The sequence below is a fragment of the Kaistella haifensis DSM 19056 genome (assembly GCF_000735695.2).
GTDB classification, from domain to species: domain Bacteria; phylum Bacteroidota; class Bacteroidia; order Flavobacteriales; family Weeksellaceae; genus Kaistella; species Kaistella haifensis.
In genome coordinates this window covers 1-57,671 of sequence record NZ_JASZ02000010.1, presented here as the reverse complement: position 1 = coordinate 57,671, position 57,671 = coordinate 1, and the positions used below count along the sequence as shown (strand labels likewise).

Here is a 57,671-nt window from a genome sequence, read left to right as displayed (position 1 = left end):
CCGTAACGTCGATGGAATTGAGATTAAATTCTTCATTTTCGAACGTATTGCTTAACTTGATGAAATTATTATTAAAAGTAAAAGAGCTTCCCAAATTCAAAAGGTATTTTCCGATTTTTTGTTTGAAAGAGAGGTTGTGAAAAGTATTTTTTCCTTTCAAGGAAGTGTTGTCGGAATCGGTTTGTGGTTCGAGACTTTCTGCTTCGATTGCCATCGTATTGGTATCGAAACTTCCGTAATATTTCAGCATCCCTCCGCTTTTATTTTTAATTCTAAAATTAAAGTTTGTACCGAAACTTTCCGGAGCTTTTGTAAAATCATTGTTGAACTTCAACAATTTTGTCATCAAACCTAAATTGCTGTATGCTGCAAAAATACCGAAAGATTTAGTTTTGTTGTCATCAACATTCTGAAAACCACCACTTAGGAAAATTGGGGAAATACCGATGTCTACTGAGTTTCTTTCCGGAAAATCGATACTTTCTAATGCTAAAATTGACGATAAAGCTTGTCCGTACATTGCAGAATATCCACCGCTGGAAAAGACATTTCCTTTAAATAAAGAGGTATTCAGCCGATCCATCGCTTTGATTCCTGGGATAGAATTCCCGAAAAAATTGTTCACAAGATTTCCATCCATGAAAAATTTGGTTTCGGTACCGGTTCCGCCTCTTACAAACAAACCTTCAGTTTCACCTATTTTCTGGACACCGGGAAGGGTTTCCAAAGCTGCGGTAACTTGCCCATTTGCGCCTGCCGTGGTATAAATATCAATGGGAGTGAGGAGCGCTGTTGCTCTTTTTCTGTCGCTGGCTTCGATGGATCCTGCAGAAATAACGACCGCATCGATTTCCGAAATTTGTTCTTTTAAATCAATATTTTCGGTAATTGACTCATTATTGATGACGATTTTTTTCTCCACTTCTACAAATTTTGAATGACTAAAGACCAAATTTCGCTCACCTTTTTCCGAAGTTTGAAACGTGTAATTTCCATTTTCATCGGTAGTTGCGCCGTCATAAGTATCTTTCAAGGTGACTGAAATGTCTTTCACGCCTTTGTTTTTGAAATTAACTTTTCCGGAAATTGTGATTTGGGCTTGAAGAAGAGATCCCGATAACAAAGCGAATAAAAGAAGGAATTTTAATTTTTTTTGAGTTCTCATGGTTTAATTTTATGTAACAAAAGTATTGCGGAATGGCTTTTGCTGAAAAAATTTGTAACTGAATGGAAGAATTTGTTCACTGAACTGTTTTTTTATTTTTCAGTATCTTTCAAATTCAAATAACAACAAAATAAATCATTATGAAAATCAAAGTACTTTCAATGCTCATCGCTGGTGCAACGCTCGCAGTTTCGTGTACCGTTACCAAAGATTTAGTCGTTTATCCAAAAAGCGGAACCGACACTCAAGGAACAGCAAAATTTACTCAATCGGGTAAAAAAGTTTCTTTGGATTTAAATGTTTACAAACTTACTCCAGGTTTTCATGCGGTTCATATTCATGAAAAAGGAGATTGTTCGGCAACTGACGGAAGTTCTGCAGGCGGACACTGGAATCCTTCCAATCATGATCATGGAAAGTGGGGTGCTGAACATTTCCACATGGGCGATATCGGAAATTTGATCGCTGATAAAGATGGAACCGCTCGTTTACTTTTCGAAACTGATAAATGGTGTATCGGGTGTAATGATGAATCTAAAAATATTGTTGGAAAATCATTGATTATTCATGCCGAAAAAGATGATTTTAAGACCCAACCAACCGGAAATGCAGGCGGTAGAGTAGGATGTGTGGAAATTAAATAAAATTTACTTCGGAATTAAATACATTAAAAAGGCAACTCATCGCGAGTTGCCTTCTTTTATTGATAGAATTTATCTAGGAAAACAAAGAATTCTTCCATTCTGAAAACATTGTTTAAAACCAAATATATAAATAAAATCCAAAGAATTGAATAAAGAAAACTAAGTGTTTTCGGAGCATTTTTATAAGCATAAAAAAGCCAACCGATTAGCAAAGGATACACAAAAACAAAATGTCCCCCGTAGATATAGGAGGTGTGAAGTCCGAATTTCAGGATACAATGAATCACAATATCCACCAAAAATGAAATCATCAACACCAACACCAATTTGTTTTTGAAGTTTTTAACGGAACTCCAAATCACCAAAATAAGCACTGCTGCAACAAATAGGTAGGGAATCCAAGATTCATAAACATCCATGAAAAGTGCCTTATATTCAAATCCTTTTTTATTGTGATAATCCCGAACTTCAAACCCTGCGAACAGCATATTTCCACCGAAAAACCACGAAGCAATCATATCCCAAACCGGAGTTGCTTTCGGATTCGAAAACTTTTCGTATTGCTCCTCTGTTTTCTCTAAAAAGCGAAAGAAATTAAAGTCTAATCGATTAAGAAACAGCAGTAGAAAAACTGCAACTGAAGCCAAAATTCTTAAAACTCCATTCCCGAATTTTTTCCATTGAGTGAAAATATTTTTCTCGAAAAGTAAAGGAATATACACTTTCACGATATTCGTTACTGTTAAACCACCAACAGTAACTCCGGCAAAAATCAATGCAGGAGCCGGAATTTTTTCACCTTTCCGCATTTTCAAAGCTGCATAATAATTAAATAAAACCAAGAAAAATAAAGTGTAGGTATAGGTTTCCGGGGTGAATGAAAGCAAAATATTTGTCGAAAAGAAAGCAAAAAAAGCGATGATCAGCAACGAAATTTTCTTGGGCAAAACGATAATGTTTTTCAAATATTTATAGATTTGAATTAAACTCAAACTTATCGCAAAGTTGCTGCACCACGCCAAAACAAGCCGGAAAGTCTCGTCTTTTTTACCATCAGAAAAAAGAAAAGCAAACTCCCGAATCCAATCGAAGAAATAATTAGCAAGCGGATGTCTTTCGAAGCCACCACCGGTCATCACAATCGCACGATTATCGAAACTGAAATAAGCATCCCAGGGAATTCTGTCATCAAAAATAATTCGGTAATTTAAGGCAATAAAACTCCCTAAAATTCCATAAACCGAGATGAAGATCATGAACAACAATACCTCGAATTTTGTGGAAGGGAAAATTGTTTTCAGAAAATCTTTGAATTTTTGTTGATAAACCAAGGTGAAAATTTTCGGCAAAAGTATGAAAAATTACGAACTGCAGGACAGTGTAGAACTTCCGGTTTGTCCGTCATATATTGGCGGTCGCTTTCTGGAAAATTCCGGATAACGTTCTTCGTACGGGTTTTCTAGTGCGGAAATAAGTTGATTGAGCAACGCTCTTTTGCCTTCGTTTATTTCTTTAATACATTCAAAAAGCAAATAATTTCTAAGGACAAACTTCGGATTATGCCTTTTCATGATTGCCAAAGATTCTGCTCGGGAAATAGTATTTTTTGATAGTCGAATTTGATAATTTTTAATAAAATTTTCAAAGGAAAACAAATGATTTTCGGAAAGCCGACTGTAAAAAATATCTTTAAAATGTTCTTGAATATCAGTGTCTTTTTGAAGTTTTTCCAATCGATTGAAAAAGAGCGTGTAATCTGCTTTTGTATCTTGCAACACTTGTTGAAAATCTGAAAAAAATCGATCATCGCCGTCGAGAACTTCATGAAAACCGAATTTTCTTGCCATCATTTCATCGTGTTTTTTCCAGAAATTTTCACTGAAATCATTGAGCATTTTTTCGAGCTTTTTTTCATCATTAATCAATGGAAATAGGGCGTTTGCAAGCTGCCAAAGATTCCATTGAGCCATTTTTGCCTGACTTCCGAAAGCGTATCTTCGGCCTGGAAGATCGGTGGTATTTGGGGTGAAACTGAGGTCATATTCATCCAAAAAAGAAAAAGGTCCGTAATCGATGGTGAGTCCTAAAACCGACATATTATCGGTATTCATCACACCATGAACAAAACCAACGCGGTACCATTCCACCATCAATTCAGCAGTTCGAAGAGCGATATTTTCAAAGAACGCAGCGTACTTTTCTGGACTTTCCGGATTGATTTCAGGGAAATAATTTTTAATGCTAAAATCTGCTAGTTTTCTTAAATTTTCAACATCATTTTGTGCAGAAATCAGTTCGAAATGTCCAAAACGGAGGAAACTTTCAGCAATTCTCACCATCACAGCTCCTTTTTCATAATCAGGATTTCCGTCATACATCAGGTCTCTTAACACATTTTCGCCAGTTAAAGAAAGCGACAATGCCCTTGTGGTAGGGATTCCTAAATGATGCATCGCCTCACTCATAAGATATTCTCTGATGGAGGAGCGAAGTACCGCTCTGCCATCTGCATGTCGGGAATATGGTGTTGCACCGGCTCCTTTCCACTGTATTTCGTGTTTTTTTCCGGCAGCGTTGATGATTTGTCCGGCTATAATTGCTCTACCGTCTCCTAATTGCCCTGCCCAATTTCCGAATTGATGCCCGGCGTATGCGGTAGCGTAGGTTTTCAAAGAATCAGGAACCAAAGAAGCGTTGAGAAATTGCAAGTCTTTTTCATCTTCAATGCGTCCGAGGCCAATTTCCTGTGAAAGTTTCTCATTAAAAATAAGAAGTTCAGGATTTTTAAAACCCGCTAAATCCACGGTTGCGAAAAGAAAGCCCGGGGTTTGTCGTTGCATTGGGTTTCCGGAGAAATCGCCGGGAAATTGTTTGAGAAAAGGTTGGGAGATTTGCGATAAATTCATGTTTCAAAGTTCGCTAAAAAAAATATCCTTTCAAGAATTTTTGAAAGGATATTTTTTATTGAAGATTTCCGGACTTAATTATTGAAATCAATTTCTTCGCCGGCATTTATTTTTTCGTTGACGTTTTCTTCTTTTTTACCGGAAGATCGTGGAGCATGATTTTGATTTTCTTCTACTTTTGGAGCTTTTAACTCATCAATGGTTTGCAGGCCACCTTCGTCACCATAACCACCTAAACCTTGGAGGTCGGAGCAACTGCCGGTCCAGTTTGAAGGTTTTACAAATTTATCTTCCGGAAGGATGCCAAGCGACTTATCCGCCCAAACTTTTTTCATGTAAATAGCCCAGATTGGAAGTGCCATTTTTGCACCTTGTCCTTCACCGGTTCCCCAGAAGTGGGTGGCGCGGTCTTCCCAACCGACCCAGACTCCGGTAGCGAGATTTGGCGTAATTCCTATAAACCAACCATCGGAATTGTTCTGTGTGGTACCTGTTTTGGCAGCTATTTCAATTCCTTTGGCAACTCCTCTTCTGCCAAGTTCCCCAGATGCTGTCCCGTATTCTGCAACGCCTTTCATTAAATCAATCATGGTGTAGGCATAAAGTTCGTTCATTACTTCTTTCAGTACTGGTTTTACTTCCTTAATTACTCTTCCGTTGGCATCTTCAATACGCCAAATCATTTCAGGTTTTATGTAATTTCCGTAGTTGGCAAAAGTACTGTAAGCACCCAACATCTCGTAAATGGTAATGTCTGAAGAACCAAGGGCTACTGCATATTCATTCGGAATTTCTTCGGTTACTCCGAGATCTCGCGCGGTTTGAATAACGCTTTTCGGAGTAGTCATTTCGATCAAGCGCACCGCCACCGGGTTTTTCGAGTGAGCTAGTGCATCTCTTAAAGTAAGGCTTCCACCGGATCCTTCTACGGTCCAAGTTCCTTTTCTGTAAGTCGCATTGGATACTGTAGAACAAGGAGTCATTCCCAGTTTCATAATAGCGGTGGCATAAACGAAAGGTTTAAAGGTAGATCCTACCTGTCTTTTCCCTTGTTTAATGTGGTCATACTGAAAATGTTGCCAGTTGATTCCTCCAACCCACGCTTTGATTTCTCCGGTTCCCGGAACCATCGACATTAATCCGGCTTGTGCGATTTGTTTATGATAACGGATGGAGTCCCAAGGTGACATTTCTACTTCTTCTTCGCCGTTCCAAGTAAATCTAGAAGTTTTCACTGGTTTTTTGAAATCGAGCATGATAGAATCTTCAGATACGCCTGCATTTTTCAGCTGTTTATATCTTCCGGTTCTTTTCACCGCACTCATCATGATAGAATTGATTTCTTTGTCATTAATGAGATAGAAAGGTCTTTGCTTTCTTCCTCGCTGTTCCGCATCGAAACGTTTTTGCAAATCGGTTAAATGTTCTTTTATGGCCTCTTCCGCATAGGTTTGCATTTTGGAATCTAGGGTTACATAGATTTTAAGACCGTCTTTGAAAAGGTTTAATGTTTTACCGGTTTTCTTTTCGTAATCTTTTAAATAGCCATCAATTTCTTTTCTTAAATAGAATTTGTAGTAAGCTGAATATCCTTCATCAATCGATTTTACCGGATGATAATCTAAAACAATTGGTGTTTCTACAGCTTTTTGGTAGGTTTGTTGATCGAGATAGCCGGTTTTCAACATTTGATCTAAAACAACATCTCTTCTCGCTCGCGCGCGGGTTTCATTTCGCATCGGGTTATTTTTCACTGGATTTTCGAGCATGGCAACAAACATCGCAGCTTCAGGAAGGGTCAATTGAGAGGTTGGCTTATTAAAATAAATTCTGGAAGCCATTTCGATTCCGTTTGCATTGTAAAGGAAATCGAACTTGTTGAAATACAGTGTAATAATCTCTTCCTTGGTATATCTTTTCTCCAAACTCACCGCTACAACCCATTCTTTGAGTTTTTGAAACGCTCTTTGAATTTTATTCTGGGAAACATTATCGGTAAATAAAAGTTTTGCCAATTGCTGGGTAATGGTAGAACCTCCACCGCGGCTACCGCCATACACAACTGCTCTTGCAACTGACTGTAAATCAATTCCTGAGTGTTCTTTGAAGCGCTCGTCTTCTTTTGCTTGAAGCGCGTAAATCAGATAAGGTGGCAGATCTTTGTATGTTACCGGCTGTGTTTTCTCTTTTTCGAATTTTCCGAGAAGTTTTCCATCGGAAGAATAGATTTCCGAAGCTACATAAATATCAGGATTTTCCAGCTCTTTCACATCGGGCATGCTGCCAAGGAAACCTTGTGATACTGCAAAAAACAAAGCAGCAATTCCTATTACCACAGCAATGAGTGACATCCATACTAATTTCACCCATTTTTTCCAGCCAAGATTTTTTTCTTTTTTAGGAGGAAGCGGAAAGGTTTGCTTTGTTTTGCTTCCCATATTTGGTTTGTTTTCCATAAATGATTTTACGGTTTTACAGATTCTATTTTTACGCCTATATCTTCAATTCCTTTCAAATTATCGGTTCTCATCCCATGGATCACTCCAATCTGATAATCCCCATTTTTAGGAAATTTATAATTGATTTTATACTGAAACAAGGTTTCTTTGGTATCTCCAAATCCTTTTCCGATCCATTCGCCATTGGGTTTTGCCAATACATAATTTAAAGTATCTGTGATTTTTTTGTTGGATTTTGCTTCCCCAAAATTCACAATGAAACGGATATTGCTGTAGGGATACTCATTATTGTTTCTTACAACAAATATAATATTTTTTGGATGTTGGGCATCGTGTACTGTAAAGCCGAATTTCTGTTCGGTTTTTTTGTTCCAATTTCCGTTAATGGATTTTATATCGACGTTTTCCGAAGAACTGTTACACGCCATGAGCAGAACAAAACCGGAAAAAACACCCAGGATTTTATGCTTTGTCATCACGTTTTGGCTGAAATTTCTTTTTAAATTTTTTCGGCTGCTGGTTTGGAGATTTCGCGTTTTGAGGCTGGTTTGACGCAGTGTTATTATTGCGTTTCTCGTTGGGTTTCGCAGCGGTTTTATTTTCAGGTTTAGGCTTCGGAGGATTAGGATTGCTGGGTTTCGGACCGTTGTTTGGCTTTTTTCGGTTTTGATTTTTGCCGGAATTTCGGTTTTTTCTTTCGAAACGATCCACGTTGTTTTCCTGAATCAAATCGACTGATTTCACAGGAACGTCGCTGGTTTTCATCTCTTCCAAAGGTGGTGTTTTTTCCCCTTTTTTGTTTTGAGCGATGAGTTTTTTCACCTCTTGAACATCCAAATCATACCAAGCCATCGAACGATCGGCATACGCAAACCACATTCTCTTTTTGAAAACGTCGATTTTTATGCAGAAAGCTTTTCCGTTCACCGTATCAATCGTAGTTGATGAAGAAGGAAAATCGCTTAGCGCATCCAAATAACTGTCGAGTTCGTAATTGAGGCAGCATTTCAGTTTTCCACATTGTCCGGCAAGTTTTTGAGGATTGATGGACAACTGCTGATATCTCGCCGCATTGGTATTCACCGATCGGAAATCGGTTAACCAAGTTGAACAGCATAGTTCTCTTCCACAAGAACCAATTCCGCCAACTTTTGCAGCTTCTTGTCGAAAACCGATTTGTTTCATATCGATTTTGGTACGGAAAGCAGAGGCAAATTCTTTAATTAATTGCCGGAAATCCACGCGGTTATCAGCGGTGTAATAGAAGGTAACTTTCGCGCCGTCTCCTTGAAATTCAACGTCGGTAATCTTCATGTCAAGATTCAGGGCGTGGGAAATTTTTCTTGCCTGAATTTTTACAGATTCTTCTTTAGCGCGTACTTCCTGCCAAACTTCAATATCTTTTTGGTTGGCTAATCGGTATATTTTCAGAGGGTTTTCTTCAGAGAAATCTTTCTTTTTCATCTGAATTTTCACCAATTCCCCTGTAAGGCTTACTACACCTATATCGTGACCCGGGCTAGATTCTACTGTGACGATGCTTCCTATATGAAGCGGTAAATTGTTGGTATTTTTATAAAAAATTTTACGATCATTCTTGAACCTCACTTCAACAAAATCGGTTGCAGATTTTGAAGGATTGCTGACATTCGAGAGCCAATCGAAAACACTTAATTTATAGCTGTTTCCACAAGTATTTACATTTTCACAGCCATTCGCAGATTTTGTTCCGCATGAATGGGACGAATCGCCGGATGTTTTGCATCCACAACTCATATTTATATATAATTATCTACTGCAAATTTAGTATAAATTTATTTTGCAGATAACAAAGCGTTTTATTTTCACCTAAAGATTTTTAGTTTTTATGATTATTGTAATATTATTAAAGATAATTCATAAATATCGCTAATATTATGCAAATCATATAATTTAAAAATTTAAAATTGTTATGGTTTTCATTCTATTATTTAATTTAAATAAGAAAAATTCAAATATTTTTTAATGTTTGTTATTGCCTTTAAATAAAGTGTTTTTTAAATTTATTTCGCCTTAATTTAGTTAAACGGAATGGTGAATTTACCATTCGTTTAAAAATATTTATGGTTTGTTAACATTTGTTTAAAAAATAATTTTATATTTGGAACATTAATAATGATTTTATGAAAAAAATAATTTTAACAACAGCATTGTTAGCCGGTATCCTTGCTCAAGCTGGAGGCTTTAGAGTTTCTTTACAAGGGGTTAAGCAATTAGCAATGGCTCATACCAGTGCGCATGCAGAAGATGCGAGTGTTGCTTTCTTCAATCCTGCAGGAATTTCTTTTATTCCGGCTAAATTAAGTGTAGCAGCAGGAGGGTTTGGTGCAAAATCTCATGTAACTTACCAAAATTTATCTACCCTTACTTCTTATGAAACAAATAGTCCTATTGGAACTCCGATATATGCCGCTGTAGCATATAAGGTTTTAGATAATGTTTCATTAGGATTTAGTTTTTCTACACCATTTGGAAGTACGATTGAGTGGCCTTCTGATTGGGCAGGAAAAGAAATAGTACAACGTTTGGAATTGAAATCTTTTTATTTCCAACCGATGGTTTCAGTTAAGTTAGCACCTTGGGCATCTGTGGGAGGTAGCTATATTTATGCGAAAGGAACTGTAAATTGGGATAAAGCAGTTACGCAATTAGGCGGCAAACTTAATCTGAAAGATGAAAAAGCATCAGGAAGCGGATTTGGATTAGGATTTTATTTTCAACCAAATGATAAATTGGATGTGAGTATCGCTTACCGTTCTCCAATTGATATGGAAGCGAAAAAAGGAGTTGTAAGTTTTGATGTTTCTTCAGCATTGTATCCTGCGTTAGGTTTGGATGCATCTGGTAAAGATGCTTTTACAGCAACTTTGCCTTTGGTGGATGAATATACTATTGGTGTTACTTATAAAGTGACTCCGAAATGGTTAATTTCCGGAGACTTTAACTATAGCGGATGGGATCAGTACAATCGATTGAAATTGGATTTTGCAAACGCACCAATTGGAAATCAACCAGATGATCCTACAGTTTTGGTAAGTCCAAAAAATTTCAAATCTACCCAGACTTGGAGAATAGGAACTCAATATCAAATTAATGATATGATTGCGGCCCGCGCCGGATACTATTACGATCAATCTCCTTATTCTGACGAAAATTTCCAAGCTGAAACTCCATCTTTTGACTCTAATGTGATTACTGCAGGTTTAGGATTTAAGTTTGCTAAAAGTTTTGGAGTAGATGTAGCAGGTGGTCTTGCACTACCGAAAAGTAGAAAAGTGAACAACGCTTATTCAGATTTCTACGGACAGGCAAAAGCTAAGGCTTACTATTTCGGTTTAGGTCTATCTTATAACGCATTTTAAGAATTATTTTAATTATGAAAAGAATATTAATTTCAACAATAGCTGTTTCCGCTTTACTATTTAATGTAAGCTGTGACACCAATTTCGACCAGGATGTTAACGATGTCGTTGTATCCAAAGGCGATGCAGATTTTACCAAATTTGTGGCTCTGGGTAATTCACTTACTTCTGGTTACAGAGACGGGGCTTTATATATTGACGGGCAAAACGAATCTTTCCCTTCCATGGTCGCAGCTCAAATGAAACTTGCGGGAGGTGGGGAATTCAAGCAGCCTTTAATGGCGGACAACTTGGGTGGAATTCCTGCGGTTGGCTTCACCAATAAAAGAGTACTTACTCCAACAATGGGATTGGGTTTTGCTGCTGGAACAGGAGCTACAACTTTAGCTAATATTTACGCTTCGGGACCTTACAATAATATGGGGGTACCGGGAGCTAAATCTTACCATTTGGTTGCTCCAGGTTATGGAAATCCTGCAAATCTCCCTTTAGGAAAAGCGAATCCTTATTTCGTAAGATTTGCAAAAAACCCAGCAACATCGTCCGTATTGAGTGATGCGATGGAAATGAAGCCAAGCTTTTTCTCTCTTTGGATCGGAAATAATGATGTTCTTTCCTATGCAACAAACGGTGGTATGAACTCCACCACCGTAAACGGAGTTACCACTTATACTCCAGCGGTTGTTCAAACAGGAAATTTGGATCCCACAACATATAAAGGGAATGATATCTCTGATCCAAACGTTGTTGGTGGGGTAATTAAAAGTGTTTTGGACGGATTGAAAAGTGTTGGTTCTACAAAAGGCGTTATTGCAAATATTCCTAATGTAACAGCAATTCCTTTCTTCAACAAAGTTCCTTATAACACTATTCCGCTAGATGCGACTAAAGCTGCCGCAATCAATTCATCATTAATTAATCCATTAATTGGCGCATTAAACTATCTTGGACAATCAGGAAGATTCGTGCCAGTAGTTGCAGGAAACAACCCTGTAATTATTGTTGATAACTCTTTACCAAATGTTTCAGCAGGACTTACAGCGGTTCTAACAGCAAACGGTTATCCAGCTACACAGGCTGCGTTTTTAGGAAATGCTTTCGGACAAGCTAGACAAGCTAAAGCGGGTGAACTAATCCTTTTAACAGCTTCCAATGAATTAGGTTTAGATGCAATTACCCGTCAAGCTCCAACTCCAACGTCACAATTCATTATTGGTGCATCTTTCCCACTTGCTGATCAGTTTTCTTTAACATCGAAAGAGGTTAATAATATTGCAACAGCAGTTACTGCTTACAACACTGCAATCAGCGGTTTAGCTTCTTCATATTCCCTTGCGTTGGTAGATGCAAATACTAAAATGGCAGAGCTAAATTCTACGGCCGGAATCCAATTTGATGGGGTGAAATATACCGCAACATTCGTTACAGGCGGTACTTTCTCTCTTGATGGGGTACACCTTACAGGAAGAGGTTATGCTTTAATTGCTAATGAATTTATCAAGTCAATTAACGCAAAATACCATTCTACTCTCCCTTTAGTAAATGTGAATAGCTACTCAGGAGTTGAGTTTCCTTAGAAGTAATATTCAATGATTAATTTTAAAACCACCGGAATTCTTTCCAGTGGTTTTATTTTTTTAAATTTGCACATCTAAAAAAAGTAAAAATGGCTGATCAGGCAAGTTATCTCTTTTCCACAAGAACCAGTAAAGTTTTGGCGGAAAAAATTGCTCAACACTATGGGCAGGAAATGGGGAAAATCAATTTCCAAGAATTTAGTGACGGAGAATTTGAACCAGTTTTGGATCAATCCGTTAGGGGAGGAAGGGTTTTTTTAATAGGATCTACTTTCCCACCGGCAGACAATCTTTTGGAACTTCTATTAATGATTGATGCCGCCAAAAGAGCATCTGCTAAAAGCATTACAGTGGTTCTACCATACTATGGTTTGGCTAGACAAGATAGAAAAGACAAACCAAGAGCACCAATAGGAGCAAAATTGGTTGCAAATCTTCTAACTGCAGCGGGTGCAACAAGAATTATGACCATGGATTTGCATGCAGATCAAATTCAGGGATTCTTTGAAATTCCAGTAGATCATCTTTATGCTTCCTCAATTTTTATTGAATATATTCAATCATTACAATTAGATAACCTTACGATCGCCTCACCTGACATGGGAGGAGCGAAAAGAGCAAAAAATTACGCAGGTCATCTTGGTGCAGAAGTCGTAATTGCTTACAAAGAAAGAAAAAAAGCAAATGTAATCGAAGAAATGTTCCTAATTGGAGATGTCGTAGGAAAAAATGTGATCCTGATCGATGATATGATCGATACTGCGGGAACACTTTGCAAAGCTGCCGATATTCTAATGGAAAGAGGCGCGAAAAGCGTTCGTGCAATGGCAACGCATGCGGTTCTATCAGGCAAAGCTTATGAAAATATAGAAAAATCTAAAATTTCAGAAGTTATTGTAACCGATACCATTCCTGTGAAAAGCGAATTATCGTCCAAAATAAAAGTGCTTTCATGTGCAGAATTATTTGCAGATGTAATGAAAATGGTACACGAACACAAATCGATCAGCGATAAATTTATTATTTAAAAAATAATCTTTATCTTTGCACCCTTAAAATTTTTTAATTTATTATAATGAAATCAATTACAATTCAAGGTACAAAAAGAGAAAGCGTGGGCAAAAAGTCTACTAAAGCTTTACGTGATGCTGAATTAGTTCCTTGTGTTGTTTACGGAGGAACCGAAACTTTAAATTTTTCTGCTGAAGAAAGATCTTTCAAAGGTTTGGTTTATACTCCCGACGCACACACGGTATCTATTGAGGTTGACGGACAAACTATTCCTGCAGTACTTCAGGACATCCAGTTTCACCCAATCACCGACAAAATTCTTCACGCAGATTTCTATCAATTAGCTGACGATAAGCCAGTGGTGATGGAAGTTCCTGTAAGACTTACCGGTCGTGCAAAAGGGGTTGTTTCCGGTGGTGCACTTCGTCAATCTTTCAGAAAATTGAAGTTGAAAGCACTTCCTGCTAACTTACCAGACGAAATCGTGGTAGATGTTACACCTCTTAAAATTGGTAACAAACTTTATGTTGGAGATATCAAAACTGATGGTTTCACATTCATGCATCCAGACAATGCCGTAGTAGTTGCGGTGAAGATGTCTAGAACCGCAATGAAAGGTGGTGCAGCAGTAGAAGATGATGATGAAGAAGAAACTGCAGCAGAAGGTGAAGCACCAGCAGTAGAAGCTACAAGCGCAGAATAATTTTCTCGAAATAGTAAAATAAATCCCATCAATTTTTTGATGGGATTTTTTTATTGAATTTTTTAAGTAATTTTACCACATAATATAAAAAACAGTGACCAAAAAATTACTTTATTTCCTTTTTGTACTGAGTTGGTTTTTTTTGCAAGCCCAGCAAAACCAGGAGTTTAAAATAACGAAAGATTATTTTGATTATCAACGTTTTATGTTGAATAATGAATTTAAAAAAAAATTTGATTCCGAAACAAATTATGAAGAAAAAAGAAGCATCAAGGAGAATTTTTCGGAGTTTATGGTGAAGCTCGACAGCATTCAGAATACTGCTTTTATTGCAACTTTAATTAAAGTTAAAAATCGGGAAGATTTAGACAGAATAGCCTCTAGAAAAACCACGATCGATCACGCTGAAAATCCACAAAAGCAAATGCTGAACGAACAAGCAACCTATCCCGGAGGCTTCGAAACGCTGAGAAAACAAGTTGCTGATTTGTTTTATTCAGACTCGGTTTTACCAGACCAAAAACTATTAAAAACCAACGTAGTTTTCGTCGTTGAAAAAGATGGAAGCATCAGCAGTGTACGTGCGGAAGGAGACAATTTCACTTTCAACAGGCAGGCTGAGATCGCATTATATCTTTTACCAGAGAAATTTTCTCCCGCGGTTGTCAACGGAACTGCTGTTCGCTACAGGTTTCGTTTGCCTTTAGCCATGAATTTTGAGTAAAGTTTTTCACTTTTTTTAAACTATTAACAAAGAATGTTTACCGACGAATATTATATGAAATTAGCGCTTCAGGAAGCGCAAATTGCTTTGGAAAAAGATGAGGTGCCCATCGGATGCATCATCGTTTCCAACAATCGAGTGATCGCAAAAGCACATAATCTTACCGAAGCTTTAAACGATGTTACGGCTCATGCAGAAATGCAAGCGATTACTTCTGCGGCAAATTATTTGGGCGGAAAGTATCTTCAAAATTGTACGCTTTATGTTACGCTCGAACCTTGTGTAATGTGCTGCGGAGCGCTGAATTGGTCGCAAATTTCCAAAGTGGTTATCGGAGCGAGAGATGAGCAGCGTGGTTTCATTAATAAAAATTTATCGCTGCATCCAAAAACCGAATTGGTAGTTGGTGTGATGGAGAATGAATGTTCCGATTTCGTGAAAAATTTCTTTAAAAGTAAAAGATAATTGTTCCGCTTAAAAAAATAAAAGCCTTGTCGAAATGAATTGACAAGGCTTTTTTTTATGATTCAATATTGCAAAATTATTTTGCGTTTTGTTTCTTTTTTACAGTTTCTTGGGCGAGTCCGTCTTTGGCTTCGTTGACATTTAAAATAACGGTTTCTCCCTCCGCAAGCTGCTTGTTCACGAGCATTTCCGCCAATAAATCTTCGATGTATTTTTGGATGGCTCTTTTCAGCGGTCTTGCACCGAAATCTTTGTCCCAACCTTTTTCTGCGATAAATTCTTTCGCTTCTTGGGTGAGTTCAACGTGATAATTCAATTTTTCAAGACGTTTGTAAAGTTTGCTCAATTCCAAATCGATGATTTTAGTGATGTCTTCTTTTGCTAATGAGTTGAAGATCACGATATCGTCAATTCTGTTGAGGAATTCTGGAGCAAATGCTTTTTTAAGAGCATTTTCAATGGTGCTTCTCGCTCTTGCATCGGTGTTGGATTTTTTCGCGGAAGTTCCGAATCCTACACCGTCGCCGAAATCTTTAAGATCGCGTGTTCCAATATTGGAAGTTAAAATGATAATGGTATTTCTAAAATCAATTTTTCTTCCTAAAGAATCGGTAACGAAACCTTCATCCAAAATCTGAAGCAGAATATTGAATACATCCGGATGCGCTTTTTCAATCTCATCTAAAAGTACCACGGCATATGGTTTTCTGCGAACTGCTTCGGTCAGCTGTCCACCTTCTTCGTAGCCCACATATCCCGGAGGAGCGCCTACTAATCTGGAAACAGCGAATTTTTCCATGTATTCACTCATGTCGATGCGGATCAACGCTTCATCCGAATCGAAAAGTTCGCGGGCCATCACTTTAGCAAGCTCGGTTTTACCAACACCGGTGGTTCCTAGAAAAATAAAAGTTCCGATTGGTCGATTAGGATCTTTCAATCCGGCACGGTTTCTTTGGATGGCTTTTACTACCTTTTTTACCGCATCTTCTTGGCCGATAACTTTACCATTGAGCATCGCATCCATTTGTGACAATTTATCGAGCTCATTTTTGCCTACTTTCGTTACAGGAATTCCACTCATCATGGAAACAACTTCTGCAACGCTTTCTTCGGTAACGAGTTCTTTCTTTTCTTTCACATTTTTATCCCAAGCTTCTTGAGCAATATTCAGTTCGATCTGTAATCTTTCCTCCTCATCTTTCAGTTTTCGGGCTTCTAGATAATCTTGTCTTTTTACTGCTTGATGTTTTTGGTCTTTTATTTCCTCTATTTTTTTCTCATGATCGATGATTTCATTAGGAACTTTCATGTTCTTAATATAAACACGAGAACCAGCCTCATCCATCGCATCAATAGCTTTATCCGGTAGGAAACGATCGGTAATGTATCTTGACGTAAGATTTACACAAGCTAAAATTGCTTCATCGCTATAATTTACGTTGTGATGATCTTCGTATTTGTCTTTAATTTGATTTAAAATCTGTACGGTTTCTTCCACAGAAGTAGGTTCCACCATTACTTTTTGGAAACGTCTTTCCAGCGCTCCATCTTTCTCGATGTATTGTCTGTATTCATCAAGGGTTGTCGCTCCTATGCATTGAATTTCGCCTCTAGCCAAAGCGGGTTTAAACATATTCGAAGCATCTAAACTTCCGGTAGAACTTCCGGCTCCCACGATGGTGTGAAGCTCATCAATAAAGAGAATCACGTCGCGGTTTTTCTCTAGCTCGGTCATGATGGCTTTCATTCTCTCTTCGAATTGGCCACGATATTTGGTCCCTGCTACTAAACTTGCAAGGTCTAAAGTAATCACACGTTTTCCGAAAAGGACACGAGAAACTTTTTTCTGTTGAATTCGTAGTGCCAAACCTTCCGCAATAGCAGATTTACCGACACCAGGCTCACCAATTAAAAGTGGATTGTTTTTCTTTCTCCTCGACAAAATTTGAGAAACCCTTTCGATCTCCTTCTCACGACCAATTACTGGATCGAGTTTTCCGTCTCTCGCAAGCGCAGTTAAATCTCTTCCGAAATTGTCCAAAGTCGGGGTTTTACTTTTACCTGTTCCGATGTTGCCGGTTGGTTTGCGCATTTGTCCGAATTCTTCGCGCTCTTCATCATCATCATAAGCACTCATTTTCGGATCTTGACCAGAATTTTTAAGCATCATTTGATACTCTTTTGTAACTCTTTCGTAATCGACATCATAGGAGCCAAGAATATTGGTCGTAGGATCGTCAGCTTTATATAAAATCCCTAAAAGTAAATGAACGGTATTGATTTCCGAACTTTGGTATTGCCTGCATTCGAGTTCCGAACGTTTTACTGCTTGGTCCGCCATTTTGGTAAAGGAAATTCGATCGTTGTCTGGTGAAAAAGGGTTGAGACCCGATACCGACATGGTTTCAATTTTCCTTCTAATTTGAGTTAAATCTGCTCCCAGATTCTGCAAGATTTCTTTGGCAGAGTTCTCGGTTTTGATGATTCCCAGAAGGAAATGCTCCGTATTGAGGAACTCGCTTTGTAATCTTCTCGCTTCGCTTTTGCTGTGTTGGAAAACTTGATCCAAACCACTTGAAAATTTATAATCCATAATATTTGTTCAAAATTATCATTAAAAACATTCTTGAGTTTTTAATTGCTCTATCAAAGTTACAAATACTTTACCAAAAGTAAATAATGACTTTATGGCAGTAAAAAATTTTCCTATTCCGTTCAAAATGATTAGGTTTGCTATCCAAATATATAGCATGAACCCTGAAATCACCAACTTTATAGGCTATGGCGCATCTTTTTTCGTCGTGCTAAGTTTTATTCTCAAAGACATCAATAAAATCAGGATTGTAAATTTGATAGGATGCATTTTGTTCGTAATCTACGGAGTTTTCAGTGATTATCTTTGGCCAATTATCATCCCGAATGCCATCCTATGCTTTATCCAAATTTATCATTTGGTGAAAAAGAACTAATTTGCCGAGATGAAAGTTTTGGTAAGCGTTTTCAATAATTTATGTACAGACCAACGTGTAGAAAAGGTTTGTAGAACATTATCTGAAAACGGTTTTCAACCTGAGCTTATTGGAAATAATTGGTGCGGATTGCCCGAAATGAAGAGAGATTATCCTTTCTCCAGAATCATGTTGAAATCTAAGGTTTTGAAGTTTGCGTATGTTGAATTTCAAATGAAACTTTACCATGAATTGCTCCGCAAAGCCAACATGAACACCATTCTTCTTTCTAATGACCTCGATACACTATTGCCGAATTATTTGATTTCAAAGAAATTCAATATTCCATTAGTTTTTGATAGCCATGAAATTTTTACCGAAATGCCGTCGGTAAATGGAAGATTCACTCAAAAAATTTGGCGTGCGTTGGAATCTTTCGTTGTTCCCAAACTCCGTTATATGATGACGGCGAGCGAAAGTTACGCAGATTGGTTCACAAAAACCTACGAAATCGAAAGGCCGACTGTGGTACAGAATTTCCCTAGAAAAACAGCAAATCTACAGGATTATTCTCAAATAAATTCACCGAAAGTTATTCTTTATCAGGGAGTTATCAATCCTTCTAGAGGTTTGGATAAAATGATTCCCGCGATGAAATTTATCGAAAATGCAGAACTTTGGATTGCCGGTGATGGACCCAAAAAAAAAGAATATTTGGCTTTAACAAAGGATTTAAAGCTAGAAAACCAAGTGAAATTTATTGGAAAATTGCTTCCCGAAAAACTTCGAGAAATTAGCAGAAAAGCTGATGTTGGGCTCAGTATCGAAGAAAATAATGGTTTGAGTTATTATTTTTCAATGCCGAATAAGGTTTCGGATTATATTCAGGCAAGAATTCCGGTCGTGGTTTCCGACTTTCCAGAAATGAGAAAAGTAGTTGATCATTTTCAGGTAGGTGAAAAGATTCGCAATTATGAAGAACTTGCTGATCGAGTAAAAATCGTTCTCGAAAAAGGGAAATCTTTCTATGAAAACCCTTTAAATAAAGCAGCAGCTGAACTTTGCTGGGAAAATGAAGAGCCTAAAATCGTCAATCTTTTCGAAAAAGTAGCAAAAGAGAATTTCTAAATCACATTTCCTTATCTTTGCACAAATAGATTTTGAGAAATGACCATCAAAGAAAAACAGCAGGAAATAGTAGAAGAATTTGCCTTTCTTGACGATTGGGAACAGAAATACGAATATATTATCGATTTGGGGAAAGAGCTGAAAGGACTTCCCGAGGATAAAAAAACCGATTCCAATTTAATAAAAGGCTGCCAATCCAAAGTTTGGATCGATGCAGAGTTTTCTGATGGAAAATTATACTTCAATGCTGATTCCGACGGTATTTTGCCAAAAGGAATTGTTTCGCTATTGGTTTCGATTTACAGCGGACATTCCACTCAGGAAATTTTAGATTCCGATTTTCAATTTATTAGCGATATCGGTTTACAGGAGTTTCTTTCGCCTTCCAGAGCCAACGGATTGATGGCGATGACCAAACAAATTAAGTTTTACGCAGTCGCATATCAATTGAAAAAGTGATCAGAATTTTAGCTTATCGGTTTTCCGCTTTTGGTGATGTAGCGATGACTGTTCCTGTGATCACCGAATTCCTCGAACAAAATCCCGAAGTAGAAGTGGTGATGGTTTCCCGAAGCAATTTCAAGGATTTATTTCATGGTATTCCGAATCTTATTTTCAAAGGAATAAAGGTAGATGATTATAATGGGATTTTCGGAATACACAAGTTATCAAAGCAATTGAGAAAAGAATTTAAACCTGATTATGTTGCTGATTTACACGATGTTATTAGAACCAAGTTGCTCAATGTTTTCTTTAAATTAAATGGTCAAAAAGTTTTTGTCTTGGATAAAGGAAAAGAGGAAAAAAAGAAACTTACCGACATAAACAATCTTGAGAAAAAGCCACTGAAACCTACTACAGAACGCTACGCAGATGTTTTCCGAGCAATGGGTTTTAAGGTAAATTTATCGCATCAATATCGTTCAATTTCTGCGGAAAAAGTTGGAATTGGATTTGCGCCTTTTGCGCAGCATCAAGGAAAAATGTTGCCTTTGGAGAAGTCATTTGAACTGGCGAAACTCATCGCAAAAAAAGATAAGCTTTATTTTTTTGGTGGTGGTAAAAGTGAATCTGAAATATTAGAAAATTGGGCAACACAAATTCCTAATACCGAAAATCTTGCCGGAAAACTTTCTATCAGCGATGAACTTCAAAAAATTTCAAAACTAAAAACAATGATTTCCATGGATTCGGCGAATATGCATTTGGCAAGTTTAGTGGGAACGCGCTGTGTTTCGGTTTGGGGTTCCACGCATTATTTCGCCGGATTTTTAGGTTACGGACAAAGCATTGATGATGTTATTGAAGTGAAAGATCTAACTTGCCGACCATGTTCGGTGTTTGGCGATAAGGAATGTTTCCGCGGCGATTGGGCGTGCTTGCAAGAGATTGATATTCAAAAGATAAACGCTAAAATTTAAAAAAAAATAAAATCCCGAACATGACCACGGGATTTGATTGAATGCTTTTTCTTTTTTAAAGATATTTGTCGCCTTTTTTTTCAGTTTTTAAATCCTGAACATAATCTTTGATCAATTGATCATTTTCTCGTGGACAAATAAGTAAAGCTTTGTCGGTATCCACGATAATATAGTTATTCAAACCATCGATAATAGCAGCTTTGTTGTTGTTTTTCAACCGAATGATATTTCCTTTTGAATTGTAAGAAAGTATATGCTTGGATTTTAGCGCGTTATTGTTCTCGTCTTTCTGTGCGTTCTCATACACGGAAGTCCACGTTCCGAGGTCGCTCCAACCTAGATCCGCGGGAATTACATATACATTTTTTGCTTTTTCTAATATGCCATTGTCGATCGAAATTTTGTTCACTTTCGGATAAATCAGTTCGATGCATTGTTCCTCGGATTTGCTGTTGTATTCGCAACTAAGGAATTGTTGGGACATTTCTTCAAGATGCTGGTCGAATGCCAACAAGATCGATTTTACATTCCAAATAAAAATTCCTGCATTCCAAAGAAAATCCCCACTTTCCAAGAACGTTTTTGCAATTTCTAAATTAGGTTTTTCTGTAAATGTTTTTACTTTGTAGTATTCAGCATTTTTATTCTCTTCGAATTGAATGTATCCATAGCCTGTATCTGGGCGTGTTGGGGTAATTCCCAAAGTAATCAAATAATCGTTTTGGGAAGCAAGTTCAAAAGCCAGTTCCACTTTTTGCAGAAAAACAGTTTCCTTTAAAATCAAATGATCCGCAGGCAAAACAATCATATTGGCTTCCGGGTTTTTATCGGCAATTTTTTTTGCCATATAAAGGTTGCAAGCCGCCGTGTTTTTCATCATCGGTTCGCCAACAATATTTTCGGAATTCAGTTCTGGTAATTGCTGTTCGGTAAGGTCAACATACTCTTTATTAGTGATAACGAAGATATTTTCTTTTGGAACGATTTGGCTGATTCTGTCGTAGGTTTGCTGAATCATCGTTCGACCGGTTCCTAAAATGTCCTGAAATTGTTTTGGATATTTTTGAGTGCTCATTGGCCAGAATCTGCTTCCTATTCCTCCTGCCATAATGACGCAGTAATTGTTTGATTGTGACATGTTTAACTTATTTTTTCTACTCTTGCTAAAGGTTTGAAAATATACTTTTTCCCATTGGTGAGATTGGTACAAAGATAGTTTTTTTTGCGGAGCTCTTCAATGATATAGGTTTGTTTGCGATAAATAAATCGGTCGGCGATACTTAAATCTTCAATGTAAGAACTTTCGTCTTCGTAATTTTCTATATGAAAGTACCTAACCAAATCTGGACTCGCCATAAAATTGGCTTTTGGAGATTTTGAAAACTGAAGAATTATGGGTTTTAAATCTTCTGAATACACCGAAATACTTTCCAAAAGCATCATCCGGAATGTGTTTTTCCATTCCATTCCGTGCGGGGAAATTCTGCCACCGAAATTTTCAAAAGCAATTAAATGCGCCAATTCATGGGTGAGAACGAAGAAAAAGAGTTGTGGTTGAAGGGTAGAATTAATCGTAATTTCATGAGATCTATCCGGCAATTTTCGGTAATCTCCTAATTTCGATTTTCTGCCGCGTGTAATTTTAATGTGAATATAATGATCGCCAAACCATTCTTTCAGATGCGGAAGCGTATTCTCTGGTAAATATTTCTCTAAATTTTTAATTGACATTTTTTATACTGTCGGAAATCTGAATATCCATTTAAAAATGATTGACTAAATTTAAAGACTCAAAGGAATTCCCGCATAAAAATTCAAAAGTTTCATGCTGAAAAGATAGTTGTATTTTGCCTGAGCAACGGCTCCTTGCGCATTTGCGTAGTTATTTCGGGCAATATTCAGATCATAAATTGTGGTTCTTCCAACTGCAAAACTTTTCTCTGCAAAGTCCACCGCAAGTTTCGAACTTCTCTCGGCTTCCACGGCAGTAAGGTAATTTTCATAGTTACTTTCTGCGTCAAATTGCGCTTTCTGAACATTTTGCAAAACTTCCTGTTTCTGTTGTAGCAAAGAATTTTTAGCAATATCTTCATTAATTTTCGATTGCTCTACCTGAAGTTTTGTAATTCCTTTGTTAAAAATAGGAATATTTGCAGACAAGCCCAATTGTTGCCCGAAATTGTCTTTGTATTGTTTAAAGAAACCAGTTTGCTGAATTTTATTACCGTTGATGTCGGTTCCGGCATTCATCGCATAAAAATAAGAAGTTCCCAATCCTGCATTTGCGGTAACAGTCGGCCAGAAAGCGGTTTTCGCAACTTCGGTTTGTGCTTCAGATGATTTGATGCGGTTTTCGGCGGCTTTTATTTGAGGTTGGTTTTCGTAAGCTTTATTAATGATATTTTCCGCTGAAAAAAGAGGAGCGTCTAATTCGTTTTCGATAGCAACTTCTTGAATATCAAAGTTTTTGTAATCTGAAAGTTGAAGAAGCATTGCCAAAGCAAACAAACTTCTGTTGGTGTTGATTTCAGCAGTTTTCACATTTTGTTTTTCTCTTGCGAGCGCGGCTTCAGCTTCAGCTAAAATCGTTTGCGGAGTCGTGCCAACTTCGGTAGTTATTTTTGCTCTTTTGTAAAGTTTATCGGCGTTTTCGAGAGCGCTTTCGGAGATTTTAGTTATTTCTCGATTGAGCAAAACCGATAAATATTGTTGAGCAATTTGTAGCGAAATATCATTTTTAATTCTTTCCAAATCAAATTTGCTGGCCTCAACTTCAAATTCAGTTTTTCGAATATTTTTTTCTAAGCGTCCATTATTAAAAACCAAAATATCCGCTCCAACATTCGCGCTGTTGCTGAAATTGTCGTTTCTATTCGTGGTCCCGAAAACATCTCTACCTTGTCCGAAAGAGGCGGTATTATTGAGATTCCCAGAAACTGAAGGCAAGTATTGTCGCTTGGCAATGTCTAGAGAATTGTTTTGTGTTTTAGTATTTAATTGATTTTGAAGAACTTGCAGGTTGTTTTCCACAGCGTAATTTACACATTCCTGTAGCGACCATTTTTTCTGAGAAAAGGAATAAACGCTTACGAAGCTCATCAAAAGCACTGCAATTTTTTTCATGGTGGATTTTACAGAATAAGACGATTTTTTTGCTTAATTGTTACAATTGGGCTTTCAATTCATTAATTCTTGAAACAATAGGCATCGAAAATATTCCGCTTTGCTGCAAATACATTTCATAGAAAGTTTTGGCTTTGGCTGCAAAATCGGTGCACGGATTTTCTTTATTTTTAAAGTAAAATAAGTGCCCCAACAATTCCAAATACGGAACATGGTGGGCTTTGTCTTTTTCATTAATTAAATTGATAATTTCATCTGAAGATTTAGAAGCAAGCGTTTCAAAACTTATCTTGAAAGTATCATTCATATTAGTGTCGAAAATTCTTTCCCATTCTGAATGTTCACCTTCATTTTTGCCGCCCAAAATCATTTTTGAAAGAAATTCCGAAAACTGCTTTACAATTCTGATAATGTAATCTTTATCGTGTATCATTTCAAGTTTTTTTTAAAATTTTAAGCAAAGAAAAGATAAGCCAAAATCACCGAAGTGATGATGCCGACCAAATCCGCCAAAAGCATTGCAGTAACAGTATACCGTGTATTTTTGATTCCCACCGCTCCAAAATAAACAGCAATTACATAGAAAGTAGTATCCGAACTTCCCTGCAAAACCGCTGCAAGTCTTCCCTGGAAACTGTCTGCACCGAAAGTTTGCATCGTATCTACCATCATTCCTCGCGCTCCGGAACCGGAAAGTGGTTTGATCAAAGCAGTTGGTAAACCGTCTACAAATCGTGTGTCAAAACCAACTACGGTTGCAACCCATTTCATCCCGTCAATGAGTACATCAAAAACTCCGGAAGTTCGCAAAAGCGAAATGGCGATCAACATTCCCACTAAATAGGGAATGATCTTCACACAAGTCCAAAATCCTTCTTTTGCTCCATCAATAAACGCATCGAACACGTTTATTTTTTTGTAAACTCCACCCAAAACGATGGCAAAAAAGATGAGCAGAATAATTCCATTGCTTAAAAGCATGCTGAAATTATCCAATCCTTCTTTAGTTAAATTCAGTAGGTAAACAACTAGTAATCCGATGATTGCGGATATTCCACCAACGTAAGCAATTACTATTGGTTGAAGTAAATTAATTTTCTGATAAAGTGATACCACAATCATCGCTGCCATGGTCGCAGAAAAAGTAGCAATCATACACGGAAGAAAAATATCGGTTGGCGTTTGCGATCCCATCGAAGCTCGAATTGCGATGATGGAAACCGGAATCAGCGTCAAACCTCCTGCGTGAAGGCAAAGAAACATAATCTGGGAATTGCTGGCTTTTTCTTTATCTGGGTTTAAAGTTTGCAAACTTTCCATGGCTTTGAGTCCAAAAGGAGTTGCTGCATTATCTAGACCCAATAAATTTGCCGAAAAATTAAGCAACATATGCCCAAAAGAAGGGTGGTTTTTCGGGATTTCCGGAAATAATTTTGAGAAAAATGGTTGAATTAATCTTGATAATAAATTGATTCCGCCGGCTTTTTCAGCGATGCTCATAAAACCCATAAAAAGCGTCATGATTCCCACTAAACCAAGACATATTTTCACCGCAGTTTCCGAGGTTCCGATCACTCCATCAGTTTCCTGAACACGATAAACCGCAACATTTGTTTTTGCAGAATCGGCTTTATAGTGAATCCTGTTTTCATCAAATTCGGGTTTCAAAAGCAAAGCAGCTTTCAAATCTGGCGATAATTCGTTGATGTTTTTGGTCGCAATTTGCACAGTGTCGCCACTTTTTCCGACTACCATATCGTTGTAAATCGCTTTGTAATGATCTGAAAATAAATATTTTATACTTGCAACCAATATTGCGATAATGATAAATGCACTCCAAATTCTGCTTAAAACCATTTCCTGAAAAATTTTGATAAAAATAACCAAAAACTTCAAGCAATCTCTTTTTCCTGATAAAATTTAAAGATTTTGGATGGTTTTATTAAAAGCTCTAGCTTAAAAAAGTTTCAGTTGCTGAGTTTTGCTGCCGGTAAAATTTTCTGTGGAAAGTGTTGGAAATGCTTTGTCTGCAAAGTATTTTCTTTTACCTAAAGCAAAAGTGTGGTGAATCATTTCTGCGATATTTCCAACGCCTTGATATCTTTGGTGGAACCTTTTGTCGCCGAGGTTTCCGCCATGCAAAGACCGAATGAGATTGAGTACTTTTTGGGCTCTGTCGGGAAAGTTGGCATGAATCCATTTCACAAAAACGGGTTCAACCGTATCATTCAATCGAACTAAAGAATAACCGAAATTCTGTGCGCCTTTTTCGGAAATGGTTTTTAGAATGTTCAAACTTTCATCACTCGTCAATCCTGGAATTACCGGCGACACCATCACTCCGGTTGGAATATTATTTTCACTCAGAATTTCAATGGCTTTGAGTTTGTTTTTGGTGGAAGAGGTTCGCGGTTCCATTTTTCGGCGTATTTCCTCATTCATGGTAGGAATACTCAATGAAACCGAAACCAAATTCTGCTCTGCCATAGGTTTCAAAATGTCCAAATCTCGCAAAACCAAAGCATTTTTAGTTAAAATAGAAATCGGATGCCGATATTCCAAACAAAGTTGCAGGAGTTTACGGGTAATTTCGAAAGTTCTCTCTGCAGGTTGGTAACAGTCGGTATTTCCGGAAAGGGTGATAGTTTTTGGCGAATAATTTCTTTTCTGAAAAAATTGCTCCAAAAGTTCGGGAGCGTTTTTCTTGACCATTATTTTTCTTTCAAAATCCACACCTGCAGAAAATCCCCAATATTCGTGAGTAGGGCGAGCAAAACAATAAGAGCAACCGTGCTCGCAACCTTGATACGGATTCATAGAATATTCCATCTTTAAATCCGGACTTTTCACTTCATTTACAATTGTTTTAGGAAAAACTTCGGTGAAATGGGTTTTTATCTGTTGAAAATCTTCTTCTTCTGGTTCAAAAGTGTACCGGTCGAAACGGTTGTTTTCGTTTCGCTGCGCACCTTGACCTTTGATGAAATTTTCGTTTTGCATGAAATTGATGGAGTAAATTTATAAGTTTTACTAATGAACGTAATGAGTTTAGAGGCCTCAGTTCTCCACAAAAAATCCTGAGTTCAAACGAAATCAGGATTTATTAGCGAATATCATAATTTATTAAAGCATGGCCAAATATTCCACGCCGTGATTCCCGTCGTCTTTTTTCTTTTTCTCGAAATGGCGGTGAAAATCAGAATAATAATCATGGTATTCTTGGTGTTTTCTAGAAAAAAATTTCTTAATTCCGAAAATTCCCAAGCCAAGGATTACTCCCACACTTCCTGCCAATAAAATTCCTGTTTCTTTTTTCATATTGCTTTTGTTATGAGCATAAAATTAAGCAAATTGCATACCTTTCAGATATTAAATTATCGTAAAGTTTGTTAATGTTTCTTTCTTTAACTTTAAAATAAGATAAAATTTATAAATTTGGTAAAACTGAAATAGTAATGAAAATAGCGATCCTTACAGCCTCTGTAGCTGTTTTAGCATTGAATATGATGAATGCCCAAAACCTAAATTCTAATTTGAAATATCCCGAAACCAAAAAAATTTCCCACACCGATGAATATTTCGGTAGCAAAGTTGCGGATCCTTATCGCTGGTTAGAAGACGACCGTGCCGATGATACCAAAGATTGGGTGCAGCGAGAAGTGGCTTTTACAAACGATTATTTGAAGAAAATCCCGTTCCGGGAAGAGATTCGTAATCAATTGAAAGACATCTGGAATTACGAGAAAATTGGAGCGCCTTTCAAAGAAGGAGATTTTACTTATTTCTATAAAAACGACGGTCTTCAAGCGCAATTTGTACTATACAGAACCGATAAATCCGGGAAAACTGAAGTTTTCCTCGATCCAAATAAATTTTCAGAAAAAGGAACTACTTCTTTAGCCGGAGTTTCATTCAATAAAAAAGGAAATCTAGTAGCTTATTCAATTTCCGAAGGCGGAAGTGACTGGAACAAAATCATTATTCTAAACGCTATTACAAAAGAAAAAATTGATGAAACTATTGTTGATGTGAAATTTTCCGGAGCTTCTTGGTTGGGAGACGAAGGATTTTACTATTCAAGCTACGATAAGCCGAAAGGAAGCGAACTTTCCGCAAAAACTGATATGCATAAAGTGTATTTCCACAAGTTGGGAACCAAACAATCGCAAGATAAATTGATCGTCGGAGGCGAAAATTTCAAGCGAAGATATATGGGAATTGGGGTTTCTGACGATGAACGTCTCGAAATTTTGAGTGCATCCGACGCAACTAGTGGAAATGAACTTTACATTAAAGATTTAAAGAAAAAAACTGATTTTGTTCCCGTTCAGAAAGGTTATGATTTCAATACGGATTTTATAGATTCTAAAGGTGATTTTATTTACGCTTTAACGGATAAAAACGCGCCCAATATGCGTTTGGTTAAATTCAACATCAATCAGCCGGACATTTGGGTTGATGTAATTCCGGAAACAGATAATGTACTGAATGTTTCTACAGGAGGCGGATATATTTTTGCAAAATACATCAAAGATGCAGTAACCTCGGTGAAACAATTTGACTATGATGGAAAACTCATCCGAACCATTGGATTACCAGGAATTGGAACCGCTTCCGGATTCGGAGGAAAGGAAAAAGAAAAAGATCTTTATTTTTCTTTCACCAATTATATCACACCGGGAACAACTTACAAATTCAATGTAGAAACCGGAAAATCAGAAGTTTATCAGAAGCCGAAGGTGAAATTTAATCCTGAAGATTATGTTTCAGAACAAGTTTTCTATACATCAAAAGACGGAACCAAAGTTCCAATGATGATTAATTATAAAAAAGGCACTAAACTCGATGGTAAAAACCCGACTATTCTTTATTCTTACGGAGGTTTCAACATCAGTTTGCAACCGGCATTCTCTGTAGTAAATGCAATTTGGATGGAAAATGGCGGGATTTATGCCGTTCCAAACATCCGTGGTGGCGGCGAATACGGAAAAAAATGGCACGATGCAGGAACGAAAATGCAAAAGAAAAATGTGTTTGAAGATTTCATCGCAGCAGGCGAATATCTGCAAACTAAAGGCTATACTTCCAAAGAATATATGGCGCTTTCCGGACGTTCAAACGGTGGACTTTTGGTAGGTGCTACGATGACGATGCGTCCGGATTTGGCAAAAGTAGCTTTCCCGGGAGTGGGGGTTTTGGATATGCTGAGGTATAACAAATTTACCGCCGGAGCGGGTTGGAGCTACGATTATGGAATCGCGGAAGACAGCAAAGAAATGTTTGAATATTTAAAATCTTATTCACCAGTCCATAACGTAAAAAAAGGAGTTTGCTATCCTTCAACGATGATTATTACCAGTGATCATGATGATCGTGTTGTGCCGGCTCATTCATTCAAATTTGGAGCTGAACTTCAGGAAAAACAATCTTGTAACAACCCGGTTTTGGTAAGAATTGAAGTAAATGCAGGACACGGAGCGGGTAGAAGTACCGACCAAGTAATTGGAGAAAATGCTGATTTGCTAAGTTTTGCATTGTATGAAATGGGTGTTAAAACATTAAAAAAGTAGATGTTTAAATAATGATTAATAAGAGACTTCCGGTAATTCGCTGGAAGTTTCTTTATTTAAAAAGACCAAATAAAATCAGTATTTTTACCGGTTGAAACTTTTGAAAAATATCGAATATCGTGCAAGTTAGCGCTCATCTTTTAAGTGGTTTTTATGGTAAAATCAAAGGTTTCAAAAGGAAAATTAGGCCTAAAGTTTTTTCAAAACCCCAAATCTAATCGCTATTTTTGCAGGATTATTATAGGAAATGTCAGATATTATAAAACTTTTACCGGATCATGTTGCCAACCAAATCGCTGCCGGCGAAGTGGTACAAAGACCAGCGTCTATTGTAAAAGAACTTATGGAAAATGCGATTGATGCAGGTGCTACGAAAGTGGAACTCATCATTCGTGATGCAGGGAAAAATCTCATCCAAGTAGTGGACAATGGTAGCGGCATGAGCGATACCGACGCCAGATTAGCTTTCGAAAGACACGCAACATCCAAAATCACTAGCACAGAAGATATATTTAAAATTACAACGAAAGGCTTTCGTGGAGAAGCGTTGGCCTCTATTGCTGCGGTAGCTCAGGTTGAATTGAGAACCAAAACCAAAGATGCGATAACGGGAACCAATATCTATATCGAAGGTGGTGGTTTTCAGTTCCAGGAACCGATTCAAACAGCCGAAGGTTCTAATTTCCTAGTGAAAAACCTGTTTTATAATGTTCCGGCAAGGAGAAAATTTCTTAAAAATAATAATGTTGAATTCCGGCATATTATTGATGAATTTCAGCGAGTTGCCTTGGCTCACGAAAATTTGGATTTTGAACTTTTTCATAATGATGATATCGTTTTTCGATTAAGAAAATCGAGTTTGCTACAAAGGATTGTGGAAATTTTCGGACGAAAATTACATCAGCTTTTAGTTCCAATCAAAGAAGATTTGGGCTGGATTAAACTGAACGGATTTGTGGCAAAACCCGAAGGTGCCAAAAAAGTTCGTGGCGAGCAATTTTTCTTTGTTAATGGCAGATATTTCCGTAGTGCTTATTTCAATAAAGCGGTTCAGGAAGCTTTTGAAGGTCTGCTTTTGCCGGGTTATATTCCGACATTTTTTCTTTTTCTAGAATTAGATCCGGAGAAAGTTGATGTGAACATTCATCCTCAAAAAACGGAAGTAAAATTCGAAGATGAGAACTTAATTTTCGCTTTGGTACGTTCCACAATCAAAAAATCTTTAGGAATTTATAACGTTGCGCCAAGTTTAGATTTCGATCGAGACACGAGCATTGATGCATTCGTTCATCAAAAAAACAGCAGTAACGGAAGTTTCAAAGCTCCGGAAATCACCGTTGACCGAGACTACAACCCTTTTTTGGAAGAGCGTGTTTCTGCCGGCGAAACCAAAGCAATTACGGAAATGTATCAGCAAAATATTCCGGCCGAACCATCGAAAATCAACCTTTTTGAAGATGAAGATTTTGATGAAGATCTCATGCGTTTGCCCAATGGTTATTGGCTTTTCAACAAAAACGGGAAAACTTTAATGCTCGATTTGGGCAGAATGCATCGGTTGGTTGTAAGTGAAAGAAATGCCAAGAAAAAGCGCACGAGCGACAAGCATACTTTGCTGTTTTCTTTGGAATATCACATGAATGAAACCGAGAAAAATAAATTTCGTTCCATCAAAAAATATTTGCCAGAACTGGGTTTCGAGATGATTATTGCGAATGATAATGTTTTGAGGATTGATGCAGTTCCGGAAGGTCTGAAAGAAACCCAAGTGATGAAATTCATGGAAAATCTTTTTGAAATTTTAGAGTACAAAACGGAAGAAGAATTCCTGGAGTTTTACCACAATCAATGGAATAAGATCCAAAGCAAATCCCGTTTCGATTTCCTTTATAAAATTGATGCCGAACAAGTTATCAGAGATTTTACAGAGCTCGGTTTTCCAGAGTTTTTACCTACAGGAAAAAGATGTTTCGTTGAAATTCCGCTCGATGAATTAAAAAATAAATTTTAGAAACAAATGATCAACCAAATTCCACCCATAACGCGAAATCTCATCATCATCAATGTGGTGGTTTTTGCCCTTACTTACTTGTTGAACAGCGAGATGATATACCGATATTTAGCGGCATTTTATCCGTTTTCGCCATTTTTCCATTCATGGCAAATCATTACCCACATGTTTATGCATGGTAGTTTTATGCATATTTTGTTCAATATGTTCACCTTGTATAGTTTTGGGCCCGTTTTAGAAAGAATTTTGGGTGATCGAAAATATTTGATTCTTTATTTCGTGAGTGGTTTGGGAGCTTTTTTCCTGTTTAATTTGTGGAATTTCATTGAAGTAGAACAAATTAAAACGAGTCTGCAGAGTTTCGGTTTCGATTTGAATGGTTATATGTCAGGCGAAAATGTCGCATTCAAAGGAAGTTCGCAAGCTGTTTTAGAACAAAGAAAGTTGGTGAGTGATTTACAATCGATTATTACTGTTCCTATGGTGGGCGCATCTGGAGCGATTTTCGGTGTTATCGCTGCTTATGCCATACTTTTTCCAGATGCAGAGATCATGATCATGTTCATTCCGATTCCGGTGAAAGTAAAATATGTGTTACCGGTAGTCGTTATCGGTTCGGTGATACTTGGTGTTACAGGAAATGTTGGGGGAATTGCTCATTTAGCGCATGTTGGTGGTGCTCTTGTCGGGATTTTGTTGGCGTGGTATTGGAAGAAAAACCGTTTCAGAATTAATTAAAGATGAAGCTATTTCGTTTGCTTTTTACATTTTTTCATTTCGGTATTTTGGTGCTGCTTTTGGGAACGATTCTCAATGCTTATGTTCCGCCAAGAGTTTTTCCGTGGGTGAACTTACTTTCGCTTTTGTTTCCGGTTTTAATGATTTTTAATGTAGTTTTCTGCTTTTTTTGGATCATTTTATGGAAAAAAAGAGCAATTTTCTTTCTGGGACTTTCTTTATTTTTAATTGTTCCTACGTCAAGATGGATTAATTACAGAGAGAAAAAATCCATCAAACCCAATCTTAAAATGTTGACTTTCAATATCAAAGGAGGGAGAGTTGGCGGTATAGGGAAAGTTTTTAATTATCTTAAAAACAGTGGCGCGGATGTTATTTTACTTCAGGAATATGGTTCACAATACCATGTTTCGGGATATGATTATGGTGTCGGAAATTACGAAATTGTCGCATTGAATTCTAAAACAAAAATCCTTGAACAAGGAAAAATAGCAACCAACGGAAATGGAAATTCTTTTTATGCCGATATCGAAATTAATGGGAAAAGAATTCGCTTCATCAATCTTTATTTAAGTCCATTTTCATTTGAAAAACAGAAGGTCAAACCTAGCGAAGATTTAGAGCAAAACGAAAATAAATTGAGATATGTTCTTGGGAAATTGGTTCCGACTTTCAAAAACCATCAACCGGAAGTTCAGGAGTTGCAAAATGCGGTTTCCGCGTCGCCGTATCCTGTAATTTTGGCAGGAGATTTCAATGCAGTTCCCAATTCTTACGAATATTATCATTTGCTCAAAAACCTCAAAGATGCTTTCGTAGATGTAGGTCGGGGAAGCGCAACGAGCTTTCATGATTACAAATTTCCGATCAGGATTGATCACGTTTTTTGTTCAGAAAGTATTCAGCCAGTTGCTTACCGAGTTGACAGAAGTGAGAAATTATCCGATCATTTTCCGGTGATTGCTGAATTTTATATCGATTAAAAATGAAAAAACTGATTGCCTTATCTTTCTTTATCGCAATGATTTCTTGTGGCAAAGAAAATCAAAAAAAACAACATTCTGATCCGGTTGTTTCTGCCATTCCGCCTTATGATACGGTTGCAATTGATTCTTTTTCCGCCGGAGCAACTTCCGTGGATGTAGCGAGAAAAATTAGAATTTCCTCGTTGCAATATCAAGATTCTTTAAGGCAAGTTCAAAAAAAATTGGAAGAGGAAAAGTTGCTCAACAAAGTGAAAGAAGAAAAGGAAAAAGCTGTGAAAGAAACAAAAGATAAGAATGTAAAAGAGGAAGAAATCAAGAAAAAAACCACTGAAATTCCTGCTTCACAACGCACTGTGAATCCTTAAATTTTTTCTATATTTGAATAACACAAAATTTAATTATATGAAAAATTATATGATCATTGCTGCTGCAGTTTCTTTAGCATTAATAAGCTGCAAAAAAGCAGAAAAAAGAACCGAAATTACCGAAAATCCAGACGGAAGCGTAACTGCCACAACTGTTGAAACCGAGAAATCCACGTCACTGGATTCTGCGAGAATTAACGAAACCGTGGAAAAAGCCAAAGAAAGGTTGAATTCTGCCGGTGAAAAAATTGATGATGCCGCTGATAAAGCCGGTCATGAGCTGAAAAAAGCCGGCGAGGACGTGAAAGATGCCGCAGCAAAAGGCGCTGATAAAGTCGAAAAAGGTGCCGAAAAAGTAAAAAAAGATTTGGAAAAAAAATAACATAAGAAAACTCCGCTGAAAATTTCCAGCGGAGTTTTTTATTCGTTTAGTTTCAGTAAAGGATCGATGTATTCGCGATCATTGCTCAATCGTGGAACTTTATTTTGCCCACCCAATTTTCCGCGTTCGGACATCCATTGGTAAAAAAGCTGTGGTTTTGCAATATGTACGATTGGTCTTTTCAGCGTCATATTATTGTAGCGTTTCGCTTCGTAATCGGAGTTTATCGATTTTAGATGATTGTCGAAAACTTCAGTAAAACGATCCAGATCGTTTGGTTCTTTTGTAAATTCAAAAATCCATTCGTGGGCGCCACTTTCGCCATCTTTCATAAAAACCGGTGCTCCTGTAAAATCGCAAACGGAAGCTTCGGTTGCCTCGCAAGCTTTCGTAAGCGCAGTTTCTACATTATCAATCATTAATTCTTCTCCGAAAGCATTGATGTAATGTTTCGTTCTTCCAGAAATTTTAATTCGATAAGGATTAAGTGAAGTAAATTTTACCGTGTCGCCGATCAAATATCGCCATAAACCACTGTTGGTGGTAATTACCATTGCATAGTTTTTCCCGATTTCTACCTCTTCCAAAGGAATTGCCTGCAAATTTTTGAGGTCAAACTGATCCATCGGAATGAATTCATAGAAAATACCATAATTCAACATCAGCAACATTTCATCGCTCCCGTGCTGATCCTGAATAGCGAAAAACCCTTCGGAAGCATTGTAAATTTCGTAGTAATTGATATCTTTCCCGATGAGTTTTCTATATTGCTCTCTGTAAGGTTTAAAGCTAATTCCACCATGAAAAAACACCTCGATATTGGGCCAAAGTTCTGAGATATTTTCTTTCCCTGTTTCAGTTAATGTTCTTTGCAACAAAACCATCATCCAGCTGGGAACGCCGGTTATACTACCTACATCTTCATTTTTTACTTCCGAGACAATTGCTTTTAGTTTGCTTTCCCATTCGGACATCAGCGAAACTTTTTTACTTGGTGTTGTGGTAATTTCTACCCAAAACGGAAGATTTTCAATCATAATTGCGGACAAATCTCCGAATTTGGTATTGAAATCTTCGTACAATTCCGAACTTCCGCCAAGGCGCAGATTTTTATTAGAAAAAAGGTTGTTTTCCGGATGATTATTGGCGTAGATGGAAAGTAAATCCTTTCCGGCTTTGAAATGACAATCTTCTAAGCATTCTTCGGAAATGGGAATAAATTTACTTTTCGCATTGGTAGTTCCGGATGATTTCGCGAATTTCCGAATATAGCCGGGCCAGAAAACATCGGGCTTACCTTGTCTTGCTTTTTCGATATAAGGTTCGAAATCTTCATAAGTGACGATCGGAACATTTCTGCGGAAATCGTCATAACTTGAGATAGAACTGAACCCATAAATTTTACCATAATCGGTGTTTTCCGCATGATACAGCTGGGAAAATATTACGCCATTTTGTGTCTCCGAGGGATGATTCATGAAATTCTGAATCTGATCAATCCTTTGCCGGATAAACCAATTGACGACGGTATTGAAAAGCGCTTTTGTTGCCATTAGGACAAATATAATATATTTCGGGTAAAGTCCGATTGCTTTTAAAAACAAAAAATTCCGCCCAAAAATGAACGGAATTTCAATTCAAACTAAAGTTTTCGTTTAGCAATATTCTTCGTAAGCTGCTTGTAAATTTGCCGCGATTGCTCCTGCAGGATTACCTTCAATATGATGTCTTTCTAGCATGTGAACCAATTCACCATCTTTAAAAAGCGCTACACAAGGAGAGCTTGGTGGGAATGGTGCTAAAAATTTCCGAGCTTCAACTACAGCATCAACATCAAAACCAGCAAATACGGTAGTTAAATTGTCTGGTTTTTTATCACCTGTTAAAGAAAAAATTACTCCTGGTCTTGCTGCTCCCGCTGCGCAACCGCACACGGAATTTACCATCAATAGGGTAGTTCCTTCCTTTTTTAATGCATTGGTTACTTCTTCGGGAGTTCTAAGGTCTTGAAAACCTTTATCGGTAAGTTCTGCCTTCATCGGCATTACTAATTCTTCTGGATACATATTTATTTTATTTAGGTTAAAAAAAGGGTTTGAAAATTATTTAATGCAAATTTAATTTTTTTTGAATGATTAAACTCATCCAAATTAGTAATCAAAATCATTCCAAAATTCTATAATGGTCTTTTTGGCATAAAAAACCCGAAACATTAAATGTTCCGGGCTTAAATCAAATCGATATGCAAAGGTTGAATATCCTTATTTAAACATTAGGAAAGCATTTTTTTTGCCATTTCAGAGATGCTCTTGCCATCGCTTTTTCCGGCGAGAGTTTTGCTGGCAATACCCATTACTTTTCCTAAATCTTTGGCGCTTTCGGCACCTGTTTCGGCAATGATTTTTTTCATTTCCGTCTCTAATTCTTCTGCTGAAAGTTGCGCAGGAAGAAATTTTTCAATTACTTTCATTTGCGCGCTTTCTACCTCTGCCAAATCGCTGCGGTTTTGTGCGGTGAATTGATCATAAGAATCTTTTCTTTGTTTAATCATTCTTTGCAAAATGGCAATTTCCTGTTCCGCAGAAACTTCTGCTCCTTTGGCTTCGGTTTTCAAAAGAAGAATTTGTGATTTTACGGCTCGCAAAGCATCGAGAGCCACTTTATCTTTCTCTCTCATTGCGGTTTTTATCGCTTCGCTGATGGTATTTTCTAAACTCATTTTTTTGGAAATATTTGTATTAATCTACATCTTTGTTCAAGAATCTGTTTTCACGAATTTTCATTCTTCCGTTTTGATCCGTTAAAAAACTGTTGATGGCATTGTCAGAAGCATTGCTACCTTCGATACTGATATTTTTTCTCCGGAATGCGGGAACTGTTTCAAATTCGTTCTCGAAATCTGTTGTTTGATATCTTGAATTGAATTCTTTCAGTTTATTTTTTCGCTCCATCACTTTGTCACTAGTAGTTTTGCTGATGAATGTAAAATCGTCTTCAATTTCAATTTTTTCTTCAGTTTTAGGCGTTTCTACTGGCTTATCTTGCACCTTTTGTTCGATAATTTGAACCGGCTCAGGTTTGATCTCTGCTTTAGGTTGTGGTGTTTCAACGGTTGGCTCCTCAATCGGTTCGTTTACGAAAAAACTGAATTCCAATGGTTTTTCTTCCGAGAAAGAAGTTTTCGGTTCTACTGGTTTTTGCTCTATTTTTTCTTCTACTTCAAACTTGAAAGATTGAGATTCTGGTGCTTCGTACTGATCGTCTTCAAAAGAGAAAAGATCGATTTCCTGCGGCTGGTTTTGACGGAATTTTGGGTCCGGAGTTTCTTCATCATCTAAATCAAAAAACTTGATTTCAGTTGGAGTTTCTTGTTCTGCCACCACTTTTCTTTCTCTAGTTTTTACTTTGAATTCCGGAGTTGGCAAATCCTCTTCATCGTCTAAAACGAACAGGTTTTTTGTAGGAAAATCTTCTCTGGTGATTTCCTCTCTTTCTTCTCTCTGCTTAAATGGAGATTCCGTTTTTGCGGTAGTGGACAAATTATCGTTTAAACTAATTTTAATTTTTTCAGTTGGTCCTGCATGTTTTTTATCGTCTTTTGCGAATCCGGTTGCGATTACCAAGACGCTGATAGCATCGCCTAGTTCCTCGTCTGTACCCACACCGAAGATAATTTCAGCAGTATTTCCTGCTTCTTTTTGAATAAAATCGTTGATTAGACCGATTTCGTCCATCGTAGCTTCTTCCGAACCACTTCGTATGAGGAGCAATACGTTTTTCGCTCCGGTAATTTTATTGTCGTTTAATAATGGAGAGTCCAAAGCTTTTTTCACAGCTTCTTCCGCTTTGTTTTCGCCTGAAGCAGATCCGGTTGAGATCAAAGCAGTTCCAGAATTTTGAAGTACAGATTTTGCATCACGGAAGTCAATATTTACATCGAAATATCCGGTAATCACTTCTGCCATACCTTTTGCAGCGTTGGTAAGCACTTCATCCGCTTTGGAGAATCCCTGTTTGAAACCAAGATTTCCGAATTGCTGACGTAGTTTATCATTATTAATAACGATTAAGGAATCAACGTTATTTCTCAGTTTATCAAGACCGATTTCTGCTTGGTCTAATCTTCTTCTTCCTTCGAAACTAAATGGAACTGTAACGATTCCTACGGTAAGAATACCCATTTCTTTGGCAATTTTAGCGATTACCGGTGCAGCACCAGTTCCGGTTCCGCCACCCATACCAGCGGTGATGAAAACCATTTTGGTGTTTTGTCCCAGAGCTGCTTTGATGTCTTCGATACTTTCGATTGCAGCTTTTTCGCCAACTTCAGGATCAGCTCCTGCGCCAAGTCCTTCAGTAATCGTCATTCCCAACTGTACTTTGTTGGAAACAGGGTTATTATCTAAAGTTTGCGCATCGGTATTGCAGATCACGAAGTCTACTCCGTGGATTCCTCTTTCGTACATGTGTTTTAGAGCGTTGTTTCCGCCACCACCTACACCGATCACTTTTATAATTGATGAATTTCCTTTTGGTAAATCAAAAGAAAATCCTTGTGTGCTTATATTTTCCATAGTATGTAATTTTTTTATTATTCAACTTCTTCAAAGAATTTTTTCACGCTTTCCATGATTTTTTGTCCGATGGTAAGCTTGTTGCGTCTTCCTTCTTGGGTAGTAGGTAAGGTAATTTCTTCTGTTCGGAATTCCGGAGTTTCTTCTATTGTTTCTGCAACTTTATTTTCTGGAATAGGCGTTGCAACGGTTTCTTCTATCGGGGTCGGATTGATTTTCTTATCACGAATTTTCAAGCTTTCCATCAGTAATCCAATAGAAGTTGCGAATTCCGGTCCTTTTAAAAATTGGTTTTTATCATTAGCAACATATTCGTTTGCGAAGCCAATTCTGCTGTCGAAACCTGTGGTATAATTCGCCAATTGTCGAAGGTTGCGAAGATTTGATCCACCACCTGTTAAAACGATTCCTGCGATTAGTTTTTTCTTTTGTTCAAACGCACCGTAAGCTTTTAATTCGGTGTTCACCATTTCTAATATTTCTTCCACTCTAGCGTTAACTACTTGAGCTAAAGTTTTTAAAGAAATTTCTTTATCAGGTCTTCCGTGTAAACCGGGAATCGTGACAAATGTGCTGTCTTTTTCCAGTTCCGGAACGGCAGATCCGAATTTTACTTTCAGTTGTTCTGCATGTTTTTCGATGATGGAGCACCCTTCTTTGATGTCATCGGTAATAATCCCGCCACCGTAAGGAATGACGCAGGTGTGACGAATAATATTATCTTTAAAAATAGCAATATCCGTAGTTCCACCACCGATGTCAACGATGGCTACACCGGCTTCTTTTTCCTCTTTTGTAAGTACGGATTCTGAAGAGGCGAGTGGTTCCAGTGTTAAGGCTTCCATCTCTAAACCAGCTTCACGAACGCATCTTGCGATGTTTCGGATGCTTCCCATTTGTCCTACAACAACGTGGAAATTAGCTTCTAATCTTTTGCCATGCATTCCAACAGGTTCTTGGATTTCTCCCTCAGAATCTACTTTATATTCCTGTGGAAGAACATGGATGATTTCTTCGCCGGGAAGCATAACTAATTTTTTTACTTGATCTTTCAGCTTTTCGATATCCTCTTCCGTGATGTATTGATCCGGATGGTCTCTCATGATATAATCCGAATGCTGAAGCGAACGGATGTGTTTGCCAGCAATTCCTACAGTTACCTTGCTGATTGGAACTCCGGAACTGTTTTCTGCTTCTGCTACTGCGGCTTTGATGGATTGGATGGTCTGGGAAATATTATTCACAATACCTTTGTGAACACCCAAACTTTTTGCCTTTCCAACGCCGAGAACTTCAATTTTGCCGTGGGCATTTCTTCTACCGACAATCGTCACAATTTTTGTGGTTCCGATGTCGAGCCCTACTGAATACTCGTGATTTTCCATTTGTATGTCGATTTGATTTTTTATAATTTTCTTTAAAATGAATTAGAATACTTTTCGCTTATTCTATTTTCATTTTAGTTTATGTTTTTTCACTTTTTGGTTTATTTTCCGATTTCTTTGTTTCCGATTTTTTCTGCGAAGCAACCGGAGTTTTTGCCAATTCTTTATGTCCTAAATTAATTAAGCTATCATTTTCTTTAAAATTAGGATTTAAGGTTGTTACGATTTGGTTGTCGTATTTCACCGATATTTTACGGTATTTTTCAGGATTCTGAAAAACCAGATATTTCTCGACAAAAGTTTTAAAACCTTTTACTTTCAACTCGATTTTTTCTAAATCACCGATTTCTAGTTTATAGTTTCCTTGGCTTGTCAGTAAATTATAACCTCCTTTTTCCTTACTAATTCCTATAAAATATTTTTTGCTAAAGCTGTCTTTGTCTATTTTATCGACCAGTTCAGCCAATTTTTGGTATTCCGACGGTTTCACATTGCCCGTTACCAGCATACATGGGAAAGAATAGTTGGCAGAAATAGGGAATTCGACTCCTTTTTCGTCCACATAAAAATCTCTATCGCCATTTACCAATCGAAAAGCCGGAACCCGTTGCTTGATGTCGAGATTAAGATTTCCATTCAAATTCAAATAAACATTTGCGCTGTCAACCGCCGGAAGACTATTGAGTTTTTTCTCCAAATCAGGAATATTGATGTCGCCTACCTTCTTCGTTGGATTGGATTTTTTCACAATGTTTTTCACATCTTTTTCATCAATAAAATATACCGGATGCTTCGTTGGAGTCATATTTACCGAAACTTTTTCCATAGGTTTATTGTTGAATCTTTTCAACGAAAAACTCAGCAGAAATCCAAAAATGATTACTGTGATTAAAATTTTTAATATTCTGAATTTGTTTTTCATTTCCTATTTTCCTGAAAGCCAATCTACGATTGGATCGTGCAAAGTGTCGATGTTTCCCGCACCTACTGTTAGCAACACATCGAAATTTTTCTCTTTAATTTTCTCAAAAGCTTCATCCAAGGTTGAAACTTCTTTATTTACTAATTTAATTTTTTCTGAAAGCCATTTTGAAGACACACCTTCGAAATTCTCCTGTAATTCGCGAGCCGGATAGATGTCGAGCAAAATCAGTTCATCTGCATTATTTAAACTTTCTGCGAAACCATCCGCAAAATCGCGTGTTCTGCTAAACAAATGTGGCTGGAACACGACCAACAATTTTTTGTCCGGATAGAAAGTTTTGATCGAACCTATCACCGCATTCAGTTCGGTTGGGTGATGTGCATAATCGTCAATATAAATTTTTCCGTTCTCGAAATTGTGTTTTGTATATCTTCTTTTAATTCCTTTAAAATTGGCAATTCCGCTTTTTAAAATATCGAAATCAACACCTAAATTACTGAGTATGGCGATGGCAACCGTGGCATTTTCTACATTGTGAATTCCCGGAATTTCCCAAACGAAATCACTGATTTCCTCATTCGGAGTGTGGAAATCGAAATATATTTTGTCGCCGATTTCTCGGATATTGTCCGAATAATAATCTGCTTCTTCGTTTACAGCGTAAGTTCTTGCAGGACGGCCAATGTTAATGCCTTTTCTCACAAAAAGTTGCTGATCGGATGGAATCAAATTGGCGAAATCTCTGAAACCTTGTTCAATAGTCGCTTTATCACCATAAATATCGAGATGATCCGCATCGGTTGAAGTAATTGCCGCCCAATCCGGTGATAGGTTCAGGAAACTTCTGTCGTATTCATCAGCTTCTACCACGGAAATTTCACTTCCGTTGAAAAGAAAATTTGACTTAAAATTCTCTGCAATTCCACCTAAAAAAGCAGAAAACGGCAGATTTGCTTCTTTCGAAAGATGAGCAACCAGAGATGAGGTTGTAGTTTTTCCGTGAGTTCCTGCTATTGCGATACACGCAGTATTTTCGGTGATCATTCCGAGGACTTTTGCTCTTTTCAAAACGGTGAATTTTTCATCATTAAAATGATTCAAAATTGAAAGTTTTTTAATCGCCGGAGTGAAAATCACCAAAGTATTTTCTGGATTTAATTCACTTATTTTTTCGTTTACAACATCTTCAAAAACAATATCAATACCCTCCGAAATTAATGCGGTGGTGAGTTTGGTTTCGGTTTTATCATAGCCCAAAACCTTTTTGCCAGAAGCGTTGAAATAGCGTGCCAAAGCACTCATCCCGATGCCGCCGATTCCTACGAAGTAGAAGTTTTGGTAGTTTTCTAAACTTTTCATTTTTATATTACTTTAAAAATCTCATCTACAATTTCTTTTGCTGCATTGGGTTTTGCAAAATATGTAAGATTTTCACTCATTTCATTTCTTATGTTTTCATCTTCGCAGATTTCCATCAAAGTTTTCCAGAACTGGTCTTTCATTTCGGTATCTTTCACCATTCTGGCTGCATTTTTTTCAACTAAAGTCAATGCATTTTTGGTTTGATGATCTTCTGCTGCGAACGGAAACGGGATCAGTAAGACCGGTTTTTGAGCCACTGCTAATTCGGAAATTGCAATTGCTCCGGCTCTGGAAACAATTACATCCGCTGCGGAATAGGCAGTTTCCATGTCCTTGATAAATTCTTTCAACTGTATTTGAGAGCCAATTTCCGATATTTGAGTTTCGCTGCTCAATTCTTTATAATCCAATTTTCCGGTTTGCCAGATTAATTGAAATCCTTTTTCTTTCAAACCTTGCAAACTGTCTTTCCATGCATTATTTAAAGTTCTGGAACCTAGCGAACCACCGACAGATAATATGGTGAGTTTGTTTGGATCTAAATTCAGTTTTTCTTTTGCCGCTTCAGGATTGATTAAATCTGTAATAATAGTCTTGCGAATTGGGTTGCCAAGGAACAATGTTTTTGTACCGTTGAAAAACCTTTCCATATTCGGATATGCAGTGAAAACAGCTTTTGCTTTTTTCGATAGGAAAATATTGGTTTTTCCTGGAAGCGAGTTTTGTTCTTGCACAAAAATAGGAACTCCCAAATTTGAAGCGACATACAACGCCGGACCGCTAGCAAAACCTCCCGTTCCGACCGCAAAATCGGGTTTGAATTCTTTTATTGTTTTTCTTGCTTTTTTCAAACTTGAAATCAATTTGAAAGGCAATCCTATATTTTTCAACAGATTTCCACGATCGAAACCTGCGATATTTAATCCAACAATATGATAACCTGCTTGTGGCACTTTTTCCATCTCCATTTTTTCTTCAGCACCAATGAACAAAAACTCGGCATCCGGAAATCTTTTTTTGATTTCATCCGCAATGGCAATCGCCGGGAAGATGTGTCCACCTGTTCCGCCACCGCTCATTAATATTTTCAGTTTTCTGCTCATTATTTATAATTATGCAATATCGTTGATCTCTTCAATGTCTTGCTTTTTGCCCATTCCTTCTTCATCATAAACTTGGATTCTGGAACTTATATTTAAAATAATTCCAAGTTGAAAGTAAGTTACGAGCATTGATGTTCCACCATAACTAATTAGTGGCAAAGGCTGCCCTGTAACCGGAATTAGATTGACGGCAACGGCAATGTTTACCGAGAGTTGCACGAAAATCATTATTCCTAAACTCAGTACCAACAAACTACCGAAAAATGCGGGCATTTTGCTGGCAATCATCACGATTCTGATGATCATTATTAAATACAATGCGATTAAAGCTACCGCTCCGATAAATCCGTATTCTTCCACAATGATGGCGAATATAAAATCGGATGCAGATTGAGGAAGCATTTGTTTCAAAGCGCTTTTTCCGGGTCCCATTCCGGTAATTCCACCATGAACGATAGCGGCTTTTGCCTGCATCACTTGGTAATTTTTGGCTTTATCGACTTCATTTTCGATCTGATTTTCCTTCTTGGAATTCATGAAAACTTCAATCCGGCTCATCCAGGTATGTACCCTGTTGTTTTGTATTAAATTGGTGTTGAGTGCGATAAACATAAAAACGCCTATTGCCAAACCGGAAATTCCAAGAAATCCGAAAATATACGTTTTTCGAAGTTGACCGATGAGCATTACCGCCAATGACACGATGAGAATCATTAATGCGGTGGAACCATTATCTTTCGCAACTAATACAAAAACCAAGAGAACCGGCCCGAATACATACATGATGTTTTCTAACGGAAGTCTTTCTCTTTTAATGGTTTTCGTAAGGTACCGACAGAGATAAATAATCAGGAATAAGTAGGCAAACGACGATGGTTGGAAAGAGATTGGCGTTCCTGGAATTTTCAGCCAGCGCGAAGCCGATGCTCCATCGATTTGTTGGCCGGTAAATGAGGTGACACCCAACAAAATCACCAATATTCCCAATAGAATACTGCTCAGTTTTCCGATGTGTTCATATTTTACCATTCCTACGGAGCGCATGATGACTAAGCCAAGAACTACAAAGAAAATATGCTTGAGCAGGTGACTGGTGGTGGTTCCGTTGTTCACGATGAATTCCAAGTTGGAACTCGCGGAATATACCGGGAATACAGAGAAAAACGAAATCAATAAGATTACGCTCCAAAGCACCTTGTCGCCTTTTAAAAGTTCGTATTTGTTTTCTGTTTCCTGCATTTTTTTGTGGAACCTCTTTGGGTTTTTATTTTAAAACTTCTTTTTTAAACTTATCGCCACGATCTTCGTAATTATCGAACAAATCGAAGCTTGCACAGCAAGGGGAGAGCAAAACTGCATCGCCCGATTGCGCCAAAGATTTAGAGATTTTTACTGCTTCTTCTATGCTCGATGTACTATAAATTAGCTCTTTTTTATCCTGAAAGAAATCGATGATTTTTTGGTTATCAATTCCTAAACATACGATGGCTTTTACTTTTCTTTTTACCAGATCTTCAATCTCGGTATAGTCGTTTCCTTTGTCTTTTCCGCCAACAATCCAAATGGTTGGTTGTTTCATACTTTCTAGTGCGTAGTAAGTGGCATTCACGTTGGTTGCTTTGCTATCGTTGATGAATTTCACACCGTCGATTTCTGCAATTTGCTGCAAACGATGTTCAACCGCTTGAAAAGTCATCAGCGAATTTCTGATACTTTCATTTTTAATTTTCAACAATTTTCCTGCAATTGAAGCCGCCAAACTATTTGCGATATTGTGGTTTCCAAGAAGAGAAAGTTCTTCGATTTTCATTGAAAACTCATCGTCAATTTTCACCACCATTTTATCATCCATCACAAAACCTCCTTCTTTTAATTTTTCTTTCAAAGAAAAAGGGATTTTTTTGGCTTTAATTTCCAATTTCTCAAGGAGTTTCATGCTCATTTCATCATCTTTATTGTAAATGAAGAAATTATCGTTTTCTTGGTTTTCTGTAATTCGGAATTTTGCCAAAGCATATTCTTCGTAGTTGTAATTGTACTGATCCAAATGATCCTGACTTAAATTCAACAACAAAGAAATATGAGGTCTAAAATTCTGAATATCATCTAATTGGAAAGAGCTTACTTCCAAAACATAATAATCGAAATTTTCATCCGCAACTTGTTTTGCGAAGCTTTTTCCGATATTTCCTCCCAATCCAACTTTCAAATCGTCATTTTTCAGGATGTGGTAGATCAACGACGTCGTCGTGGTTTTTCCGTTGCTTCCGGTGATTGCGATAATCTTGGCATCGGTAAATTCAGCAGCAAATTCGATCTCCGAAGATAATCTGATTCCTTTCTGATTGATTTTGAAGATAATGTCAGCTTTTTTAGGAATTCCGGGCGATTTGATGATCCAATCTGCAGCCAGAATCCTTTCTTCATCATGGTTTCCTTCTTCATACTCGATATCAGCATCATCCAATAGGGATTTATATTCATCTTTAATCAAACCTTTGTCTGAAAGAAAAACATTCAACCCTTTTTTCTTTGCTAAATATGCTGCACCAAATCCGCTTTCGCCACCTCCTAAAACAACTATTTTCATGCTTGTATTTTTATATTCAATGGAAAAAATCCACCGATTTCTATTCTATCTAATTTTCAAAGTGATTAAACAAATAATCGCAAATAAAACTCCCATAATAATCATTCGGTTCACGATTTTGCTTTCGTGATACCCTTCTTTTTGATAATGATGATGAAGTGGCGACATCTTGAACAATCGATTGTTTTGGGCATATTCCAGCCCGAATTTTCTTTTTCTATATTTGAAAACCGCTACTTGCAACATCACCGAAAGATTTTCGATGAGGAAAATTCCGCAAAGCACAGGAATCAATAATTCTTTTCTTAAAATAATCGCCAATACCGCAATCACTCCGCCCAACATCAAACTTCCGGTATCTCCCATGAAAACTTGCGCCGGATACGTATTATACCAAAAAAATCCGATCACCGCACCCACCAAAGCAAGGGCGAAAATCGTGGTTTCTCCCATGTTCGGCAAAAACATGATGTTGAGGTAATCTGCAAAAATGATATTCCCGGAAACATATGCAAAAAACGCAAGAGTGAGCAAAATGACGACACTGGTTCCCGCAGCTAGTCCATCGATTCCATCAGTAATATTTGCACCATTGGAAACCGCCGTTACGATGAAAATAACGATCGGGATGAAAACTACCCAAGCCCATTCGTGAGCTTCTTCAGGTGACATCCAAAATAGGATTCCGCTGTAGTCGAACTCATTGTTTTTCACGAAAGGCACAGTGGAAACCACCGCCTTTTCGGTTGGCATAAAATTCTTTTCAACATTATTTCTGCTTACAATTGATGCGTCTGCGTATTTTCTTTTCACCGAAATATCAGGATGAAAATACATGGTAACGCCCACAATCAATCCCAAACCAACTTGCCCGATTACTTTGAATTTTCCGCTGAGACCGTCTTTATTTTTTTTGATTTTCTTTAAATAATCGTCGATGAAACCAATGATACCCATCCAAATTACTGATGTGATGAGCAACACGATATACACATTGAAAATTCGGGTAAACAACAAAACCGGAATTAACGTGGCGATAATGATGATTAAACCACCCATCGTCGGAGTTCCTTCTTTTTGCTTTTGTCCTTCAAGGCCTAAATCCCGAACAAGTTCCCCCATCTGTTTTTTTCGAAGATAGTTGATGATTTTTTTACCATAAACCAGCGCAATAATCAGAGAAAGCAAAACCGCCATTCCTGCACGGAATGAAATAAATTTAAACATACCTAGTCCGGGAATATGAATCCCGAGATTGGTAAGATATTCGTAGAGATAATATAACATGTTTTTGTTTCGGTTTTGGGTGTTCTATAAAATCTTTAATTTGTTAATTATTTACTCATCAATTGGGATAATTCCATGATCACTTCTTTGTCATCGAAATGATGTTTTACGCCATTGATTTCCTGATAATCTTCATGTCCTTTTCCCGCTACGAGGATGATATCTTTCGGTTCGGCAAATTTTATCGCCATCTTTATTGCTTCTTTTCGATCGGGGATCGCAGTGTATTTGCTATAATTTTGCGGTTCCACACCAGCTTCAATTTCTTTAATGATTTCTGCCGGATTTTCCCTTCTTGGATTATCGGAAGTTATAATTGCTAAAGTTGATTTTCTGGTTGCAATTTTCCCCATTTCAGGGCGTTTTGCGTGATCTCTGTCGCCGCCACAACCGAAAACGGTAATTAATCTTTCGTTTTTGGTGCGAATTTCATTAATGGAGTCTAAAATATTTTCTAAAGCGTCGGGAGTGTGCGCATAATCGACAACGAAGAAAATTCCGCCTTCCGATTTCAGGGTTTCAAATCTTCCTTTTACTCTTTTCAAATTCGAGATGGCTTTCAAAACGTCATCTTCATGAAATCCACATTCAATCGTCACAGCAAAAGCTAGAAGAAGGTTATAAACATTGAATTTTCCGGTTAAAGTTGACCAGAATTCTTTCCCATTAAAATTGAGTAGCATTCCGTTGAAATCTGCTTCCAGAATCCTTCCGTGATAATCTGCCATGGTTTTCAAAGCGTAGGTTTTCTTCTGCGCTTTGGTGTTTTGCAACATTACGTTTCCGTTTTTGTCATCAATGTTGGTAATGGCGATTGAATCCGCATTTAAATCATCAAAAAATCTTTTTTTGGTTTTTAAATAAGCATCAAAAGTTTTATGATAATCAAGATGATCGTGGGTAATATTGGTAAAACCAGCGATTTTGAAACGCAATCCTTCGGTTCTGTTTTGATCGATCCCGTGCGAAGAAACTTCCATGAAAGCATATTCGCAGCCGGTTTCTACAGCTTTTGCTAAAATTTTATTTAAAGTCAAAACATCAGGCGTGGTGTGTGTTGAAGGAAAAATTTCGTCTGCAATTCGATATTCTACGGTTGAAATTAGAGCGGATTGGAAGCCCAAATTTTTGAAAATATCAAACAAAAGGGTTGTCGCAGAAGTTTTTCCGTTGGTTCCGGTAATTCCGATTAAGTTGAGTTTTTCCGATGGATTTCCGTAGAAATTGGACGCCAATTGCCCTAGAACTTTCGAGGAATCTTTCACTTTAATAAAAGTGATTTCGTTGTTTAAAGATTCTGGCAAATCTTCGCAAACTACAATTTTTGTCCCTTTTTCGATGGCGGCATTAATGAATGAATGTCCGTCGGAAACCGTTCCTTTAATCGCTACATACAGCGAGTTTTCAACAGCTTTTCGGCTATCGAAAACGATTTCTGAAACTTCCGGATTTTGTTTTCCGGTAATTTCTAAAACGGGGATTCTATTCAATAATGTTTCTAAATTCATTCTATCTTTTATAGGAAATTTCCTATTTTTTAATTCTGTAAACTGAGGTAAATTTTTTGATTTTTACCAATTCTTGTTCCTTCCAATGGGAACTGTTCTTTTATCCTTCCAACTCCTTTGAAAGCAACACGATAACCGGAGTTTTCAAGTTGTGGAATTACATTTTTCCCGATTAAACCAATCACATTCGGCATTTGTCCGTCGTTGATTGCAATTTTCACGTTTTTTTCTACCATTTTGCTTAAATCAACTTTGCGGTCAACCAACATTTCTTTTTCAACATTTTGAGGTGTTTTAAGGAAAGTTTTACCTGCAATTTCCTTGAAAACCGGTGCTGCAACGGTAGATCCATAAAATCCTTTGGAATTATCTGGCTGGTTGATCATCACGATACAGGTATATTTTGGATTATCTGCCGGATAAAATCCTGCGAAACTCGCTTGGTATTTTGATGGACCGGGTTTCCAATATTCAAATCTTGCGGTTCCTGTTTTTCCGGCCATTTTCAGGTTGGGGGTGAAGATACTTTTTGCGGTTCCTTTTTCTACGGCTTTGGTAAGCGCATTGGTCATCATGGTAATAGCTTTGGTGGAAGCCATTTTGTTGACCATTACTTCTGGTTTTGCGCTGTATAGAACTTGTCCATCTTTCATTATTTTATCGATGAAAAGAGGTTTTAGCATTTTCCCTCCGTTGGCGAGTCCATTATAAAAAGTAGTAAGTTGCAAAAGATTGAATCGGGATGAATAACCGTAAGCTAATGAAGCCAAAGTGGCGGCATTCCATCTTTTGTTTTCGGGAGTTACAATGTAAGGTTTGGTGATTCCCGGGAGTTCAATATCCATTTTTTCGAACATTTTCCATCTTTTCAAATGATCGAGGAAAACCTGTGGTTTATCTGCATAAAACTTAGTGATTAGTTTTGCTGAACCTACATTGCTGGATTTCGCCAATACATCAGCGATTTCATAGGTTCCACCACCATGTCCGTCGGAAATTCTTTGTTTTGCATAAGTCCAGACTCCGTTTCCAACGTTTACCGTTGTATTTTCATCGATAAAACCATCATCCATTGCCGCGAGAAGTGAAACTGTTTTGAAGGTAGAACCTGGTTCTGTGGCGTCTTTTAATGCGTAATTGTAAGAATCAACATACATTCCGGGTTCGGTTCTGCGCAGGTTTACCATCGCTTTCACTTTGCCGGTTGCAACTTCCATTACCAAAACGCAGCCGTGATCTGCATCGAAATTGATGAGTTGTTTTTCTAAAGCGGAATGTGCGATATCCTGAATTCGGAGATCGATTGTGGTGTACACATCTTGGCCATCAACAGGTTCTTTTACTTTCCAATAATCGATAGGTTTCCACTGGCTGGAATTCACGCGTTGCTCTAGGCGTGTTCCGTCGGTTCCTGTAAGATATTCGGAGAAAGCTCCTTCCAATCCAGATTTGGTAGCACCATTGTCCATACCAATTGTTCCGGATCCAATTTGTGTAGTAGCAAGTTCGCGTTTGAAATTTCTATCAACAATAAATCCTCCTTTGTTTTTTCCTTTCTTGAAAATTGGGAATTTTCTAATTCGATCATACTCATCGAAATCAAGCCCTTTAACCAAAGAATAATATTGGTTTTGAGCTTTTCTTTGCTGATCTAGGCGGTCCCTGAAATAACTTCTTGGTTTTCCGAACATGGCGGAAAGAGAATCGGTTAAAACCCCAATGTTATTGGTATAAACGGTGTCTTTAATGGTTTTAAAATCAATATAAACATCGTACCGCATCACTGTTGTAGCGAGAATTGAACCATCGGAAGCATACAAATTTCCGCGGGCAGCTTTTAGGGTAGCTTCGCGGTAGTTTTTGCTGATGTAGTCATCCTTAATTTCCTGAACATTGGTGTTCTGCAAAACAAGAATTCTACCCAAAAAAACAAGAAATAAGACAAAAGCCGACCCTGCAAAAAGGTAGCCCCATCTCAATGTTTTTGAGCGTTTATTTTCGAATTCATTTTGAACCGCCATCTGTACTGTCTAGTTTAATCAATAATTTATGTGGATGATTTTCTAAAGAAAGCAGAGAGTCTTCCACCATTTCCTTTCCCAGTTCCGATTCTAGTTTTACCTTTATTAACCGGCTTTGCGCGTAGGCATTTCGGGATTTATATTCTTCGGTTTGTTCTTTCAGATCGTTGACCTGCTCTATTTTTTTGCTGACAAGGTGATTACTGAAAATCATTATCATCATGAGGAAAAAAACCAACATAAAGTACTTGTAATGAATTTTCACTTCATCACGATTCAAGAAGTTTCCTTTTATAATATCTATAAAAGTGAGTTTCTTCTTGGGACGATATGTTTGCTTTTTTGCCAAAGGTTTTTTCTAATTTTTAATTCCAACACGCATTTTTGCGCTTCTTGCTCTCGAGTTTTCTGCAATTTCCTCCTTGTCGGGAATCATGGCTTTGGTTTGTAAAAGATCAAAAGCTTTCGCATAATTTCCGTAGATATCTCTTGTTGGTTCTCCTTCGAACATCCCGTTTTTCAGGAATCTTTTCACCAATCGATCTTCCAATGAATGATAAGAAATCACTACTAATCTTCCGTTTGGTTTTAAGATTTTATAAGATTGAACCAACATTTCCTTTAAAACATCTAATTCTTGGTTGACTTCAATTCTTATCGCCTGGAAAACCTGAGCAAAGAATTTATTTTGTTTAAACTGAGGAATGTAACTGAATAATTTCTTCAAATCTTCCGTAGTTTCTATCGGTTTTAGTTTTCGATGATGAACAATTTCTCTTGCCAGTTTTCGGGATTCGCGTAGCTCCCCATAGTAATAAAAAAGGTTCGCAAGTTGCTCTTCTTCATACTCGTTGATGATTTTCTTTGCATCCAAATGTTGCATTACGTTCATTCTCATATCGAGAGGAGCGTTGCTTCTTGTAGAAAAACCTCGTTCAGCAGCATCAAATTGATGAGATGAAACACCCAAATCTGCCAAAATTCCATCAACCTGCTGTATTCCATAAATCATTAGTGAATTCTCCAAAAACCGAAAATTCTGATTGATTAGCGTGAATCTTTCATCGTCAATTGTATTTTTTAATGCATCTAAATCCTGGTCGAAACTGAAAAGTTTTCCTTTATCCGAAAGTCTTTTCAGGATTTCTCTCGAATGTCCACCACCGCCGAAAGTTACGTCTACATAGATTCCGTCGGGATTTGTCACCAAATCATCTACACTTTTCGTCAGCAAAACCGGATTGTGATACATATCTTTATAATTATTGATGGTAAAATGTTGTTTAACCCCCTCTGTTATTTCGGGATTAATTCTCGTCGTCTTCGAAATTGATATCGCCCATCACTTCTTCGGCGAGTAGTGCAAATTCTTCGGCAGAAGTAGCGATGGTTTTTTCATAGTCTTCTTTGTCCCAAATTTCGAAAAGCTCGCCTGCACTGGTGATTACGATATCTTTTTTCAAGTTTGCATACAAAGTGAGATCTTTGGAGATCTGTAATCTTCCGGCATTATCGGGTTCTACTGTTTTCAAACCAGCGGTAAACTGTCGGATAAAATCAGCATTTTTCTTTTGAAAACGATTCAGTTTATTGATCTTTTCCATCAGTTTTTCCCAACCGTTCATTGGGTAAACTTCCAGGCAATATTGGAACACAGAACGTTTTACTACAAAGGAATCACCGCCAAACCCTTCCATCTGTTTTACCAGTAATGATGGGAGTTTGATGCGACCTTTGTCGTCCATTTTGCATTCGTATGTGCCTATGAAATTCTTCATTTGGGACAAATTTATAGAAAAATTTCTAAAACTTCCCACTTTTTCCCACTTTTTGACTTAATGTTAATAAGTTTTGATTTTGGCAAGTAAATAATTGATAGAAAAGCAGTTATAAGGATGATAATTTTTCTTTGGCAATCGTCAATTTGTATTACTAAAAATCATATTTTTATCGCAAATTCACACGTAATAAATTAAAGTTGGTCTTTAATTTGTATTTTTGCAAGGCTGATATAGCAATTTTATGAGATTGATAACGAAAAAAGAAAAAAGATTCTCTTTCATTGAAGCTGGAGAAGGGCATCCGTTGATTTTATTGCACGGATTAATGGGCGGTTTGAGTAATTTCGATAAAACTGTTAACTTTTTTTCCGATAGAGGGTATAAGGTTTTCGTTCCGGTACTTCCTATCTATGACTTGCCGATTTTAAATACTAACTTAACAACTATTGCGAAGTATGTTGCAAAATTTATTGAAGAGAAGGTAGATGAACCTGCAACCATAGTGGGAAATTCTATGGGAGGGCACATAGGTTTGATTTTAACTTTAGCAAGACCTGAATTGGTTTCAAAATTGGTTCTTACAGGAAGTTCAGGACTCTATGAAAGAACATTCGGCGATAGTTTCCCGAGAAAATCCGATAAAGAGTACATCAGAAAGAAAACTGAAGATGTTTTTTACGACCCGAAAGTAGCTACAGATGAATTGGTAGATGAGGTTTTTGGTGTAGTAAACGATCGAATGAAAGGCATAAAAACGGTAATGCTTGCTAGAAGCGCCATCAAACATAACATGTTGAATGATTTGTCGAAAATCACCCAACCAGTTTGTTTGATTTGGGGAAAACAAGATAACGTGACGCCGCCCGAAGTGGCTGTAGATATGAATAAATTCTTACCCAACTCCGAACTTTTCTGGATTGATCAATGTGGACATGCCGCGATGATGGAAAAACCGGATGAGTTTAATGAGATTCTCTATAGTTGGCTAAAGAAAACAGAAAATAATGGAATGGAAGGTTAAACTTCCATTTTTTATTTATTTAAATTTGAAAAAAAATCATAAATGGTCATCAAAACAGCGGAATTTGTAAAAAGCAGCGGAAAATGGCAAGATTGCCCAGAACCGAACTTACCCGAATATGCCTTCATCGGAAGATCCAACGTGGGAAAGTCTTCTTTAATTAATGCAATGCTTAATCATAAAGATCTGGCGAAAACATCGCAAACCCCTGGAAAAACCCAGCTCATTAATCATTTCATCATCAATGAAAGCTGGTATCTTACCGATTTGCCGGGTTACGGATATGCGCGAGTATCGAAAAGCATGCGTCGCGATTTCGAGAAAATCATTACCAATTATATTCAGAATCGAAAAAATCTCGTCAATCTCTTTGTTTTGGTAGATGTTCGTCATACTCCCCAAAAAATTGATATCGAGTTTATCGAATGGTGTGGAGAAAACGGGGTCCCTTTTTCAATTGTTTTCACAAAATCGGATAAATTGAAACCTAATGCTATTTTAACAAATGTGGAGGATTACAAAACGGAACTTCTGAAGACTTGGGAAGATCTTCCTGAAATTTATGTGACTTCCGCTGAAAAAAAATTGGGAGGTGATGAAATTTTGAAATTCATTTCCACAACCAATCAGTTTTTGTTTGAAAATAAAGTCAATTTTGAATGAACAGTTCAATAGTTTGGAAAATTAAACCTTTCGCGAGACTTTCTACCGAAGAACTCTATCAAATTCTTAAAATTCGCCAAGAAGTTTTCATTGTGGAACAAACCTGCTTTTACCTCGACGCAGATGGCTACGATGATCGAGCGGTACACATTTGGGCAGAAAAAGGAGGTGAGATTTTGGCTTACTCCCGGGTTTTTGAACCAGGAATAAAATATGCTGAAGCATCCATCGGAAGAGTATTGACTAATCCTAAATACCGTAAAAATAATTTGGGAAAAATTCTAATCCGTTTTTCGATCGATACAATTGAAGCCAGATTTCGCACCCAATCAATAAGAATTTCTGCTCAAGATTATTTGCTGAGTTTTTATTCGGAATTCGGTTTTGAGGATACAGGGAAAAAATATTTGGAAGACGATATTCCGCATACGGAGATGGTGAGAGTGATTTAGTTTACATTAAAAAATCACCTTTTTTTGCTAAATCCTTATATCAAATGAATTTCTTAAATTAGCCCGATAAAATAATTTATAAATGAAAAGAATATTTTTACTGCTCACTTTCATGGTGAGCTTTTTACAATTGAAAGCCGATGAAGGAATGTGGCTTTTAACGATGATTAAAAGACTCAAAGGAGTTGATATGCAAAAACAAGGATTGAAACTTACTCCTGAAGAAATCTATTCTGTCAACAACTCTAGTTTGAAAGACGCAATTGTGCAGTTTGGAGGCGGTTGTACAGGAGAAATGGTTTCTAAAGAAGGTTTACTTTTTACCAACCACCACTGCGGATATGGAAATATTGCCGCTTTATCAACACCAGAAAAAGATCATTTGACCAACGGTTTCTGGGCAATGAAAAAAAGCGAAGAGCTTCCTGCTAAAGGACTTTCCGTTAGATTTTTAGTAAGAATGGATGATGTTACAAAACGCATCAATTCCAAATTGAATAACAATATGCCTGCTGACGAAAGAAAAGCAGTAATTGATGCCGAATACAAAGCGATCCAAAATGAAAACTCCGAAAACGGAAAATACAACGTTGTAGTAAGAGATTTCTTTAACGGGAATGAATTTTACTATTTTGTTTACCAAGATTTCAAGGATGTTCGTTTGGTAGGAACTCCGCCGAATTCTTTAGGAAAATTTGGTGGCGATACCGATAATTGGGAATGGCCAAGACACACCGCAGATTTCTCTGTTTTCAGAGTTTACGCGGATGCCAATGGTAATCCTGCAGAATATTCGCCAAGCAATGTTCCAATGAAACCAAAACACTCACTTCCGATTTCTTTGAAAGGGTACAAACCTGGTGATTTCACCATGATTCTAGGATTCCCAGGAAGAACCAATAGATATTTGACTTCTTACGGAATCGAGCAGATGGTGAACAAAGATTATCCGGCTTGGGTAGAAGCTTCTAAACTGGCGATGGATGTGATGAAAAAATATATGGACAAAGACCAAGCAACCAAATTGGATTATGCGTCCCAATATGCATCTGTAGCAAACTACTGGAAAAACAGACAAGGAACCATCGATGCGGTGATTAAAAACGGAACCATTTCCGATAAAAAAGCATTGGAAGATAAATTCATGACTTGGGCTGTTTTGCCGGAAAATGAAGTAATTTACAGCGGAATTTTACCTAGTATTCAAGCTAATTATGCGCAGTTTTCCAACAGAAATGTAGAAAGAAATTATGCGTCTCTTCTTCAAAGAAATGCTAAATATATCGGTGTTGCTTATCAATTGGGTTCTCTTTTGAAAACTTATGCAGATCAGGATGCCAACGGAAAAGCAGCGATGAAAACCAAAGTTACGGATGCTATCGAAAAGCTTTATGATGGTTTCAACCCTAATTTAGAAGGGGAAATGCTAAACTCAATGGTTAATCTTTACCAGCAAAGAGTTGCTAAATCCGATGCTTCACCAACATTAATGGCAGCAGACGCTAAAAACCTATCTAATTTGGCATTCGCTTCAATTTTTGCAAATAAGGAATCCGCAATGAATTTTGTAAATAATCCTGACCGTCTAAAAATTGATGCAGATCCAATGTTGAAATTGGCAAACGGATTGATCACTGATCAGAAATTATCAAGTGAAAAATACGCTAAGGTAGATGAAGCTTTTGCTAAAAACAGCAGAATTTTCTTAGATGGTTTAAGAAAATCAATGCCTGAAAAAGATTTTTATCCTGATGCAAACTCTACCATGAGATTAACCAATGGTAAAGTAAGCACACTGCCCGTAAGAACCGATAGAAATTACTACGGAATTTCCGAAAAAAATAATTACTATACCGATGTAAATGGAATGGTTGCCAAATACAAAAAAGGGGACGAAGAATTCGATTTGCCACAAGATTTCATCGACTTGGTAAAGAAAAAAGATTTCGGAATGTATGCGGATAAAAAAGGATTTATGCCTGCAAACTTCCTTTCAGATAACGATATTACCGGTGGAAACTCAGGTTCACCAATTCTCGATGGAAGAGGTAATTTACTTGGTTTAGCGTTCGATGGAAACAGCGAAGCGTTGAGCGGTGATATTATCTTCGATAAAAAATGGCAAAGAACCATCAACGTTGATGTAAGAATGGTACTTTGGATCATCGAAAAATATGGTAAAGCAGGTCACCTAATCAGTGAAATGACTTTAGTGAAATAATAATTTCAAGAATATTAAAAAGCCGCTGATTTTTTGGCGGCTTTATTTATGAAAAATGAATTTAGAAAATTATACTAAAGACCAGAAAACGATCGACTTGATGAAAGCCAATCTTGTCGCTATAAAATATCTTATTTTCTTTTTGATAATATTTACTGTTCCCTATTATTTGATTTGGGGAAACAATTTATCTGAGAGTTTTTATAAAGAAGCAAATCCGTTTCTAAAAATGTTTTTTCCCTTGATTGCATATATTATTGGAATTGTAATTCACGAACTTGTGCACGGAATTTTCTTTGCGAAATATGCTACGAAAGGATTTAAATCGGTAAAATTTGGCGTGATTTGGAAAATGTTGACGCCTTATGCACATTGCAAAGAACCTCTACAAATCAAACATTACATCATCGCATTATTGGCTCCACTTGTTATAGTGGGGATTTTACCCGCAATTTTAGGAATCGTTCTTGGAAATCCAGGTTTGCTACTTTTTGGAATTATATTTTCCGGTTCTGCAGCGGGAGATATCATGATTTATAACCTCATCAAAAAAGAAAATCCTGAAGATTATGTTCAGGACCATCCATCGGAAGCGGGTTATTATATTTTTAGAAAGAAGTTACAAAACTATGCTGATCTCTAAAAAACCTATAAAATTAGGTTAACTAGCAAAAATTATACGTTCTGAACTCCCAATTATATCTTCTTCAACCTAAAGTTATACGTCAACTACTCCAAATTTTATATCAAAAACCGAAACAAAGGTCTAAAAGACCGAAACCAACTATTTTTGAATACATCACCAAAATAAAAAAGCCGTCTCACGAGTTGTGAGACGGCTTGTTATTTAGTCGTTCCTTAACAAAACCCACTATTTAATTTATATTTAAAAACAGGATTAGAAAACAGCATAATTTGTATCTTATAAAATAAGAAAATAATTTTCTGTTTCAGTAGTTCCATCATTTTCTTCATGTTCCAAGCGGTTGCAGCTAGTAATGCATTGATTTGTGGTCCCGTTTCTCCCATGAAGTAATTTTTTGCCAGC

General features: G+C 37.3%; 53 protein-coding genes (1 of these 53 running past the window's edge). 22 read left to right on the top strand and 31 right to left on the bottom strand.

Annotation, left to right across the window (positions count from 1 at the left end; all coding sequences use genetic code 11):
• Positions 1-1,165 carry the 5' portion of a TonB-dependent receptor gene (locus tag AP75_RS06240; RefSeq protein ID WP_031503830.1) on the bottom strand. It extends 1,055 nt beyond the left edge of the window, so only the first 1,165 of its 2,220 coding nucleotides appear in the window; its start codon is at positions 1,163-1,165; its stop codon lies beyond the left edge, outside the window.
• Between the two features lie 140 nt (positions 1,166-1,305).
• Here AP75_RS06240 and AP75_RS06235 point away from each other — a divergent pair, with 140 nt between their 5' ends.
• Positions 1,306-1,809, top strand: coding sequence for a superoxide dismutase family protein (locus AP75_RS06235; protein WP_031504237.1), 504 nt, complete (start codon positions 1,306-1,308; stop codon positions 1,807-1,809).
• A gap of 56 nt (positions 1,810-1,865) precedes the next feature.
• On the opposite strand, the gene AP75_RS06230 is transcribed toward AP75_RS06235, so the two are convergent.
• From AP75_RS06230 to AP75_RS06210, 5 genes are all read right to left on the bottom strand, one after another.
• The gene (locus AP75_RS06230; RefSeq protein ID WP_051872709.1) at positions 1,866-3,140 is read right to left on the bottom strand and encodes a DUF6080 domain-containing protein; all 1,275 of its coding nucleotides are present in this window, start codon (positions 3,138-3,140) and stop codon (positions 1,866-1,868) included.
• A gap of 30 nt (positions 3,141-3,170) precedes the next feature.
• Positions 3,171-4,715 carry a protein adenylyltransferase SelO gene (locus tag AP75_RS06225; protein ID WP_088263887.1) on the bottom strand — a complete coding sequence of 515 codons (1,545 nt, stop codon included), beginning with the start codon at positions 4,713-4,715 and terminating at the stop codon, positions 3,171-3,173.
• A 74-nt stretch (positions 4,716-4,789) separates the two neighbouring features.
• Entirely contained in the window at positions 4,790-7,171 is a 2,382-nt protein-coding gene (locus AP75_RS06220; RefSeq protein ID WP_088263885.1) for a penicillin-binding protein 1A, read from the bottom strand.
• 8 nt (positions 7,172-7,179) lie between these two features.
• Positions 7,180-7,650, bottom strand: a complete 471-nt coding sequence (locus AP75_RS06215; protein WP_031504233.1) for a gliding motility lipoprotein GldH — start codon at positions 7,648-7,650, stop codon at positions 7,180-7,182.
• Positions 7,637-8,950: a PSP1 domain-containing protein gene (locus AP75_RS06210; RefSeq protein WP_031504231.1), complete on the bottom strand. Its 1,314-nt coding sequence runs from the start codon at positions 8,948-8,950 to the stop codon at positions 7,637-7,639. The genes AP75_RS06215 and AP75_RS06210 overlap by 14 nt, the downstream gene beginning before the upstream one ends.
• A gap of 386 nt (positions 8,951-9,336) precedes the next feature.
• Between AP75_RS06210 and AP75_RS06205 the strand changes: the two genes are divergently transcribed.
• The 6 genes from AP75_RS06205 (at position 9,337) to AP75_RS06180 (ending at position 15,055) form a co-directional block, all read left to right on the top strand.
• A complete protein-coding gene (locus tag AP75_RS06205) occupies positions 9,337-10,575 on the top strand; it encodes an OmpP1/FadL family transporter (protein ID WP_088263883.1) in 1,239 nt (412 codons plus the stop codon).
• Positions 10,576-10,589: 14 nt separating this feature from the next.
• A complete protein-coding gene (locus tag AP75_RS06200) occupies positions 10,590-12,152 on the top strand; it encodes an SGNH/GDSL hydrolase family protein (protein ID WP_031504227.1) in 1,563 nt (520 codons plus the stop codon).
• An 89-nt stretch (positions 12,153-12,241) separates the two neighbouring features.
• Positions 12,242-13,180 carry a ribose-phosphate diphosphokinase gene (locus AP75_RS06195; RefSeq protein WP_031504225.1) on the top strand — a complete coding sequence of 313 codons (939 nt, stop codon included), beginning with the start codon at positions 12,242-12,244 and terminating at the stop codon, positions 13,178-13,180.
• A 47-nt stretch (positions 13,181-13,227) separates the two neighbouring features.
• Entirely contained in the window at positions 13,228-13,866 is a 639-nt protein-coding gene (locus AP75_RS06190) for a 50S ribosomal protein L25/general stress protein Ctc (RefSeq protein ID WP_088263881.1), read from the top strand.
• Positions 13,867-13,960: 94 nt separating this feature from the next.
• Positions 13,961-14,590: an energy transducer TonB gene (locus tag AP75_RS06185; RefSeq protein WP_031504223.1), complete on the top strand. Its 630-nt coding sequence runs from the start codon at positions 13,961-13,963 to the stop codon at positions 14,588-14,590.
• Between the two features lie 33 nt (positions 14,591-14,623).
• Positions 14,624-15,055 carry a nucleoside deaminase gene (locus tag AP75_RS06180; RefSeq protein ID WP_031504221.1) on the top strand — a complete coding sequence of 144 codons (432 nt, stop codon included), beginning with the start codon at positions 14,624-14,626 and terminating at the stop codon, positions 15,053-15,055.
• 76 nt (positions 15,056-15,131) lie between these two features.
• Here AP75_RS06180 and AP75_RS06175 read toward each other — a convergent pair whose 3' ends face one another.
• Positions 15,132-17,651 carry an ATP-dependent Clp protease ATP-binding subunit gene (locus tag AP75_RS06175; RefSeq protein WP_088263880.1) on the bottom strand — a complete coding sequence of 840 codons (2,520 nt, stop codon included), beginning with the start codon at positions 17,649-17,651 and terminating at the stop codon, positions 15,132-15,134.
• 157 nt (positions 17,652-17,808) lie between these two features.
• On the opposite strand from AP75_RS06175, the gene AP75_RS06170 reads away from it, so the two are divergent.
• Genes AP75_RS06170 through AP75_RS06155 form a run of 4 tightly spaced genes read left to right on the top strand, consistent with a single transcriptional unit; the run spans position 17,809 to position 20,555 of the window.
• The gene (locus AP75_RS06170) at positions 17,809-18,027 is read left to right on the top strand and encodes a uroporphyrinogen decarboxylase (RefSeq protein ID WP_088263878.1); all 219 of its coding nucleotides are present in this window, start codon (positions 17,809-17,811) and stop codon (positions 18,025-18,027) included.
• Positions 18,028-18,036: 9 nt separating this feature from the next.
• Positions 18,037-19,134, top strand: coding sequence for a glycosyltransferase (locus AP75_RS06165; RefSeq protein WP_088263876.1), 1,098 nt, complete (start codon positions 18,037-18,039; stop codon positions 19,132-19,134).
• A gap of 39 nt (positions 19,135-19,173) precedes the next feature.
• Positions 19,174-19,593 carry a SufE family protein gene (locus AP75_RS06160; RefSeq protein ID WP_031504218.1) on the top strand — a complete coding sequence of 140 codons (420 nt, stop codon included), beginning with the start codon at positions 19,174-19,176 and terminating at the stop codon, positions 19,591-19,593.
• Entirely contained in the window at positions 19,593-20,555 is a 963-nt protein-coding gene (locus AP75_RS06155) for a glycosyltransferase family 9 protein (protein ID WP_088263901.1), read from the top strand. The genes AP75_RS06160 and AP75_RS06155 overlap by 1 nt, the downstream gene beginning before the upstream one ends.
• 55 nt (positions 20,556-20,610) lie before the next feature.
• Here the strand turns inward: AP75_RS06155 and AP75_RS06150 are convergent, their stop codons facing one another.
• The 7 genes from AP75_RS06150 to AP75_RS06120 form a co-directional block, all read right to left on the bottom strand.
• Positions 20,611-21,693: a mannose-1-phosphate guanylyltransferase gene (locus AP75_RS06150; RefSeq protein WP_242589770.1), complete on the bottom strand. Its 1,083-nt coding sequence runs from the start codon at positions 21,691-21,693 to the stop codon at positions 20,611-20,613.
• Between the two features lie 2 nt (positions 21,694-21,695).
• Entirely contained in the window at positions 21,696-22,286 is a 591-nt protein-coding gene (locus AP75_RS06145; RefSeq protein WP_031504217.1) for a SprT-like domain-containing protein, read from the bottom strand.
• A gap of 51 nt (positions 22,287-22,337) precedes the next feature.
• Entirely contained in the window at positions 22,338-23,678 is a 1,341-nt protein-coding gene (locus AP75_RS06140) for a TolC family protein (RefSeq protein ID WP_031504215.1), read from the bottom strand.
• A gap of 40 nt (positions 23,679-23,718) precedes the next feature.
• Positions 23,719-24,111 (bottom strand): hypothetical protein, encoded by a 393-nt coding sequence (locus AP75_RS06135; RefSeq protein WP_088263874.1) that lies wholly within the window; start codon positions 24,109-24,111, stop codon positions 23,719-23,721.
• A gap of 20 nt (positions 24,112-24,131) precedes the next feature.
• On the bottom strand, positions 24,132-25,535 hold the full coding sequence (locus AP75_RS06130; protein ID WP_031504212.1) for a nucleoside recognition domain-containing protein: 1,404 nt from the start codon (positions 25,533-25,535) through the stop codon (positions 24,132-24,134).
• 99 nt (positions 25,536-25,634) lie between these two features.
• The gene (locus tag AP75_RS06125; RefSeq protein ID WP_031504210.1) at positions 25,635-26,678 is read right to left on the bottom strand and encodes a PA0069 family radical SAM protein; all 1,044 of its coding nucleotides are present in this window, start codon (positions 26,676-26,678) and stop codon (positions 25,635-25,637) included.
• 123 nt (positions 26,679-26,801) lie between these two features.
• Positions 26,802-26,996, bottom strand: coding sequence for a hypothetical protein (locus tag AP75_RS06120; protein WP_031504209.1), 195 nt, complete (start codon positions 26,994-26,996; stop codon positions 26,802-26,804).
• Between the two features lie 137 nt (positions 26,997-27,133).
• On the opposite strand from AP75_RS06120, the gene AP75_RS06115 reads away from it, so the two are divergent.
• The 6 genes from AP75_RS06115 (at position 27,134) to AP75_RS06090 (ending at position 33,730) form a co-directional block, all read left to right on the top strand.
• Complete coding sequence (locus AP75_RS06115) at positions 27,134-29,248, top strand: prolyl oligopeptidase family serine peptidase (protein ID WP_031504207.1); 2,115 nt, start codon at positions 27,134-27,136, stop codon at positions 29,246-29,248.
• Positions 29,249-29,495: 247 nt separating this feature from the next.
• Positions 29,496-31,259 carry a DNA mismatch repair endonuclease MutL gene (gene mutL, locus AP75_RS06110; RefSeq protein WP_088263872.1) on the top strand — a complete coding sequence of 588 codons (1,764 nt, stop codon included), beginning with the start codon at positions 29,496-29,498 and terminating at the stop codon, positions 31,257-31,259.
• Positions 31,260-31,265: 6 nt separating this feature from the next.
• On the top strand, positions 31,266-31,997 hold the full coding sequence (locus AP75_RS06105) for a rhomboid family intramembrane serine protease (protein WP_031504203.1): 732 nt from the start codon (positions 31,266-31,268) through the stop codon (positions 31,995-31,997).
• Between the two features lie 2 nt (positions 31,998-31,999).
• Positions 32,000-32,980, top strand: coding sequence for an endonuclease/exonuclease/phosphatase family protein (locus AP75_RS06100; RefSeq protein WP_031504201.1), 981 nt, complete (start codon positions 32,000-32,002; stop codon positions 32,978-32,980).
• 2 nt (positions 32,981-32,982) lie between these two features.
• Positions 32,983-33,348, top strand: a complete 366-nt coding sequence (locus tag AP75_RS06095) for a hypothetical protein (RefSeq protein ID WP_034767645.1) — start codon at positions 32,983-32,985, stop codon at positions 33,346-33,348.
• Positions 33,349-33,385: 37 nt separating this feature from the next.
• Positions 33,386-33,730, top strand: a complete 345-nt coding sequence (locus tag AP75_RS06090) for a hypothetical protein (RefSeq protein ID WP_031504198.1) — start codon at positions 33,386-33,388, stop codon at positions 33,728-33,730.
• A 38-nt stretch (positions 33,731-33,768) separates the two neighbouring features.
• Here AP75_RS06090 and AP75_RS06085 read toward each other — a convergent pair whose 3' ends face one another.
• The 16 genes from AP75_RS06085 to mraZ all read right to left on the bottom strand — a co-directional run bounded on the left by AP75_RS06085 (position 33,769) and on the right by mraZ (position 52,263).
• Positions 33,769-35,283 (bottom strand): GH3 auxin-responsive promoter family protein, encoded by a 1,515-nt coding sequence (locus AP75_RS06085; RefSeq protein WP_031504196.1) that lies wholly within the window; start codon positions 35,281-35,283, stop codon positions 33,769-33,771.
• Between the two features lie 102 nt (positions 35,284-35,385).
• On the bottom strand, positions 35,386-35,796 hold the full coding sequence (locus tag AP75_RS06080) for a BrxA/BrxB family bacilliredoxin (RefSeq protein WP_088263870.1): 411 nt from the start codon (positions 35,794-35,796) through the stop codon (positions 35,386-35,388).
• A 206-nt stretch (positions 35,797-36,002) separates the two neighbouring features.
• Positions 36,003-36,449, bottom strand: a complete 447-nt coding sequence (locus AP75_RS06075; protein WP_031504193.1) for a GatB/YqeY domain-containing protein — start codon at positions 36,447-36,449, stop codon at positions 36,003-36,005.
• A 19-nt stretch (positions 36,450-36,468) separates the two neighbouring features.
• On the bottom strand, positions 36,469-38,304 hold the full coding sequence (gene ftsZ / locus AP75_RS06070) for a cell division protein FtsZ (protein ID WP_088263868.1): 1,836 nt from the start codon (positions 38,302-38,304) through the stop codon (positions 36,469-36,471).
• Between the two features lie 17 nt (positions 38,305-38,321).
• Positions 38,322-39,689: a cell division protein FtsA gene (gene ftsA, locus AP75_RS06065; RefSeq protein ID WP_088263866.1), complete on the bottom strand. Its 1,368-nt coding sequence runs from the start codon at positions 39,687-39,689 to the stop codon at positions 38,322-38,324.
• 79 nt (positions 39,690-39,768) lie between these two features.
• Entirely contained in the window at positions 39,769-40,611 is an 843-nt protein-coding gene (locus tag AP75_RS06060; RefSeq protein ID WP_031503484.1) for a cell division protein FtsQ/DivIB, read from the bottom strand.
• A 3-nt stretch (positions 40,612-40,614) separates the two neighbouring features.
• The gene (gene murC, locus AP75_RS06055; RefSeq protein ID WP_088263864.1) at positions 40,615-41,973 is read right to left on the bottom strand and encodes a UDP-N-acetylmuramate--L-alanine ligase; all 1,359 of its coding nucleotides are present in this window, start codon (positions 41,971-41,973) and stop codon (positions 40,615-40,617) included.
• A 2-nt stretch (positions 41,974-41,975) separates the two neighbouring features.
• Positions 41,976-43,079 carry an undecaprenyldiphospho-muramoylpentapeptide beta-N-acetylglucosaminyltransferase gene (gene murG, locus AP75_RS06050; RefSeq protein WP_088263862.1) on the bottom strand — a complete coding sequence of 368 codons (1,104 nt, stop codon included), beginning with the start codon at positions 43,077-43,079 and terminating at the stop codon, positions 41,976-41,978.
• A 9-nt stretch (positions 43,080-43,088) separates the two neighbouring features.
• Positions 43,089-44,318, bottom strand: a complete 1,230-nt coding sequence (locus AP75_RS06045; protein WP_031503486.1) for an FtsW/RodA/SpoVE family cell cycle protein — start codon at positions 44,316-44,318, stop codon at positions 43,089-43,091.
• Positions 44,319-44,343: 25 nt separating this feature from the next.
• Entirely contained in the window at positions 44,344-45,669 is a 1,326-nt protein-coding gene (murD, locus tag AP75_RS06040) for a UDP-N-acetylmuramoyl-L-alanine--D-glutamate ligase (RefSeq protein WP_031503487.1), read from the bottom strand.
• A 45-nt stretch (positions 45,670-45,714) separates the two neighbouring features.
• Positions 45,715-46,956 carry a phospho-N-acetylmuramoyl-pentapeptide-transferase gene (gene mraY, locus AP75_RS06035; protein ID WP_088263860.1) on the bottom strand — a complete coding sequence of 414 codons (1,242 nt, stop codon included), beginning with the start codon at positions 46,954-46,956 and terminating at the stop codon, positions 45,715-45,717.
• A gap of 47 nt (positions 46,957-47,003) precedes the next feature.
• Positions 47,004-48,464: a UDP-N-acetylmuramoyl-L-alanyl-D-glutamate--2,6-diaminopimelate ligase gene (locus AP75_RS06030; RefSeq protein WP_088263858.1), complete on the bottom strand. Its 1,461-nt coding sequence runs from the start codon at positions 48,462-48,464 to the stop codon at positions 47,004-47,006.
• Between the two features lie 29 nt (positions 48,465-48,493).
• A complete protein-coding gene (locus AP75_RS06025; protein WP_031503488.1) occupies positions 48,494-50,485 on the bottom strand; it encodes a penicillin-binding transpeptidase domain-containing protein in 1,992 nt (663 codons plus the stop codon).
• Positions 50,469-50,834: an FtsL-like putative cell division protein gene (locus AP75_RS06020; RefSeq protein ID WP_031503490.1), complete on the bottom strand. Its 366-nt coding sequence runs from the start codon at positions 50,832-50,834 to the stop codon at positions 50,469-50,471. The genes AP75_RS06025 and AP75_RS06020 overlap by 17 nt, the downstream gene beginning before the upstream one ends.
• Positions 50,835-50,843: 9 nt before the next feature.
• Entirely contained in the window at positions 50,844-51,737 is an 894-nt protein-coding gene (gene rsmH, locus AP75_RS06015) for a 16S rRNA (cytosine(1402)-N(4))-methyltransferase RsmH (protein ID WP_031503492.1), read from the bottom strand.
• Between the two features lie 55 nt (positions 51,738-51,792).
• Positions 51,793-52,263, bottom strand: coding sequence for a division/cell wall cluster transcriptional repressor MraZ (gene mraZ / locus AP75_RS06010; protein WP_031503494.1), 471 nt, complete (start codon positions 52,261-52,263; stop codon positions 51,793-51,795).
• A 244-nt stretch (positions 52,264-52,507) separates the two neighbouring features.
• On the opposite strand from mraZ, the gene AP75_RS06005 reads away from it, so the two are divergent.
• From AP75_RS06005 to AP75_RS05985, 5 genes are all read left to right on the top strand, one after another.
• On the top strand, positions 52,508-53,287 hold the full coding sequence (locus AP75_RS06005; protein WP_031503496.1) for an alpha/beta fold hydrolase: 780 nt from the start codon (positions 52,508-52,510) through the stop codon (positions 53,285-53,287).
• Between the two features lie 42 nt (positions 53,288-53,329).
• A complete protein-coding gene (gene yihA, locus AP75_RS06000) occupies positions 53,330-53,950 on the top strand; it encodes a ribosome biogenesis GTP-binding protein YihA/YsxC (protein WP_031503498.1) in 621 nt (206 codons plus the stop codon).
• Positions 53,947-54,402: a GNAT family N-acetyltransferase gene (locus tag AP75_RS05995; RefSeq protein WP_088263856.1), complete on the top strand. Its 456-nt coding sequence runs from the start codon at positions 53,947-53,949 to the stop codon at positions 54,400-54,402. The genes yihA and AP75_RS05995 overlap by 4 nt, the downstream gene beginning before the upstream one ends.
• An 82-nt stretch (positions 54,403-54,484) precedes the next feature.
• Complete coding sequence (locus AP75_RS05990) at positions 54,485-56,623, top strand: S46 family peptidase (protein ID WP_088263854.1); 2,139 nt, start codon at positions 54,485-54,487, stop codon at positions 56,621-56,623.
• 55 nt (positions 56,624-56,678) lie between these two features.
• Positions 56,679-57,266 (top strand): DUF3267 domain-containing protein, encoded by a 588-nt coding sequence (locus tag AP75_RS05985; RefSeq protein WP_088263852.1) that lies wholly within the window; start codon positions 56,679-56,681, stop codon positions 57,264-57,266.
• A gap of 215 nt (positions 57,267-57,481) precedes the next feature.
• Here the strand turns inward: AP75_RS05985 and AP75_RS14245 are convergent.
• A partial coding sequence (locus AP75_RS14245; protein ID WP_394335370.1) for a hypothetical protein occupies positions 57,482-57,671 on the bottom strand: 190 nt, incomplete at its 5' end.

Excerpts from the sequence above, each read along its gene's own strand:
- AP75_RS06235 (WP_031504237.1), top strand. The coding sequence starts at position 1,306 with ATGAAAATCAAAGTACTTTCAATGCTCATCGCTGGTGCAACGCTCGCA.
- AP75_RS06225 (WP_088263887.1), bottom strand. The coding sequence starts at position 4,715 with ATGAATTTATCGCAAATCTCCCAACCTTTTCTCAAACAATTTCCCGGC.
- AP75_RS06220 (WP_088263885.1), bottom strand. The coding sequence starts at position 7,171 with ATGGAAAACAAACCAAATATGGGAAGCAAAACAAAGCAAACCTTTCCG.
- AP75_RS06215 (WP_031504233.1), bottom strand. The coding sequence starts at position 7,650 with ATGACAAAGCATAAAATCCTGGGTGTTTTTTCCGGTTTTGTTCTGCTC.
- AP75_RS06210 (WP_031504231.1), bottom strand. The coding sequence starts at position 8,950 with ATGAGTTGTGGATGCAAAACATCCGGCGATTCGTCCCATTCATGCGGA.
- AP75_RS06205 (WP_088263883.1), top strand. The coding sequence starts at position 9,337 with ATGAAAAAAATAATTTTAACAACAGCATTGTTAGCCGGTATCCTTGCT.
- AP75_RS06200 (WP_031504227.1), top strand. The coding sequence starts at position 10,590 with ATGAAAAGAATATTAATTTCAACAATAGCTGTTTCCGCTTTACTATTT.
- AP75_RS06195 (WP_031504225.1), top strand. The coding sequence starts at position 12,242 with ATGGCTGATCAGGCAAGTTATCTCTTTTCCACAAGAACCAGTAAAGTT.
- AP75_RS06190 (WP_088263881.1), top strand. The coding sequence starts at position 13,228 with ATGAAATCAATTACAATTCAAGGTACAAAAAGAGAAAGCGTGGGCAAA.
- AP75_RS06180 (WP_031504221.1), top strand. The coding sequence starts at position 14,624 with ATGTTTACCGACGAATATTATATGAAATTAGCGCTTCAGGAAGCGCAA.
- AP75_RS06175 (WP_088263880.1), bottom strand. The coding sequence starts at position 17,651 with ATGGATTATAAATTTTCAAGTGGTTTGGATCAAGTTTTCCAACACAGC.
- AP75_RS06170 (WP_088263878.1), top strand. The coding sequence starts at position 17,809 with ATGAACCCTGAAATCACCAACTTTATAGGCTATGGCGCATCTTTTTTC.
- AP75_RS06165 (WP_088263876.1), top strand. The coding sequence starts at position 18,037 with ATGAAAGTTTTGGTAAGCGTTTTCAATAATTTATGTACAGACCAACGT.
- AP75_RS06160 (WP_031504218.1), top strand. The coding sequence starts at position 19,174 with ATGACCATCAAAGAAAAACAGCAGGAAATAGTAGAAGAATTTGCCTTT.
- AP75_RS06150 (WP_242589770.1), bottom strand. The coding sequence starts at position 21,693 with ATGTCACAATCAAACAATTACTGCGTCATTATGGCAGGAGGAATAGGA.
- AP75_RS06145 (WP_031504217.1), bottom strand. The coding sequence starts at position 22,286 with ATGTCAATTAAAAATTTAGAGAAATATTTACCAGAGAATACGCTTCCG.
- AP75_RS06140 (WP_031504215.1), bottom strand. The coding sequence starts at position 23,678 with ATGAAAAAAATTGCAGTGCTTTTGATGAGCTTCGTAAGCGTTTATTCC.
- AP75_RS06135 (WP_088263874.1), bottom strand. The coding sequence starts at position 24,111 with ATGATACACGATAAAGATTACATTATCAGAATTGTAAAGCAGTTTTCG.
- AP75_RS06130 (WP_031504212.1), bottom strand. The coding sequence starts at position 25,535 with ATGGTTTTAAGCAGAATTTGGAGTGCATTTATCATTATCGCAATATTG.
- AP75_RS06125 (WP_031504210.1), bottom strand. The coding sequence starts at position 26,678 with ATGCAAAACGAAAATTTCATCAAAGGTCAAGGTGCGCAGCGAAACGAA.
- AP75_RS06120 (WP_031504209.1), bottom strand. The coding sequence starts at position 26,996 with ATGAAAAAAGAAACAGGAATTTTATTGGCAGGAAGTGTGGGAGTAATC.
- AP75_RS06115 (WP_031504207.1), top strand. The coding sequence starts at position 27,134 with ATGAAAATAGCGATCCTTACAGCCTCTGTAGCTGTTTTAGCATTGAAT.
- mutL (WP_088263872.1), top strand. The coding sequence starts at position 29,496 with ATGTCAGATATTATAAAACTTTTACCGGATCATGTTGCCAACCAAATC.
- AP75_RS06105 (WP_031504203.1), top strand. The coding sequence starts at position 31,266 with ATGATCAACCAAATTCCACCCATAACGCGAAATCTCATCATCATCAAT.
- AP75_RS06100 (WP_031504201.1), top strand. The coding sequence starts at position 32,000 with ATGAAGCTATTTCGTTTGCTTTTTACATTTTTTCATTTCGGTATTTTG.
- AP75_RS06095 (WP_034767645.1), top strand. The coding sequence starts at position 32,983 with ATGAAAAAACTGATTGCCTTATCTTTCTTTATCGCAATGATTTCTTGT.
- AP75_RS06090 (WP_031504198.1), top strand. The coding sequence starts at position 33,386 with ATGAAAAATTATATGATCATTGCTGCTGCAGTTTCTTTAGCATTAATA.
- AP75_RS06085 (WP_031504196.1), bottom strand. The coding sequence starts at position 35,283 with ATGGCAACAAAAGCGCTTTTCAATACCGTCGTCAATTGGTTTATCCGG.
- AP75_RS06080 (WP_088263870.1), bottom strand. The coding sequence starts at position 35,796 with ATGTATCCAGAAGAATTAGTAATGCCGATGAAGGCAGAACTTACCGAT.
- AP75_RS06075 (WP_031504193.1), bottom strand. The coding sequence starts at position 36,449 with ATGAGTTTAGAAAATACCATCAGCGAAGCGATAAAAACCGCAATGAGA.
- ftsZ (WP_088263868.1), bottom strand. The coding sequence starts at position 38,304 with ATGGAAAATATAAGCACACAAGGATTTTCTTTTGATTTACCAAAAGGA.
- ftsA (WP_088263866.1), bottom strand. The coding sequence starts at position 39,689 with ATGGAAAATCACGAGTATTCAGTAGGGCTCGACATCGGAACCACAAAA.
- AP75_RS06060 (WP_031503484.1), bottom strand. The coding sequence starts at position 40,611 with ATGAAAAACAAATTCAGAATATTAAAAATTTTAATCACAGTAATCATT.
- murC (WP_088263864.1), bottom strand. The coding sequence starts at position 41,973 with ATGAAAAGTTTAGAAAACTACCAAAACTTCTACTTCGTAGGAATCGGC.
- murG (WP_088263862.1), bottom strand. The coding sequence starts at position 43,079 with ATGAGCAGAAAACTGAAAATATTAATGAGCGGTGGCGGAACAGGTGGA.
- AP75_RS06045 (WP_031503486.1), bottom strand. The coding sequence starts at position 44,318 with ATGCAGGAAACAGAAAACAAATACGAACTTTTAAAAGGCGACAAGGTG.
- murD (WP_031503487.1), bottom strand. The coding sequence starts at position 45,669 with ATGAAAATAGTTGTTTTAGGAGGTGGCGAAAGCGGATTTGGTGCAGCA.
- mraY (WP_088263860.1), bottom strand. The coding sequence starts at position 46,956 with ATGTTATATTATCTCTACGAATATCTTACCAATCTCGGGATTCATATT.
- AP75_RS06030 (WP_088263858.1), bottom strand. The coding sequence starts at position 48,464 with ATGAATTTAGAAACATTATTGAATAGAATCCCCGTTTTAGAAATTACC.
- AP75_RS06025 (WP_031503488.1), bottom strand. The coding sequence starts at position 50,485 with ATGGCGGTTCAAAATGAATTCGAAAATAAACGCTCAAAAACATTGAGA.
- rsmH (WP_031503492.1), bottom strand. The coding sequence starts at position 51,737 with ATGTATCACAATCCGGTTTTGCTGACGAAAAGTGTAGATGATTTGGTG.
- mraZ (WP_031503494.1), bottom strand. The coding sequence starts at position 52,263 with ATGAAGAATTTCATAGGCACATACGAATGCAAAATGGACGACAAAGGT.
- AP75_RS06005 (WP_031503496.1), top strand. The coding sequence starts at position 52,508 with ATGAGATTGATAACGAAAAAAGAAAAAAGATTCTCTTTCATTGAAGCT.
- yihA (WP_031503498.1), top strand. The coding sequence starts at position 53,330 with ATGGTCATCAAAACAGCGGAATTTGTAAAAAGCAGCGGAAAATGGCAA.
- AP75_RS05995 (WP_088263856.1), top strand. The coding sequence starts at position 53,947 with ATGAACAGTTCAATAGTTTGGAAAATTAAACCTTTCGCGAGACTTTCT.
- AP75_RS05990 (WP_088263854.1), top strand. The coding sequence starts at position 54,485 with ATGAAAAGAATATTTTTACTGCTCACTTTCATGGTGAGCTTTTTACAA.
- AP75_RS05985 (WP_088263852.1), top strand. The coding sequence starts at position 56,679 with ATGAATTTAGAAAATTATACTAAAGACCAGAAAACGATCGACTTGATG.